This window comes from Paenibacillus sp. Y5S-9, assembly GCF_036894235.1.
GTDB lineage: Bacteria > Bacillota > Bacilli > Paenibacillales > Paenibacillaceae > Paenibacillus.
Window position 1 is genome coordinate 3,806,316 of record NZ_CP145887.1, and the last position, 57,671, is coordinate 3,863,986.

The window sequence follows — 57,671 nt, forward strand, 5'->3', positions numbered from 1 at the left end:
CAACATCGCGCCCATAATCATCGGTCCCATGATGCCTTCCAACCGAATGGAAGCTGATTTCAATTCGTCAAAAGAACGACGCAGCCGTTCAAAACGTTTGCCCCCCATATTGTGGGCCTTAATCTCACGAATGCCGCTCAGATACTCCTGCAGCCGACTGGCGGCTTCGTTTTTGGCTCGAACATGGTTCTCACTCAGTCGTGCCTGAATGGAATCCGTAAGCCATAACAGAGCCACACCTAAGGGAACGGCAATAAACATGGCTACGGCCATTCTCCAATCCACCAACAGAAGTCCGCCAAAAGCAAGTACCGGAAGCACAATGGCGCTGATTAGCTGCGACAGATTGTGAGAGATCGTGTGCTCGACCTGACCATAATCACTCAAGATCAGATTCGTCAGATCTCCAGGATCTCGTTTTCCGAAAAATCCTAACGACAGATGGCGAATATGTTCTGCCAGCTTCAATCTTCCTGAGGCAGCGAGGCTGTATGCTGCCCGATAGGTCTTGTCATAAAGTGAGGCGTAAGCCGCATACTCCACCAGAAGCCAGACAAACAAGATGCAGCATACAATCCACATTCGGTTGATATCCAATCCTTTGTCCGGATCAGCGAAAGACTTATAGATCGTATTGAATATGTCCACAAGCAGCGCCGCAGGAACAATCTTTGCAATCCCGTCCAGAATCGCTGCAATTACCGAAGGAAGCAGACTACGCGGGTTACCGCCAGATATATTGTATAGATAATTCTTCATCGTCCTGCACCTCCAAGCTTCCAGGAAGCCGCACTGATATGGGCCTGCCACATGTGCTCATATACTCCGCCTAATGCACGCAATTGATCATGTGTCCCACGCTCGGCAATTGTTCCCTTTCGGATCACGAGTATTTGCTCGGCTGCACGAATCGTTGTTAGACGATGAGCAATAATTAGTACCGTTTTGCCTTGAACCAGTTGGGCCAGACCTTGCTGGATCTTATGCTCATTCTCTGCATCCGCGTAGGCAGTCGCTTCATCCAGGACCAGAATGGGAGCATTTTTGAGCAACGCCCGTGCAATCGCAATTCGCTGTGCTTCACCGCCGGACAGGTACGTGCCGCCTTCTCCGATTTTGGTGTCATATCCAGAATCCAGCTTCTCAATAAACTCATGACAGCAAGCAGTTTGAGCCACCGCTATAACGTCCTGTCGTGAAGCCGATGTGTTGCCCATCCGAATATTCTCTTCAATCGTATCGTAGAACAGATGTACATCCTGAAATACAAAGGACACGGTATCCATCAGTTTCTCCGTACCCATCTCCTGAATCGGAATCCCACCAATCGTAATCTCACCTTCCTGCACATCCCAGAAACGAAGCAGTAGATTAGCAATAGTTGACTTCCCCCCACCAGAAGGTCCTACAAGTGCGGTCATCTCTCCTGCGTTGGCTACAAAATCAATCTGTTCAAGTACGGGTTTATATGCTTCGCTCTCCTTACGTTCATAGGCAAACGATACCTGCCGAAAGGCAACCTCATATGTATCCGGAACTTTAGGCAATTCAGGTTCTTGTACAATCGGCTCGGCAAACACCGATTCAATCCGTTTCTGTCCTTCCACAATCTCTCGCATCCCACTACCCAGATACATTAATTTCAATAACGGAGCAGATAGACTCGGGGTAATGATCAGAAACAGAATAAACGTGATCGCAAACGACTGATTCCCCGCATTTCCACTCGACAGCAGAATACCCACCGGAACGATGAAGGTAAATAACGAGATCATGATCACAAAAAACAGCCCGTAAGATGTTTTACATAAATCTGTTATTCTCAACGAAATATCCCGGTACTGCGTCACCGCCTGTTTGAAGGTCAGAAACGAATCAGCTGTAATGCCAAATACTTTCACCGCCGGCATACCTCTCACGTATTCAACACCCGTCGCATTCATCTCTTCAATGGCAAGCTGAAAATCACGATAAGCCTGACGGCCGCGTTCACTGCGAAAGATACGACTTTGCAGCCAGAACCCGATTCCGATCGGGACCAACAGCGTCAGCGCCATACGATAATCGAGCCAAAATAAGTATCCCAGCAGCATCAGTGGAATGACAATCGCACTGACCAGATCCGGCAACTGATGGGCGATAAATTTCTCGATTTTCTCCACACTGACTTCGATGATCTTCTTCAGCTCACCCGCTGCCGTCCGGGTATGATACCCCATCGGTACTTTGGCAACATGCTCAGCAAGTTTAACTCTCAGCTGGTACAAAATGTTGAACGCAGCGATGTGTGAGCACATCCCCCCGATATAGAGCGCAATGAGCCCTGCAATCAGGGCTACGAATGCGACGATCCCCCAATAGATCAACAGATCTCTGTCCATCGCAGATGGTTGGCCCGCATGCGTTAGCAGTTCCTCTACGATCTTATACACTCCGACAAAAGGAACTATCTGCAATAGACTCGATAGGGTCGAGAAGATACTTGCTGTAATCAGCAGACCTTTACGCTCCTTCGTCACCTGCATTAACCCGGACACTTCAGATGTGTTGTTCATCTCACCCCTCCTGATATTAATAATCATTCTCAATATAGTACAGTGTTATATACGCACATTAATATCTCATAGAGCCCTGAATGATCACTACCTCTTCACGGAGCAATAATACCTCATCACGGATTATTGTTGTCTCACAGCATCTTATAAGCCCTATTGGGCATATGACCTCGTCACTTAACTTGAGAATGAATGGTGAAGTATTTACATTCTCGCCAAGCAAAAGAAGTGTTGTTGGAGAAAGTTTTCGTTTTTTATTGTATAGACAAATATGACTTCTTTGATCTGTAACTCCCGTAAAATTTTCCATTTAGTATGGATAAATATGTGAAGGAGTTACTTACATCATTAAACTGCCGCCTATTGAATTCAACTGTTTGTATGTTATATTATATTTTAACATGTTATAACATACAAAAGGAGTGATGTAATGCAATCGCCAGTATTAACTATTGGAGAACGGTTAAAAGAAATACGAGCAACTAGAAATCTTACACTTGAAGATGTTTCTAAACTTACTGATGTAAGTAAGCCTATGCTTGGACAAATTGAAAGAGGACAGTCTTCACCAACGATTACAACTCTTTGGAAAATCGCAGTGGGCTTAAAAGTTCCTTTATCTTTATTATTGGAAGAGCTAGAAGATGAGTGCAGTGTGGTTGATACACGGTCCAAAGACGCTATCATTGAAAATGATGGAAAAATGAGAGCATTTCCTGTTTTTCCTTTTGACCCTACCCGTAACGTTGAAATATTTTATATCGAATTTGATCCTGGATGTCACCATCCATCTGAAAGGCACCTTGATGGTGTGGAAGAATATATTTTTGTGGTACAAGGTATGTTAGAGCTGGTAGTCAACACAAAAAAAATTGTTCTAAAAGAAAATCAAGCACTCCGCTTTCGTGCTAATGTTTTTCATTCCTATAATAATCCCTATCAAGAACCATGTGTCATATACAACATGATTTTTTACCCAAGAACATAGGCAAGTTTCATCTATGATCTTCTAGAATAATTTAAAATAATGAGGTGTAATGATTATGGCAATTGAAAAAGTAAAAGATTTTTTTAAACAATATGGTATGGATTCTCAAATTATCGAATTTGAAGTATCTAGTGCAACCGTGGATTTGGCTGCATCTGCATTAGGTTGTGAGCCGGAGAGAATCGCCAAAACACTTTCTTTTATGGTGAATGGACAAGCGGTTTTAGTAGTTGCTGCCGGGGATGCAAAAGTGGATAACAAAAAATTCAAAGAGTATTTCAAAACAAAAGCAAAAATGCTTTCTCCTGATGAAGCCATTGATATGGTTGGTCATGCCATTGGAGGTGTTTGTCCATTTGCTATCAAAAATGATGTTTCTGTTTATCTAGACATATCTCTAAAACGTTTTGAGACAATCTATCCAGCTTGCGGTAGTAGCAATAGTGCTATTGAACTTACAATAAAACAATTAGAAAAACACTCTAGTTATTCAGAGTGGATTGATGTATGTAAAGGATGGCATGATTGATTTATAGTAGTTCTATATGGGGATAGCGCCAACATTTTGACTGTTATATACGCTAAGTATCAGCGGACATTTGCTTAAAGCAGGAAAAATCCGCTGTCTTTGCGCCTTAACGTCCCTAGCGTATATTTTCGTTAAAATGTTGGCTGTACCCTCAATCAACTATGGAAAGCTTTCCAGAACGAACCTTCTGTATTAATGATATCCTTGATCTGGACAAAAGGAATCGTAAACGTTGGAAACCCTGCCGCATAGGGAGCGATGTCATATGGATTGAAGTAGAGATGCAGAGCATCCGCTGTGACAAAAAACGGCTGATCCGCACTAATCCCCTTATAGGTGTCCGGAAACACATACGAGTATTGAGGATCATTTTTGATCTGATCCCCCACAATCTGGCTTAACACTTTTACGTAGTCACTAGTTGGTTTAAATAAGTCTTTCAACTCATACAACTGACCATTCGTCAGATTAATGATCGCATAGATCATCGTAGGCATACCATGCGCTGCACCCGCCGGGTAGTTATAACCTGTGAGTTGCAGTTGCAGCAATTGCTGCTGATAAAACGTAATATCAAAATCACCTGTATACGTATAATCTAGCTGCTGATCCGCAGGGATCGGTTTAACCTGGGAGAGTTGCTTCAACTTGGCATTTAGCGCAATTTGCTCCGCTTGGTTCGTTAATCCCTCCACCTGCGGATAATATACGAGATAGTCCCTGTTCGGTTTGTATTTCTCTTCGCGTACACGGTACGGTGGATGAAGTGGAACGATTGTATTTTGTCGCGAGATGATCTGTCCGGCCCGATTCACATACGATAAGCGCTGGTCTACATAGGCCTTAATCAGATCTGGTGCCACGACCTCCAGCGTTCCCGAACCTTCTACATGCGGATACCCAGCGGCAGGTCTTCCACTCAGATCCAGCAGATAGGTCCGTCTGCCATCCGATGCGGAAGCAAGGCCGTTTTTGTAATTGCTCACTTCGCGATATAGGAACTCCGTAAGTCTTCTGCCATTGGTATCTGCAATCGCGTATACAGAGCCAATATACGGCTGCTCCGGATTAATTGCTTGCCCCAGCGCATAACGATGCTCGCCTAGTTCGCGGATGTCATTATACGCGGGTTGAATGATAAACGATCCCTCCGTATTAATAACACCGTAGATCGATTTGTAGTCCTCTGCTGTATTAACAATCGCTTGCCCGCCGCTAAAAGGAAATGCCGATGAAAATTTGGGCTGAATGCGAATATTACCCCGTTCGTCGATGTACCCATACTTGCCCGAGGCTTCTTTTTGAAAAGCCAGCAGACCATCCCCTAGTGGTCCCACATAGGCATATAGGTACGTTGCGAGCCGATGTCCATTGCGATTAATGAGTGCATATTCATTGTCCTTAATCTGCACAACCGCTTTGCCATCTTGAAAATCATTCGCCGAAGCGAACTGTGCAGGTATCACCTCATTGCCCGACGCATCCAGATAACCATACCGACTCACCGATCCATCTGCCTGACCAGGATTAGAATCGTAAAATAATGCTCGACCGTCGTTCATATTCGAGATATACGGGTACGCCCGTTTGGTCAGAACCGTACCTTGTTCATTAATCATCTTAAATCCTTGAGAATCAATGGTTATCGCCCGTTCTTCGGAAAAGGAATTGATGGAATCGTATACAGGTTGCACGACATACTGCCCCTGAAGATTAATAACGCCGGCTCGACCATCCTTCACAACCACAGCCAATCCATTGGGCTGAAACTCTTGCGCGTCATCCAGTACCGGCTCAAGCCGAATGTGGCCTTGTGCATCCATATACCCCCAACGCGTCCCACTCGTGGTTCGAACGGAGATTGGATATAACCATGTCGTTACCCGGGTATGACTTATAGGGGCCATCGCCTGCTTTATTTTCTTTTCCAGCTCTTGTAGTACTTCTCTGGAAGGATACGCTTCCGGGAAACTGAGTGCCTTCTGAACTGAAGCAAGTGCTGCCGGATACTGGCCCGCATGGTACTGAGCATCCGCAAGGTAATACCAGTAAAAGATATAATCAGGATATTGCTGGGTTAGTTGCTCGTAATATTGCACCACTTTTGGATAATAGGTTGCATATACGTCCGGTGCAGGAACCCATTTCCCATTCTGCCATCGGATAATCTCCACACGATAGGCTTCACCTGTGTCATGTATCCAGAGTGCAATCTCCACTTTCCCATCTCGACCATGCGGACCAGGCATATCTATAATCTCTGCATAGCTATAGTATAGATCGTCAGGCGCCAAATCTTTGAGCCCTGATTCCGTCCACTCATATACGGCAAGCTTAGACCAAATAGAACCAATCCGCCAACCGATAATGAGATTGTTCCTTGCCGTTGAAGTTACAGGGGCAGCAGTCATTAAAGTCACCCCATACCCCAATCCCTTAATTAGTGCCATCTTGATCCAATGTCCTTGAACAAATTTCAGAATGAGCAAATACAGCTCACCATTCAACTGATAGACTGCAGCAATCTCCGGCATACCGTCACCGGTAAGATCTGCCGCATAGATCGCTGGATGTTGAACAGGTTTATCAATAGTGACGACCGTTGCACCAGCCGGAATATGTTGATTCACAATTTGTGTTAACAGCGGTTCGCTCATGGACATCTCATTTTCCTCCCTTATGACCGCATTCGCCTAATGGTATGCGTCATAAATCGGGATATGACATGTAATTCATTTTATATAAGTTGAACTGTAGAATATTCACACTTACCACTACGATGACAGAACAATCTTCTGATTGCACTTATCCCCCGATTCTTTGATTCACTTTTTATATTTATCTATCTTGCAAAGTTACTTTCTCTCCATTGATTAGCAGGTAGCTCACATCATTCACCGGAATGGTCTTAGGGGATATCCACTTAATGAGATCCTGATCCAGCTGGAGGAAACCGGATGCGCCAGACAACTTTGTACCATCCTTCAGGTGAACTTCAATACTCAAGTCCTCCACCCGAATCTTGCTCAGTGCCTCACCTGTAAGCGTGACGCCAACTGCGGAAAGAGTTACATTTGCCTGTGAGGCTCCATTTGCATCAAGCTGAATGTTTCCTTTTTTACTCAAAGCATTTTGACTCAGGTTGAAAGTAGTTTTCCAATTCCCTTGTACAACTTCACTAATGCTCGTAAAGCTGCCTTGGAGTCTGAGCTTATCTAATTGGTCAACAGAGGACAGATCATACACATACTCAATGTAATCCCCACCAAACCTAACCTGACCTTTCATATAGTGTCCATAGCTAACGGAATATTCAGGTATATCGAGCTTTTGACCTTGCTCATCCGTGAAGTAGAAATATCCATGATTATACTCGCCAATCTTATTATCCGGATTAATCTGAATGTGCAACTTGTCATTCACAAAACCCATATTGGAAATATGCATCCAATCAATACCGGAAACGGGGATATTCGTTACATCCTGATGCAGTACCGGAATAGGATCAGTTTCCAATTGAATATCGGTTTGACCTCCCAAGCCACTTATACGATCTTGATCCAGGATATCATAGTTATTGTTTTGCTTTTCTTGTAGCAACTGCTCCCAGTTCACTTGTACGTTGTAACCATCTTGTCGAGATGTACCCGACATCAGCGTATTGATCTGAACGGTAATTCGATTTTTGCTGACTTTTCCTTGAATGAGGAATCGAACAATAGCCGTTTTATTAGCATCATCATAATGAATAATCTGAGCGTTGTTTGCATTACCTCCGGTTACCCTGTAATCATATACATCCAGTGTATCGTCAATGCGATGACCCGTCAGATCGGATAATGAAACATAGATTTCCGTTGTATCCCCGTCCCTGACAGCACCTATAACCTCCATTCGAATCCCTTGATCTTCACTCACCTGGTGAACAGGCTGAAGAATGCCAATCCGATCTGCACCTAGAAAATGAAGAACAGTAGACAAATCAATGATGCCCACCGATGCAGCTGCCCCTGTAACAAGACATAACGATAACGCAGCGGTTACAGGAATATAGATGGCTTTACGATACCTTTTTCTTTTATTCATGGACTTCTTAGTCTGTGCGGATGGATATAATACAGGTGGATAAAATAATGAATCTGATCTCGTAACGGTTGGTGGTTCATTCAGCGCCAATTTATCATAGAACAACTTTTTAATATTAAAGAGGTTCTGCTCAGTGAATTCTTTCTCGGATTTTCGCATTTGATCGCCTCCTTTATTTCCTGTTCATCCACCATGTCCTCAATCGTTGTCTGGAACGATAAAGCTTATTATGGACTTGCCTAACGTGCAGGGACAGTGCCTCCGATATCTCATGGGGTCTCTGTCCTTCGTAAAACCGACGTTTCATAATCTCCCGTTCCGGTTCTGGGAAAGATTCAATCATGTGATTAAGTTCTGTATACGTCTCTTTACTGATCATCTGGACCAACAAATCATCCGTTTGCACCGAATGAATCTCCTCTTCATATGTAAGCTCAGATCTTCGATTAAGTTTCCGGTAGCGATCAATCGCTTTATGTTTTGTGATTGTTGCAAGGTAATTTTTCAGGCTACTTCGCCCAGACTGGAATGCATCCGGATTCTGCCAGAAAGCAAAAAATGTATCTGCTACGCATTCTTCAATCTCTTCTGCCGATGCATGATGTAGGATGGAATGAGCAATCTTCCATAACAAACCTGCGTAGTGGTTCATCACCCATTCCATGGCCTCAGGATCACGATCCGCTACTGCCTTCCGTATCTGTTCTTCCTCCACGATTACATGTACCCTCCCTTCCATGCTAATATGATCACGAATATTCGTGTTGATCTGTGCTTCCTACCTATATTCGTTTAACAAATGACTTTTACTTACTCCACGATAAAAAAGATTTGCAGTGACCTTATGGTCTTCTGCAAATCTTCTTATATTCTATAATACATCTTGTTTATTACATCATATCGCTTCATGTGCCTTCGCTTGGAATACTAACCAATATTACGCCTCTTCTTGCACACTCAATTGCACATATTGGGTGAGACGACAATACTGAAATAACAGCAACTCTTCATTACCTTGTCCAAGAGCCACGCTACGCCCTTCCTTGATGAGTTGATTCAACAACTCATGCAAGAAAGTCATCTGCAACCGCGAGGATTCAGCTGCGAGCTGCTCAAGTACCTCAATATCCCGAATCGTAAACTGAGATAACCCACGTAGGAGCAACTCTTCCGACCAGCCGTTAATTCTCTGCATAAACTGATTATATTCTTCCAAGTCTGCCCATCCTCCCATTACCGATATCCAGTTTCAGACTGAGTACCGTTTGACCCTTCAGGAAACTGATCGGGCTAATCCGTTTTGGTTCCACACGCACAAAGGCATAGAAGTGTTCAAGCGATTGGGAACCATACCCTGACTCCAGTCTTTGGATCATCGTTTGCCAATCAGTTGAATACGGGAGAGTAAGTGCCAAACGTTCTCCTTCGGCACTCTCAACCGTCAGGACAAGATCCTGCGTTTGTTTGACAAAGTTATGGTCCACAATTCGAGCAACTTTGATCACAGCCAATCGTTCTTTGGGAGCAGCAAACAAGTCGAATGTTCGCGATTCCTCTTGAAGAACAGACGTTACGTCTTGCATGGTTTTGCCCAGATTCAACGTTTCCACACCCGTTCGTGGCAAAATCGCAAGTTTGGCACCTTCCCCGGAAGAGATCCGGCGTTCTTCATTCACTTTAACGCAATGGAATTGAACTTCTTCACCGACGAACTGGCGAAAGGTCAGACTAGGCAGCCATGGTGTGAATGCACCATAATGCTCTGTATATGAGAACTGCTGATCATCGTAATATACAGCACGTACATCGCTATAGGTGTAGATTTCCTCATCATCGAAACAATAGAAATAATAGGTGATTCCACGGAAACCGGATCGTGTCTCCCACGCATCAGCTCCCAGTCCATACAGGTGAAGTGAAGGAACCGTAAAATATTTACTTCGAAAACTGCCAATGAGCTGACTCTGCTGAATGACAGACACCTTTTCTTCTTCAAGAACCTGGAGTGCAAGATATAGCTTGCTCACCCGATCCAACATGGATTGCATGGAAAAACGTATATGTCTGTTGAAAAACAACTGTAGTTCTCCTTGAATCCCTCGTAAACTGCGTTCTATGTCAGGCAGGTTGCCACTATGAGCAGCGATTGCCAAAGTCTCCAGTTGTGCCATATAGGACTGAGGAAGACGGGCCAGTCCCGTCTTCAACAATCCTGCCAGCATAATCCGACATTCCTGCACTGTCTGAAGAGAGAACTTGGCTTCGTATACCCGTCCACTTAATGCATCCGAATCATCCAGGCCTCTTAGTACCCGATATCGTAGCAAAGCTTCAAGCTTGGCCATTTTCCCAGCCGTCTGCGGTACCTTACAAAGTGCTTTTGCAAGGCTCGCTTCCTCGGTAAAAGACACCTCGATATTCTGTGTGGTCAGATGAACCGTAAGAAGTGAGTCTTCAATGATCTTAATTCCCTCTGGGTATCTCAGTCGGAAAACAACTTCCTCAATCATGGAAGAACTATACGATTTAATTAACACGGGAAGGTCAGACTCCGTCAACCAGCGGAAGCGAGACTCGATCTCACGTGATACCGTATGCGGAATTTCGCTTGGATCGTCCACATTTGATACTAAGTTTGATACTGATTCTTTTACTGATACGTCTTTGGATACGTCCAACGGATCATTATCCGATATCCCTGAGTCCTTATCCAGCGCATGCTTCTCGTCTGCATTCATTGAATCCTCTGCCGTATATTCCCGTTGATCATACAGAATTGCAATCAGCACATGTTTGCAGATATGATCGGCCGGGCAGGAGCATTCCCAATGATCCAGCGTATTTTCAAGCGTACAGTGTGTCCCGTCACTGAGCTGACAACTCACAGATGATTCATTCCATGTGTACGTCACACTTACACCATTGTCCAACTCCTTCAAAGACCTTTTGTACAACCCCTTGTTGGCATACCGAATCAAATAATCCTCCGTACACAGCTTCGAAAAAATCCGGAATTTCTCCTTGAATCCACTCACGTCATCAACGCCCCGTTGCTCTCAGAATGTCGTAGATCGTTTCACTGAACACGCGACCCGGAACGTTGCCTAGAGCAATGGGTTTGTTGTCACCATAGTAATAATATTGCTTGTTATTCGGTTTGAAGAAATGAAGGGATTCCAGGGTAATGTCATCTAATCCCTCGTAATACGTGATGCTCGTACCGCTGAATTGTAATTCCGCAACAAGATCTCCGTACTCTTTATAAAATTCATGATACCAGCCGCCGTCCTGAGCCTGTCCTTTGATCCAACCGTATTTCTCCAGTGCTTTGGGGAAAGCCGTTGGTGAAAAGTCAGACTCGGGCAGATGATCGTATTCATTCTTCATCTTGTCCTCATCTTCTGGCTGGTAAATCTCACGATTCAATTGCTCAAATGGCTGCTTGATCTCGTAATCCTCCAACTGCGTTGTCCAACCTTCAAGCGTCGCCTGATCCAGTTCCAGCGGGTGTATAAGTCCCACTTGTGCACCTGAAGGCAGATCAACCTCGTCTTCATCCACGGAATTGAAGGTGCCGTCCTCCATATAACGGAACGTGCTGATCAGAGCGCCATCCTCATACGTTCCCCAGATCAGACCAACAGCGAATTTTTGCATGATTACATTTTGTACAAACAGTGCTTTCCACTCATCGGCAGACCACAGACGTTGCTTGGACAATGACTCTTCCAGACGCTGCGCCTGAATGTTAACCATGGATTTGAGATCTTTTTTCAGCTGTGTGAAACGTGCCTTGGACTGGGCTGCCAATTCAGGATCATCTTTCTGTGCAGGAGCAGGCAGACTCTTCACGGATTTGCCCGTTTCTTCATTTAAGACAACGACTTGTAAGTCTCCATTGACCTTAACCAGGAAGGAACGCTCTCCGTAACTCAGCTGCATGGTTCCTTTTTCATCAAAACCAAGCGTGGTGACTAACCGATCCTCCAGTTGTTCCGAGGTAAGTCCCATATTATCGGCTGCAAGTTGCAATGCTTCTTCTGCTGCACCTTTCACCTGACGGTTCTTCACGCCACGTTTGATTTTATCGATCGCCATAAGAGCGGATGGATCCTTCAGATAAGCGAGCACTTTTACAGCATCTGCTGCAATCGCGCCGCGGCTATTTTCTGTCCATTCCTTAATTTGCGGAGCCAGAATATTCACAATCTGAATATCGCCAAAGAGTGCTGATACATACATCACCCATTTCTCTTTTGCAGGGGCACCTTCTTGAATCCAGACCTGAATCAATTCACTTGCAAAACGAGCGAGCGATGCCTCACTTACGTAATCCCGTAATTCATTCAACCGTTCATTAGGACCGGATGTATGATCCAATGATTGGACCAAAGCATACTGCTTAATCCGTTCATCTAAAGGTAGATTGTCTTCAATACGTATCAATGAAGGGAGATCTTTCAAGGACAACCAGCTCAGTCTCGACAACTTTTTGGCATCTGCCTGATCAGCGAGTGCAGCATGGGCATACTCTGGACTTAAATCTGCGGTATCCAGCAGAATTTGAATCAGGTTCTTCCAATCCTCTGCCTTCTCTTTCTTCAAAAGCTCACCATACAGCTCCTTGCTGTTTTCCAGACTGCGGATTGCGGTCAGAGCCATTTCTTTGATTCCCACTTTTTTCTCGGAGAGGTATACGAGCGTATACAAGTCCTGATCAGGAATTCGATTGAATTCCGCTAACGCCACGCCGGTGGCCTTTTTGGAAGAATCCTGCAATCCGGCACGAATCGCTTCAGCCAATATTTTCTTCGATAACTCATCACGCTGTTCAAAGGTTATCTCCAGAATTAAAATGCGCGTATCTGTTGGCAGTTTCTTGTACTGTGTCAGTGCATAGTCCAGATTCTGCTGAATGATTCGGCGGTATTCGTCATGCGGCATGGATTTGTATCTATAGTCGGTCATGCCATTGAGTGAGATCAGGCTGGTTAGCAATTTCTCACGTTGCACCTCAGGATCTTGCCCATAACGTTGAAGCAGCTGCTCTCCACTAAACGCGTATGAATTGTACATGTCCGAGATAATATCCAGTGTCCAATCAGGATGAGTGGTCAGAATTGCGAACCTGCGCATCGCCTCCGAATCCAAGGGCAGAAAACTAATACTAATGAGGTTGTGAACACGCTTCTTATCCCGATTCAGTTGATTAAACAACCCACGACTATTCGGGTCCTCCCAATATTCCTCCAGGGTGTTTTCCCCACTTAAGTATCTTGCAATCGCAAGTCCTTGACGTCCCCCGTCCAAAGGATGCCGAAGAGCGTTAAATACCGCTTGCTCCAGTGAGCCCTCCGCATTAGGCAATGTCAATCCTTGATCCTCCATGAATTTCTGAATGCAGAGTTTCAGGAATGGCGGTTTGATAATCTCGTATGCTCGAATCGCTTGTTCAGGACGATTCGCGATCGCGGATTGTAACATGTTCCAAGATACCGTGTACGAATTAAGCTCGTCCCGCAATATTTCAACCAACTGATAAGGCTCATCCAGAGGCACAAGTCCAGCAAGCAGATCATTTGGACTCTTTGCTCTAGGGTCCATACTCAGCAAGTAACGGCGAACTTCAAGTGGATAAATCTCATGTAATTGATGTATTGTGTGAAGCAAAACATGCCCAATCTCACTATTCGTATCAAGGAACCGTTGTTTACCCCCACTAATGTTAATCAGGTACAACAAGGCACCACTCACCAGTACCATCGTTTGATGGAATACGGTGTTTGAACATTGCTCTTTTGAAGAGAAAGTCGTATTGGGATACAGCTCAGCTATGAGCCGACTGCGCTTTTCTTTGAGGAATTCATCCTTCAATTCTTGGGATGATCCGTTATGCTTTCCTTGAATATTACTTACCACTACAGGTTCAATCAACGTATGTAGCTCGTCCCGCAACTTATCTGGATCATTAGCCATCACATGTTGAAACAACACGGGTAACGATTGAGCAGAAGATTGAACCTCTGCAAGATGAGAAGCCGTGTCACTGAGTCTTGAATATAGTTGTAGCAGCATTAACGCATTGATTACATCTCGATAATCCCCCTGGGTGTCAGCCTTTTTGGAATCAAAAAGCCACTGGGCACGCTTTAATTTGCTCTTTAATTCAGCCGAAATTTCGTTCTCGCCCGCAAACTGTTTGATCTTCTCCAACCGGGCCAACAACCCACCCATGCGATCAGCACTTTTGCTCTTCCCGCTCAATCCGTAGGCTTCTGAATCATTTCCCATACAGACAGTAAAAGCATCCGTTCTCCATGAACTTCTTTTGGAATAATTGGATTCCAGATATATCACAATAGCCCCTGCACGGTAAAAGATATCTCCATCGTCTTTTTTAGCGAGCTTCATGAGCAGATCAATCGTTTGATACACATAATGACTCGAATTTCCCATCATATCCGGGAACTTGTCTGTCGTTCCCAAGACATAATCAATAATTTCGGAGCTTCGATCTGTTTTTAATGAGTACTCGTTTGAACAGGTTACTGCGAATTTCTCCACCAAAGTTTCAACTGCGCGGTCTGCTGTAAGCATTACACATTCCTCCTTGAATTTAAGTGATGATCTCGCCAATCCAATCCGCGAGTTCGTTAGGCGTAATTGCTGCTACATGTGCCCCCATATTGGTTAATGTCTGTGCGGCATGTTTGTTATAGACTGAATCCCCGTTAAAATCGAGCGCGGTGAGAATCAGTAATTTGCATCCTGCATCGATGATATCTTTACAGGCTTTGTACATTTGCGCGATCGGGTACCCTTCCTCTAGATCACTGACCAGAATAAAAATGGTTTTGCCTGGATTATCGATTAACGTCTCGCCATATCGCAACGCTTTGGTAATATGTGTCCCCCCACCGAGCTGTACATTCATGAGCACGTCTACGGGGTCTTCCAGTCTGTCGCTCAGATCAACAACCTGCGTATCAAATATGAATAATTTCGTGCGCAACGCATTCAAACGGTAGAAGATGCTGGCCATCACCGAACTGTAGATGACTGAATCCAGCATACTGCCACTTTCGTCTACACCAATGATGATGTTCCACTTGTTATGGGGCTGTATATTCCCGTCGAAATACAGACGATCAATCACAAACCTGCGCTTGTTTTTATCGTAATTCTTCAAATTCTTGGTGATAGTTCGCTTGAAATTCAGATTGCGCAAGGATCGAACTGAACTGGATGTATAGCGACTGCGCTTGCCCATGATACTCGCTCGGGTCTGAGACTCCAGCTTGCTGCGTAGCTCTTCAACCACGGTTCGCACGATCTCCTTAGCGCTCTTTAACACCTCACCTTTCATCCGTCCTTTGAACTGCATAATGTTCTTGAGCAGATTCATGTTGGGTTCAAGGGATTCAAGCAACTTTTTGTCTGTTAACAATTCTGTCAGCCCATAGCGGTCAAGCGCCTGTTTCTCCAATATTTCTACCGTTGATTTGGGGAATAGTTCCCTGACTTTGTGCAACCATTTTGGTACAGTCAGATTAGACGCACCGCGTCCTCCCTCTTTTCGGTAACCTTGTTCTTCACCGTATTCACGGTTATACAGATACCCCAGAATCTCATCGATTTCCGTATATTGAAATTCACCCGAAGTATATTGCTCTGTATTGCACAGCCCCTCTTCAGCCGATTCACCGAGAATCAGACGCCAGCGATTTAAGGTTTCAGCAGAATGTTGATCCCCTCGTTTGCTTCCATCCGGATTGGAACTTTCACTGATATCTCTGGTTTCGCCCGTTGTCCGATTCGCTTCATTCATATTAGCTTCCATGCGGTAAACTCCTTTCGAAGCGCTTCATCCCACGTCTTGGACTGAATCAGCATCTGTTCATCGACCGCAGGCCTTAGCATCTCCTCTGGTTCAACCTGATGCAGACTCGCCACCCGTTCAGCAATCAAGCCCGTCTCCATTGGTGTAAAGTAGGTGAATGCCAACCGCAATTCCGGTACCATACTGATGAAATCCTCGTATGACAGCTGTTCAATCAGATAATTCAACTCGGATAACAGCTGATCTTCATATAAAAAAGCGTCACGTGCTACAGTGAATACTCCCTGTAAAAAAAGTGCGGTTTGACGGGTCTGATCCGGTGTACCATGGATATACCCGCGAGCACGATCAACAATCTCATCCCTTGGCCTGTCACCGAGCCCTGAGGAAATAGCCACACACACACCCTCCAGCTGAGCCGGAAGCTGGTGATCAGATAGAAGCTCATTCAGATGTATTCGGAATGTCTCATCCTGAAAATACTCCTCCGATGACTCTGCGAGCATGGCTAGCAGCTTCAATCCCTGAATAATGGCTTCATGTTCATCCGGGTTGGCTCTGGAGAGCTGTAACAACTTGTCCACGGCGTTCCTATAAGCTTCGGATACCAGGTCAGGGAGATGTTGCTCGTCAGATAATCCCAGTAGCCTGCGGTGTTGATGAATTCGGTTCAAGACATGCAGGCTGTTACATAAGGATAGGAAATTCCCGTCGGTCCTCAGCGCTGAGCGGACCTGTTCATAGAGTTTCATCGCTGTGTCCTGAAGCCCCATGAGCAGCGCTTGAAGCATAAGCCGGGCAAGTTCACCGCTATGATGATCCGGTATTTCTTGCATCTGTTCTTCCATTTTGCGTGTGGCTGCTCCAGCAAGTGTTCCACCATAGAGAGAGTTCTCTATCAATCTGGCTTCAATGCGGGATGAGTACATATAAACCCAGGTTTCGCGCACAAGATTCATATCACGCTCTGCGATCCAGTCCGGCCCCGATTGCCGTTTCGCGAAATCCGGAACCAGATACGTGATGCATTGAATCAATTGGCTTATCTGACGGTGCTCCGGTTTCGCATACAGATCCAGCACTTTCTTGTGTTGTCCTGTTGTGCGGATCTGCAGTTTGTGCTCTGTACAACGCGCCTTGAAGTCCTCCACGATGGGAATACTGAATGAATTGGGAGCCACGCTTCCAATGACGTCTCCTGTCAATAACTGCTGCAGCTCTTGCAGCGGTTTATCGGTCGCCAAGGTAAGCTCCCCCTTCACAAAGGAAGAGAGTGCTGCATCCATCAACTCATAGACGCCGCCTTCCCTTTTACCCCGAAGCCCGGCAAGCCCCTGAATCATACTGTATGCCTCAATTGCATCACTGGTTGATACATGTTCGTGACCGTTCCGTAATTGGCGCATCAGCTGGGATAACAAGTCCAGAGCCGTTAGATTATACGGTGTACTCTTTTTGCGAAGCAGCTGGTTCCAGATCTGATCGTAATAATTTACATAAGGCATGCCGCTCGCATATCCATTGAGCCGATCCGCTTCAGCAAAGGTATAGACCATCGGGTACATTTGTTGATGAACCGTATCTGGATTAACCGTACTTTGTTGAGACGTTCCTAATTTACCTTGTCCATCCAAACGTTGGTCTGTATGCTGTTTATCCATTTCTGGCTGTTCCAATTCCGATTCATGTTTCTCTGACATCAACAGTCCATACGTATGAAATCCACCGGTAATGACAAGCACACGGTCATACTCCTGCACCGCTTGTTGAATACGTTGTTTCATATGTGCTTCTCTTGCCAGATCACCTGAAGACTGTAATCGTTCCGCGGAATAACACATTCGAGATAAAGTACAATATGTAAATACATCCTGTACGAACTCCCGAGTGGATTTCTCCAGACCGCCAATCTCAAACACCTTTTCCCACAATTCATCAAAACTGCGACAGTTTGTTTTTTGGCACAACCGATTAATGAAGTCAGACCCCGCAAGCAAGGTTTCGTCCTGAATGGAGATCTCCTTTTGTTCTGTCTGGCCGGATTTGGATGCACGAGTGGAGAAGTGTTGATAGTCCAAATCAATAAACTTCGCCGGAATGTTCAGGCGTTTTGCTTCTTTCAAAGCTACATATTCAGGTGAATACCGAAGCATCGGATAATAGCAGGCTTCTCTCTCCAATTCACTCTCATAGGTATAGTACAGACTGACAGGAGGTAAGGTTGCCTCATCACTCAGCACCGAAATTAATGGATTACCGCTCTCCGGTCCTTCAATCAAAATGATATCTGGCTTGTACTCCTCAATTAATCGTAACAAGTGATATGAACATGCAGGGCTATGGTGTCGTATTGGATAATAGACCGTAGGATTACTCAGGTTATACACCTGGGATTCGAACAAGGATTGTAACTGAACAACATCAGGGTCCAGAACTGCTGTTAACCGATCCATTTTCTCTCCTCATAGTAGTCCTTCCACATTCCCTCTTCCCTGGAACGCTCTTTTACGACCTTGGAGAAATAGGTTTTGAGAATGGACAGATCCTTGTCGTTTTCCTTTGCAATGGTCCCTAACATGTTCTGTACCAACCGATCCAGCGCAATCGCTTTATCTTCGTAATAATAGGAAGTCATCGCACTCTGGACATAGACAGACACTGCTTCTGCCGTACTCATGGATGCTTGAGGTGTGTCGAGCTTGTAGCCTTCCCGTGTCATGCCGGTGCGCAGTTCCATAAATGTTGTAGCCAGCAATTCAACCACGTCCGGGTTAATGTCAATATCAATTCCACTATGTAATAACAGGCTTCGTGCCTGGGACTCAATAATTTTGGCTTCCATCTTCACGTTATGAATGGGCTTGATCGTTTCAAAATTGAACCGACGTTTCAATGCACCGCTCATTTCGTTAACACCTTTATCCCGAATATTGGCTGTAGCAATGACGTTAAATCCAGGTTGTGCAAACAGTACACCACCATCCAGTTCAGGAATGCTCATGACCTTGTCACTGAGAATACTGATCAGACTATCCTGCGCTTCAGCCGGACAACGTGTAATCTCTTCAAAACGGGTAAGAATACCTTTCTTCATGCCGTTATATAACGGTGATGGCACAAGTGCCGCTTCCGAAGGGCCTTTTTCGAGCAACATGGCGTAATTCCAGGAATACTTGATCATATCTTCTGTCGTGCCTGCTGTACCTTGAATCGTATTCAGACTGGTTCCGGAGATTGCTGCGGTCAGCAGTTCGCTCAGCATGGTCTTGGCTGTCCCGGGTTCTCCCACGAGCATTAATCCTCGATTGCCTGCCAGAGTAACCACTGCACGTTCAATTAACACGTCATTGCCATAGAATTTGCGGGTAATCGAGATTTCTTCTCCATTTAATAACGCAGGCTTATCCCTGCCAATAATAAAATCGCGCACATAGGCGGGAGATAACAGCCAGTTAGGGGGACGTTTCCCCTGATCTTCCTCTCGTAATGCACGTAATTCAACCTCGTATAATGTCTCGGCGGGTGGTTTAAGCATCTCCATCGTCAAGGTGTCTCCTCTCACATAAACAGATCGTATGTTCTTATTCCTATCATTTTATCACAGCCCTCGAACAACTACCCGGTAAAACGATAAAAATGGTTGAAACGTCCTTCTTATCAGCACTCTTCCTAAGTCCATGGACATAGCCTCTAGCACAAATATGAAGGTGAAATATCCTTACAACCGTGCCTAAACACTGTTTTCGGCTCCGAATCAGCATGCTTATTACCCATGCAAACGCATTGTAGGCCATATGACCTTAGGATTCATTACACTTTCGATCATGTGTTTCAACCAAATGAAGCCCATTATTACAAAGAAGAGACAGGCTATCAGCAGCCTGTCTCTTCTTATATGTCCAAATTTCACCCAATATCTATGAATTTTGATCGATACGAACCACTCTCTCAGAATTCCCTACTTACATTCTACGCCCGCATGAAGCGGAATACAGCTCGTACCACTCATAACGGGTAAGCTCAATATTTATTGCATCACGACAGGCCAGAATACGTTCTGGTCGAATCGAACCAATGACAGGTTGTATCCCTGCTGGATGCTTCATTAACCAAGCCAGTACAATAGACTCCGGTGTAACTCCACGCTCCTTAGCCATTCGATCAACCAATTGGGCCGTATGCTCAATTTCAGGACGCTGTCCCTCAACTACCCTGCCAGTAAATCGCCCCTGAGCAAGGGGACCCCAAGCTTGCAGTTGAATATGTTCTGCCTGACAATATTCCATCGTACCATAGGGAAACACGTTATCTCTAGCTTGGGGTCGATTCACCGTAACACCGGCTTCTACGAATCCGATTTTGTCCAGACTCATCTCCAACTGGTTCACAATCAGAGGTACTTTACTATGAAGCTGAAGAAGACGAATCTGTTCAGAACCCATGTTGGACACACCAAAATGGCGCACTTTACCGGAATGATGCAGTTCAGCCAGTGCTTCTCCAATCTCTTGCGGATGGGCGAGCGGATCAGGACGGTGTAACAGCAAAATATCCAGATAATCGATGCTGAGCCGTTCCAGGATACCGTCCACACTCGCCAGAATATGTGCACCTGAGGTGTCATAACGCTGTGGTCCTTCATCATCACCCACAAGACGTATACCACACTTCGACTGTATAATGATCTGTTCACGCAAGCCGGGAGTTTCGGATAAAACTCGCCCCAAGACATGCTCTGCCTTACCACGTGTGTAAATATCCGCCAGATCAAAGTGGTTAATGCCTATATCGAGAGCTGCTTCTACCGCTCGATGACCTTCTACGACAAGATCTGAAGTAATGGGGAGCCCATCCCATTCACCCCCAAACCGCATACAGCCAAGAACCATTCGACTTGCCGGAATCTGGTGGTGATGCAAAGGAAGTTGTGCGTAAGACATGTCAGCGTTCACCTCATTTTCATTTTTACCAAGCATAATAACCGCTTCTCTCTACCATGTCTTCTTCCATCTTCCTCTATTTTCCTGCTCTATCATCCATATGAAGAAAAAACAAGGTTTCAAAAGCTTCTGTATTGAATATATAGAGGGTGCAGGTATTATGCAGGAATATGAAAGGAGATTTTGCATTTGAACCCGAATGAACCCAACGAGTCCTCAAAGGCAGCGTTTTTCACGAAAGAATTCACACACAACCCTAGGATGCTGATATTTTCGATATCACACGCGAGAAGAGTTCGCATCTAGCTTTTGGCAAAGGCATTCATCTCTGCTTGGGAGCACCGCTTGCTCGTCTGGAAGATGAGATTGCAGTCAGCACACTTCTGAATCGTTTTCCAAATATACAGCTTCAGGCAAATGTGAATGAACTGGAATGGAGACCCGGCATGATAGTTCGTGGTGTCAAGGAAATCCCGGTTCAACTAAAATAATGGCTAAATATGAATAAATGAAAGTGAGGCACATGACATCATGGAAATGAACACCTTGGTATGGATCGTTTTTCTGCTTCTGATCCTTGTGTTACTGGTCAGAGTCACCAGCCTGCAACGTCAATTAAATGAATTGAAAAGAGATGTGGAGCGTCTGGAGAACGGTTCAACCGCAGGCACACGCTCCGACTTCAATTACACCTTGTCGCCGAAGGAAGCATCCCCTTCCCACACAAGCCAACCGGCCCAAACGGATCTGGATCAGGAACTGTTTGCACTCATACAACAAGGGAAAAAAATTATGGCGATCAAACGACTGCGTGAAGCTAGAGGTCTTTCGTTGAAGGAAGCCAAAGACTATGTTGATTCTCTAGATCGGTAATATACAACTCACATAACTCTCGGGGGAAGTTACTCCAGACTTTCGTCTGTTAACACAGACGAAAGTCTGGAATCTTCACCGAGAGTTTACTTTTCAAACGACATATGCTACTGTTATTTCTATATTACTAGAAATAAGAAATAAAGACGAAAGGAAAGATCATTATGCAATCAAACTCGAATGAGATTGAACAAGTCGTCAAAATTCATAAAGCGCTGGGCGAACAAACACGGTACAAAATCATTCAGATTTTATCGGGCGAAAGCAACCTGTGTCCCGCTGATCTGGAGAGCCGCCTTGTTACGGTTGCCCTATCGACTCTGTCTCATCACCTGAAACAGCTGTACGATTGTGGCCTGCTTACATCGCAGAAGAAAGGTACGTATATCTACTACAGCCTGAACACGGAGACCGCACAAAAGTTTGTTCCCTATCTGCTAAATAAATAAAAAAATTTGATTTATATTTCTATATAATTGAAAATATCGAAACAACCCACAATATTTATTAGTAAAACTAGGTCACCTAAGTTTACGCTTATACCATTATTCATTATCTAGGTTGTAACATTACCGTTCGTAGATCAGTTGCATTCAGAGCATTCATGTCTTGTTCTATCGTCTTTATTTCTATATTTCTAAAAATATAATAATTATAATCAGAAAGAGGTTATGTTCCATGTCTTCTACGCTCAAAATCTATGTTCTTGCCTTGGTCAGCTTCCTTGTGGGAACGTCCGAATATGTCATTGCCGGCATTTTGGATCGTATTGCAGATACGATGAATATCTCTTTAATCGCTGCCGGACAGCTCATTACGATTTTTTCACTCGTATATGCGCTAGGTACACCTGTCATTATTGCACTCACTTCGCGCTGGGACCGTCGCAAGCTGTTGTTATACTTCCTTGGTCTATTCGTTGTGGCTAATGTTCTTGCCTATCTGTTGCCGGGTTATGGACTGTTCGTCGCAGCACGCGTGTTGATGGCTTTAGGGGCGGGCGTTGTTGTTGTCACGGCATTAACGGTTGCTTCTCAAATAGCGGCTGAAGGCAAACAAGCTAGTGCAATCGCCACAGTAATCACTGGATTTACAGCTTCCTTGATTGTTGGCGTTCCGCTCGGAAGGCTTGTGGCTGCATCTTGGGATTGGAAGCTTGTTTTTGCCGGCATCGCCGTTCTTGGAGTTCTTGCCATGCTGGTGATCGCGGCCGCCATTTCGCCTTCCAAAGCAGAAGCCCCTGTTCCACTGAAGAAACAACTCTCTTTGCTCAAACAGCCACGAATTGTGCTGGCACTGATGGTGACCTTTTTCTGGTTAGGTGGTTATTCCATTGCTTACACGTATATCTCACCTTATCTCGTAACCGTTGCGGGAATGAGCGAAGCACTACTCAGTTCAGCTTTACTCGCATTTGGTATTGCTAGTCTGATCGGTTCAAAAGTAGGAGGATTCGGTGCTGACAGATGGGGTGTCAAACGAACGTTGATCACAGGCATGACACTGCATATCATGAGTCTGGTCCTGCTGAATATAACGGCAAGTTCTCATCTCGCTGTCTTGCTTGTTCTGATTTTGTGGTCTTTTGCCGCGTGGTCCTCGGGTCCAACTCAGCAGTATAACCTCGTGACTATGGCTCCCGAATCCTCAGGTATTATGCTTAGTCTGAATAGTTCGGTCATGCAATTAGCTATGGCCGCCGGCGCAGGTATTGGCGGAATCGCGGTCAACAGCGTTTCATTATCATCCATTACCTGGATTGGCGCTGTCGGGGTTGCTGTTGCCGTCATCATCGTTATAGGCTCGTATCGTTCAACCTCTGTGAAAAGTACACAAACCGATACATCGCATAACGCTGCCTGATATGAGTTCGTAGTACTATTCGTATTATAAAAGAGAAATTAAAAAGAGAGGCACTGTACGCATACAGTGGCCTCTCTTTAACCATTTTAACGGCTATCCTATTACCGATAAGCTGAACTCTTATTGGGCCGTAACTGCACCATCGATCGGATATACTGCACCATTAATATACGGCGCTTCATCTCCAAGCAGGAAGGAAACCAGGTTCGCGATTTCTTCCGGTCTGCCAAGGCGCCCAGATGGAATGCTGTCAACGGTTGCCTTGAACACTTCAGGGTTGTCTTTACCAAACTGAACAACCATCGGCGTCTCAATTGTACCTGGAGCAATCGCATTTACACGAATGTTGTCCTTGCCATATTCAATTGCAGCTGTGCGGGTCAAACCCACCACGCCATGTTTGGTTGCTGCGTAAGGTGCAACTGCGGGTACACCAACAATACCGGCTGTGGAGGCTGTATTCAGAATGGAACCCCCACCTGTTTTGAGCATTTCCGTAATCACATACTTCAACCCGTAGAATACACTTCTCAGGTTAATATCAATGATCTGGTCAAACTGCTCAATCGTATGTTCAATCAACTTGATCCCAGGACCCGCAATCCCTGCATTATTAAAGAACATGTCGATTCGCCCGAACTCTTCGACTGCTTTTTTCACATAATTCTCAACTTCAGGTGCTTTACTCACATCTGCTTGTACAAAAATAGCTTTACTTCCCAGCTTCTCAATCTGCTTAACGGTTTCAAGACCTGTCTCTTCGACAAGATCCACAACGACAATGGATGCGCCCTTCTCAGCCAGCTTTAGCGCTGCTGCTTGGCCCAATCCACTTCCTGCTCCAGTAATAATGGCTACTTTTCCTGCGTGACTCATGTTGATCTCCTCCATGTGTGTGTGTCATCTTGTGATTGGATCGATGAATACGATATGAAACGTACGTACATGCAATGATGCAATATGTAGGTCAAAAATGGCATAAAACCTTTCTGACTTTACCTATTCTAATAGACTTTCGACATAAAAACAAATCATATAATATGTATTCATACTATATTACATGTCACATTTTCAGCATTCTATTCAAGAAGCACGCAACGATAATGTCTTGTCACGTGCTCCTCTTTTACCTCTTTTACATAAACAATACTTTGAAAGTCGGTATCTCTACAACTTCACACGGTGCATTTCCGCTTTATCGAAACGGCTATCTTAGCAAATTGGTTTTTGCTAATTCAATAATTTCGTCCCCGCGTCCGTTCAGCACGGCTTTCATCATCCATAACGTGAATCCTTCAGCCTGTTTGATATCAATCTTCGGAGGTAAAGACAATTCCTGACGGTTCACCACCACATCAATCAGTACAGGACCATCATGCTGAAGCGCACGCTGCACAGCTCCTTCAAGTTCACCCGGATCTTCAACCCGAATACCTTCCATGCCCATGGCTTGAGCAACCATCGCAAAGTTGGGATTTACAAGCTCTGTTCCCGATTCCAGGAATCCGGCAGCTTTCATCTCCAGCTCAACAAAACCGAGTGCTCCATTATTAAACACCACAACTTTGATCGGCAGATTATGCTGTTTCAGTGTCAACAGATCACCCATCAGCATCGTAATACCACCATCACCCGATAACGAGATGACTTGTCTGCCCGGATCAGCGACCTGAGCGCCAATGGCCTGTGGCAAAGCGTTTGCCATCGTACCATGACTGAATGAACCGAGCAGTCTGCGATTACGAGACATCTCGATATAACGGGCCGCCCATACTGTCGGAGTACCGACATCACAGGTGAAGATGGCATTTTCAGCTGCGGCATCACTAATGACCTTGGTCAGGTACTGCGGATGAATGGGCTTTTTACCCGGTTTTCCAACGGCCAGCTCGTCCAGATCTTTGCGTACTTTCACATAACGATCCACACTTTTACGCAGATGTTTGTCACTGTGTTCCTCTGTCAGATAAGGAAGTAAAGTTTCAATCGTCGCTTTCACATCCCCACACACGCCGTAATCCAGCTTCGTGCGCCGACCCAGATGGGAAGATTGAATGTCGACCTGAAGGACTTTCGCATCTTCGGGATAGAATTGACGATATGGGAAGTCCGTTCCGAGCATCAGTAGTACATCACAGTCCATCATGGCATGATAACCGGATGAATACCCAATTAGACCCGTAAGACCCACGGAATAGGGGTTGTCATACTCCAAATATTCCTTGCCTCGTAACGCAATAACCATCGGGGATTTCAACCGATCACAGAGCTGCATAAGGGGTTCCCGAGCGCCCGCGCAGCCTGCACCGCACAATAACGTAATTTTTTTGCCTTGATTCAGATACTCCGCCAGTTTCACAAGTTCAGGCTCAGAAGGATGTACTACGGGGTTGGTTGCGTGATACACATGCTCAGGCACAGGAAGATCCGCTGCTTCAAGTCCTGCTACATCCCCCGGCAATACGACGACGGACACACCTGAACGTGCGACTGCTGTCTGAATGGCCATCGTCAGAGAACGCGGCATCTGTTTTGCTGTTGTAATGACTTCACAATAATCACTACATTCCTGGAACAGATACTCCGGATGCGTCGCCTGAAAATATTCACTGCCAATCTCGTCACTTGGGATATGTGCAGCGATAGCGAGTACAGGAACACGATTGCGGTGACAGTCGTACAGACCATTAATCAGATGCATATTACCAGGACCGCTGCTACCTGCGCAGACAGCGATACTTCCACTGACCTCGGCGTCCGCACCAGCAGCAAATGCAGCTACTTCTTCATGTCGTACATGAATCCATTCGATCTTACCCGAACGACGGATGGAGTCGAGTACCGCATTTAAGGAGTCTCCAACAATGCCATATATGCGTTTGATGCCAGCGTTCAATAAGGATTCAACCAGAACGTCCGCTACTGTTTTTTTCATAATAGGTGAGTCTCCTTTAATTGCTCATTTTGATTATGTTTCCACTCGGTTAATATACCTATTCTTATACCCCAATCTTCCGAAAATCGAACCAACTCATATGTATGTCTGGATATATGAAACAAAAAAACCGCCCCTTGAACCGTTATTTCATTGTTAGCAAAATGCCAAAAAATCCGCTTGTCGAATGACAAACGGATTACGGTTAAACTAGGTTTATTGTTATTTCATGTAGATTCGCGAATCCAAATCAGACACTAGATAGCAGGCATCACATTGCCACCACTTACCGGGATATAGGCACCTGTGATAAATGAGGACAGATCCGAAGCGAGAAAAGCTACCGCATTGGCAATTTCCTGATCTTCACCCCTGCGCTTCAGCGGCACGGTACGCGTATATGCCTCATCATGTCTAGGCTCACTGGACCGATCACGTTCACTAATTGTCCATCCAGGTGCAACCTGGTTTACGGTAATCTGATACTCACCAACCTCCTTGGCAAGTACGCGATACACACCATCCATGCCACGCTTACCAGCGGTGTAGGCCGATTGATGAGCGAAGTTTTGCATCGCACATTCCGTATTGATACCAATGAAGCGACCGGCTCTGCTATTTTGCATATGTGGAATGAAAGCTTTGGCAAGATACACACTCTGCATGACACAGGATTCGAACTGACTCAAGTAATCTTCAGGAGACTGTTCCAACACCGTTGTCCATTCATATTGAATGACCGCATTGGCAACAACGATATCCACTCCGCCGAGGACAGACTGAATCTCATCACGCATCCGAAATGCTGTATCCTGCTTTGTAATATCCCCCTGTACAATTACAGCCTTACGACCGAGTGCTTCAATCTCATCTTGAAGCTCCCGAGCCTTGGTATCATTATTTATGTAATGTAGAGCCAGATTGGCGCCACAGGCTGCCAACGTGCGGGCGATGACTCTCCCCAGTTGTCCGGTTGCGCCTGTAACCAGAGCCGTTTTTCCTGAGAGATCCAATTGCATAACAGCGAAAACCTCCTTAAATTCATTTGCTCGAAATAGTCGAAAACGATTTCGGAATATGTTATTTTTGTTCATTAATTACGCATTATTCAAAGAGATATACAGCATTGTTCAATGCTGTATATGGTAGTTCAACTTTTTTCCTATATGTGGAGACTATTAATTATGATGTTGAATAAGATCAATTTCCTGGAAGCGACTGACTTCCTTTTCCCAACGCTCTTCTACATATTGACGGTGAACCGGGTGATTGTTGTATGCATCATACGCAGCCTGATCCGCAAAGACCATCGAGAAACTGTAGTCGAACTCATTCTTCTCACTTACCTGTTTCAGAACCTGAAATTGCTCTACCCCAGGAATGACAGCCAGTGCATCCGAACTTTCCTTCAAAAAAGCTTCGGCCTCCGGTGTATCTTTACCCGCGTAAAGTGTAAACGTTACCATATGTGTGATGCTGCTCATCTCTATTTCCTCCTCCAATATGTTCATACTCTGTTTCCTAGTGTACATCCGAATGTGTTGTAAGCGCAATAATTGGTTGAATTAATTTTTAATGTACACAAAAAAACCTCAGGACAAATCCCGAGGTTTTTTGTAATGTATGGACAAACTTATTTGTTGATGTTGTATTTACGGTTAAATTTATCAACACGGCCACCGATATCCACGTTTCTTTGTTTACCAGTGAAGAACGGGTGGGATGCAGAACTAGTGTCCACACGGATTACTGGGTAAGAGTTACCGTCTTCCCATTCCATAGTTTCGTTAGAGAACTTCGTGGAAGAACTCAGGAATTTGAAATCAGCACTTGCATCGTAAAAAATTACGAGTTGTGTCTTTGGATGGATGTCAACTTTTGGCATAATCTATTTACACTCCTTTAATATGGGTACTTCTTTAGAATCAAACTAAATTTTATTATACTCTTTTTTTGGACAAAGTACCAGCAAGATTTGAGGAATAGCTAAAAAAAATATGATATCTGTGATTTTGCACCTAATCAGGTGTCACGCCGTCCCTTTCTCCAGTACATTCAACATGTACTCCAAAGCCTCCAGTTCATCCCTGCCTCTTGTCTGTAATCTGACAACACTACCATATCGAATGGGTAGTAACGCCATTCCAAGCAGGCTTTTGACATCTACACGATGCTCATGCTCAGACTCCATATACGACAAAATAATATCCGAGGAAAAACGCGACGCTTGAGAAGATACCGACATCAGATCATCCCGATGAAAATCAGCGTGTATCATAAATTCATGTACTCTCACAACCTTCAGTTCCTTTCGCTAAGTACTTATTCACCAATATGGTGTGTATCCATTTATATATTAAAATATTCATGAATTATACCATGTTATGGGAGCTTGACCCATACTTTTTTGCAAAAAAAGAGTCCTATACCGCAGGACTCTTCCAGGTTGTTCTTACATACCGTTCGGATATACCATGACCTTCAGACTGCCGCTTTTATTGTGTAATGCGCGCTCCATCGCTTGCTGTGTCTCTTCGAGTGAATAACGATCTGTAATCAGAGACATCACGTCATGCTGGCCGGAGCTCAGGAACTCAATTCCTGCCGGATACGTATTGGCATAACGGAATATGCCATAGATATCAACTTCATTGTCCGCAATAAATGGAACATTGAGTGCGATCTCGTCCTGTGCAGGCAGGCCCACAATCGCAAGTTTGCCTCCACGTCGAAGTGAATACAGAGCAGATTGTAGCGCCTTTGGATTCCCTGCTGTTTCCCATGCGGTATCAACACCCACACCACCTGTTAACTCGCGAATCACAGCCAGCGCATCTTCATTCCGCACATTAATGGTATGAGTGGCACCCATGCGGCGAGCTGCTTCCAGCCTAACTTCCTCCAGATCCGTTACTATGATCTTCTCTACACCGAAAGATTTGGCAGCAGCCACGGCCATGAGTCCAACGGGACCCATACCCATAATCGCCAGGGTTGTACCCGGAGCCAGTTTGCTGCGGCGTGCAGCGTGAATACCAACAGAGAATGGCTCGTTCATAGCTGCTTCCTCATAAGACAGATGATCCGGGATCGGGAATACCATATCTTCACGTATCACCATGTATTGTACAAATGCCCCATCCACCGGAGGGGTCGCTAGAAATTGTACATCCGGACACAGGTTATAGCGACCTTCCTTGCAAGCCGTGCAGCGTCCGCAAGTCACCCCAGGCTCAATGGCAACCCGATCCCCTGTTTTTAGACGTGATACGTTCGAGCCAACAGCAGCAATGATTCCCGCACACTCATGACCCAGAATGATCGGTTTCTCCACTACAAATCTGCCAATGCGCCCATGTTCAAAATAATGCACATCCGAGCCACACACCCCAACAGCCATCACCTGGATTAACACTTCATCCGCTGCTGGTTGCGGGACGGGTTGTTCCTCAATAATGATGTGTCCTGGCTCTGTCATGACAGCGGCCTTCATGGTCACGGGCAGTTGATGTTGTCCCATACGGTTCTCCTCCTCATGTATATCCATGCTGTCTATTGTACATCAAAGAAAATAAGGTATCTTCTTTCTTCCTTCCTAATTACCAAGTTCATCTGCATCCGTAATTCCACTCAATAGATTGTTCGACCTTGTTCATCCGCAATGCCGCTCTTCCGATAGAAGTACGTATTGATCATGTCCCGCCATTCCTTCGCATGTTCGGCCTGGTTGTCCTGTAATGAAGCAACTTTGCTGAAAATGACCGGGTCGATTTTGCCCTCCAGCTGTCTCCATGTCTCGGCTAACGCCTCTGCCTGCGCAACACCTTCAAAGTGTGTATCATAAATATGCTGAATGACCGTTTTACCCGAATGCAGAACATGGGTGTACGGCACGTGATGGAAAAACAAGATCAGCTCATCCGGACAGGTGTCTAAGGACTCATAACGATCAGCATTCTCAGGGTGATACTGTGAAGTGTATCCTGTGCCGCTGTTCACGGTTCGATCTACACCAATGCCATGACAATCGGCAAAGTGATACGTTCCCCATTTGGAATACTCGTATCCATCTACATTCGGCCCGTAATGATGTTCCGGGTTAACCATCCAACCCACACCGAGAGGCGCCGTGTAATTCTCATAGATATCTAATGAAGTCAAAAGCATGCCCGTAACCTGCCGCACAACTTCGTCTTCATGTCCAAATGTGAGTCTCACCCACTCATCGGCAATCTCTTCCGCGGACAGCTCCGGGTTCCACGCAAGTCTTCCGTATCCATATAGATTCGCCTGCGCGAGTGGATGTCCTGTCCAACAGGCATCTGCACCAATATTGGATACTGCGGCGAAGCCACTGTATGGTCGTTTATACAGAGAACCGTCCGCGATTCGCTTGATCTCTGAACCTTCGCCTTTGGCGTATGTGTCAAAGTCCAATACTTCTTTCCACTGGGGAACCAGATAACAGAGATGACGTTGTTGCCCGGTATACTCCTGTGTAATTTGAAATTCAATCACCTGATTTGTATTTTCCATGGCGCCGAACAGCGGGGATACCGCCTCTCTCACCTGAAAGTCCATCGGCCCGTTTTTGATCTGCAAAATGACATTTTCGGCAAAACGCCCGTCCAGCGGCGTAAAGTGGTCATAGGCTGCACGTGCACGGTCAGTGGAACGATCCCGCCAGTCCTGCTTGCAGTTATAGACGAAGCAACGCCAGATGACCAATCCACCGAATGGCCGAAGAGCTTCAGCCAGCATGTTTGCACCATCGGCATGATCACGGTTATACGTGAACGGTCCCGGTCGATTCTCGGAGTCTGCCTTGATCAGGTAACCACCAAAATCCGGAATCGCTGCGTACACCTTCGCCGTTTGAATGTTCCACCATTCCCGTACCTTCGCATCCAGCGGATCTGCCGTATGTAATCCACCAATCTCAATTGGACTTGCGTAGTTGGCGCTCAGGAACAGTCGAATGCCATACGCTCTGAATTCAGCGGCCACCTTCGCTACATCACCAAGATAACGTTCTGTCAGAAACAGACTCTCACGGCGGTGTACATTGACGTTGTTGATCGATATGGCATTGATTCCCGTGGAAGCGAGTAAACGTGCGTAATCCCGGATGCGTTCCAAGTCCAGTGTAAATTCCCCGTTATCGTAGAAAATGGAGTCTCCTGCGTAACCCCGTTCAATGCTGCCGTCCACGTTATCCCACTGATTAATCATCCGTAGCGCATTGGTTGGCTGCTCTGTAATGAAGCTCCACTTACTCACAGCGTCATCCGTCTTACTTGCAATTCCTTGATCCATTGTCAGTTCTCGCAACAGATGGAATGCACCATACAGCACACCTTGGGGGGTCTCTGATCCAATGACCAGTACACCCTCGGTCTCGTTCTCACGAATGATGTACCCTTCTCCTTGAACAGTTGAGCGCTCTTTCTCACTGAAAGAACCAGCCACCGAATCGCTTCCTGTCCAAGTACCGATTCGTATCGCGGGAGCGGAAGCGTTATTGTCCCGCTCACTTTGCTGAGTATCAGACAGATGACTGACCGACGGTTTCACGCCATACAACTTCTCCAGTCCTCGTGAAAGTTCGGTCAGAGCTGTTGTGATTACTCCATGGTTCTCTTCCGCGAGTATCAGCTTGCTCCACGCAGGAGCCGTCTTTTGGGCAAGTCCATTCGCTCCTGGCAATTCAGAGTGATACCCCAGCCACGCATCGTACTGTGGACCTGACAAGGCAGTTTGAACGACGGATTGGTTCATTGTACCGCCTCCTTACTGGCATAGATCTGCGCAAGGCGATTCCCTTTTCCTTCGAGTAGCCATAGAATCGACGTTACACCACGCGGATAGTACTTGCTGCCAACCGCTACACCAGAAAGGATCTGGTCGCTCCAGCACCAGTAGGATTCCTCCGGATGCAGCAGCCAGTTGACATGAGTCGCGTCTGCTGCCTTGCCTGTCTCATCCCATTCCACATCCAGCAGCTCTCTAGCGATAAACTGGGACAAATAGATTTTGCTTAACCACGAGTTATTACTTGTTGAGGACAGTTTCCAGCCTCCATCTTCGAACAGGCATGTTCCCGGTACAAGAACCGTCTTTAGATGAGTTTGGAGAGCTTTCAGATAAGGTCCAAAACGACCATTCACATCCAGTGCTGCTTCACAGCCTGTAAAGTACGGGAACACCAGACCTTCAATTGCCGGGATGATTCGAGAATCATTATTTTCTGCAATTACAGCTGGAATGTAGCCGCCATCAGTCAACTGTGCAGCAATGCTGGCAGCGCAGCGATCCGCTTGAAGACCTGCTTGATGGGACAGATCCGCCAACTTCTCAGTTGCGAACAGCTTCTCCAATGCAACATAGACCGCCCAACATTTACCCGCCAGATAGATATTATTGCGAGACTGACCAAGTGACACATCCAGGCTGTCGTAAGTTGTAATCTCCGCTCCACCTTGAGTACGGCTGCTATCCAGACCCATCAGGCCGTTACGCTGCTCAGCGTCGGGATGGTCACGATTAAGCATGCTTTCGAAGCAATCCTGGATAACAGGCAACATGTTTTTCACAAAAGCTTGATCCTGTGTCTGTTCAATGTACACTGTCGCGCAGCAGAGCCAGTTCACCAGTTCTTCGTGACTCATCTGTGAGAAGCAGTCGTCAATGCCAACCAGTTCATATGCCGAGTGTCCAGGGCGTGAGAACACATTGGCAACACCAATATCATGGGTAAAGGTAATTCCCCCCGGATATAACTTTTCTTCCCCCGGGAAACGAACCTGATCCGTATAACTGTATCGTTTCACAAACCACTCCAGCTCATTACGCACCGTCCATGGATTCAAGGCAAGCTCGAAGTACAACTGATCAGCCGTCAGATCAAGTGTGTTCATCATCCGATACTCCCCTTCGTTCACCACCCAGAGTGGCTCACCATCGGCATCCAGCAGTTGAGTACTGGCATAATAGCTGTGAATGGAATGAGCAAGCATGAATGATTGATCTTCGGTCAAAGCAGCCGATCCAAGACGCTGTTCAACCTCTCCACAGGAAGCCGTCAATTCACTGAAGCGTTGTAGTGCATACTCTCCTGCTGCCTGAATATCGGAGAAATAGCGCGTATACCAATACGTTGTGTCCATTCCGGTCGTCACAATGCCTCCGCGATAGAAACATACTGCGAATTGATACGTACGTTTCTCTCCAGCCGGCACTTCCATCAGTAATGCAGCGGTTGAGCCAAGGCCAAATGCCAGATTCTCCCGATGTTTCTCCTGCAAGAGTTTCTCCAGCGTAAATCCGCGTGCGGGCCACATTCCGTCATCTGCCGACATAATCGCTGTGAGTCGACCTTGTCCCACACCTGTGATGGAGCCGCCTTCCGGTCCCCCGATCAGACGCATCGCAGAGTACGGATCATTGCCCTGATAGCCAAAGTAGGCTTTGCGTGGTTGTTGACCTTGTGTATTGTCAATCGTCATCTCCACCAATACGGCAGGTACGAGTGCATTCATTAATTCTTCACGATCCCCATTCGTTGGATCAGGTACTGGACGAACAGGCGAGTAGATACGGAACGTCAGATCTCCAGCAGTCCATGTATCCGTACCTGAGGTGAATTCACGGGTAATATCTTCATCGCGAAAAGCCGTAATAAGAGGTTGTGGAACTTTGGACGCTGTTGTCGACGCCGTGCCCCCATTCTCCAACTTCTCTACATCATAGCGGCTGCTCTCATCCTCGGAAGCTTCATAAAAAGGAAGTGCCTGATAATTGTCGCCATCGCGAGATTGTAATCCAATATATACATTCTGGTCTGCCGGCTTGCCAAGTTCAAGACCCAGCCCGCCTTTGGCTCCTTTGTATCCCAGTGTAAAACTCGCAAAAGCACCAATCGGTGCGTGATGTGCATTATAAAAGATGGATTTGGATGTGCTCACGAATCATAACCCCTCTCAAAATGGTTTGCATGCGTTTTCATTAGCCCCATCCTAACACGTGGTTCCACCTCAGACCATGATCAAATCAATCGGATATTTACCCAAATCAAGCTGATAGACTATAATGGATTAAAGCGGTTACAAAAAAAACATTCCATTTGATATAAATTCGAGTTCAAAAAGAGTGGTTTTCAGTACCAAGAAGATGGGATGAAGCTAGAAATGGAGTAGCGGAGCGTAGATAGAGCTACGTGAGCAACGGACATTTCGGCTGAATGCCATATTCGATGCTGATGATGCCACTAGGCATCCTACGTAATCAAAAGCTCTTTTTTTGAACAACCTCTATAAAGGGAGGAATCTTCCATGTCTTCAACGTACTTGCCTCCTACTTTGGGAGAAAGTGTCCATGAAGTTTTTTATCCAGATGTGCAAACAACGGTTAATCTGTTCGCCATTCATTTACGAAGTGTGGGTATGGACTGGGATTATCCGGCGCATGAGCACCCTCAATATGAATTGAATTATGTCACGGAAGGCGAGCAACGCATGATGGTGAATGGTACCCTATACATTCAAAAGGCTGGCGAACTGCTCCTGATTCCTCCGGGAAGCATTCATTCCAGCCAGAGCCATAACGGCAAGGGATTCACGTATTTTTGCATGCATTTTGACATTGATGATCAATTGTTCCTATCGTTGCTGGCACGCATCAAACAAGTGCGATTCAGTGCGGATAGTCCGGTTACACAGCAGATCGAGCCGGTTTTGCGCAAATTGATGTCATCAGCGGATGATGAAACAGCAAATACGATGGTACAGCGTATGCAGCTGCAATCTGCGGTATTTGAACTATTTGGCCATCTGTGGGAGGCGGTCTCGCAAGAGGCAGCACAATGGTTTACCGACGGACACGAGAAGATTGAACTCGCCCACCAGATTCGTAATCGATTGCAAGGCCTGATGAGTCAGCAATTCAAACAGGGACACGAGTCCAACGGTCACTATGGCATTGATGATATTGCAGCAGAGCTGGGCATCAGTTCTTCTCACTGTAATCGCGTGTTCAAGCAGGTGTTTGGTCAGTCTCCACGTGCTGTATTGTCCCAGTTGGTTTTGCATGAAGCGAAGCTTCTTCTGGGCAATCCGAAGCTGTCCGTTCAGAATATTGCCGTCATGCTCGGTTATAAGGATATTGCCCATTTCAGTCGTCAATTCAAGCGCTGGTCCGGCATGTCACCCTCCCGTTACCGACAGGAACAGCCTGCTCTGGAATAAGGTCCAGTAGCAGGCTTTTTGTCTTTCTTATTTATTTCAACAAACGCTTAATCAGCTTCAGCTTGTTATCATACGGTGGATACAGAATCGGCAGATTCAATTTGGTGCTTTTTTTCAGTACACTTTTGAGATGAGAGAAGGTTTCGAAGCTGTACTGCCCATGATACGAACCAACACCGGAATGACCAACACCGCCAAACGGCAGACGCGGATTCGCAACATGCGTGATCGTATCGTTAATGCAGCCGCCACCAAAAGAAACTTCGCGCAGCACTTTGCCCTGAACCCGGGTGTCGGAAGTAAACAGATACAAGGCGAGTGGTTTCGGCCGCTTTACGATCTCTACAATGGCTTCATCCAGGTTACGGTAGCTAATGATCGGAAGAATTGGTCCAAAAATCTCATCTTCCATCGTCGCTGCATCCCAGGACTCCGCATCAATCAGCGTAGGTTCAATAAAGCGATCTTCCTCATCCGAAGCTCCCCCATATATTACTTTGGCCTGATCCCGTTCAATCAGAGTTGTCAGACGTTTAAAATGTCCCTTGTTCACGATTCGCCCATAGTCCTTGTTGTGCTGGATATCCGAACCAAAGAAGGACACAATCGCTGCTTTCATCTCCGTAATTAACTGTTCTTTCACGCGCTCATGCACGAGCAAATAATCGGGTGCGATACAGGTCTGTCCTGTATTGAGCAGCTTGCCCCATATAATGCGCTCCGCAGCTACTTTGATATCCGCCTGTTCATCAACAATGACCGGACTCTTACCGCCCAGTTCCAACGTAACGGGAACGAGATTTTTGGCAGCTGCCTCCATTACAATCTTGCCTACCGGTACACTGCCTGTAAAAAAGATATAGTCGAATGGCGCGTTAATCAGCGCTGTTGTTGTGTCTTTAGCACCGTCAAGCACTTGTACGTATGCCGGTTCGAACACACTCGCAATCATTTCACGTACAACAGCGGACACCGCAGGTGTATTCTCTGATGCTTTGAGCACGGCTGTGTTGCCTGCTGCAATCGCACCTACCAATGGTTCGATTAAGAGTTGAAATGGATAATTGAACGGTCCGATGATCAGTACGGCTCCATAGGGTTCAGGTATAATATAACTTTTGGAACCCAGGAGTGCCATTTGCGTTTTTACTTTAACGGGTTTCACCCATTTATTCACTTTACGAATGGTGTGTGTGATGCTGTCCATCATAAATCCGATCTCGGTCGTGTAGGATTCGAACTCACTTTTGCCCAAATCCTGATAGAGAGCTTCAGTCAGTCTGGTCTCATACTTTTGAATCGCCTGCTTGAGTTGGTTCAGACGGGCAATTCTAGCTTCTGCCGATCGTGTGGCCCCGGAACGAAAAAACTTTCGTTGCTGCTCCAAAATCTGTTCAACTTCCTGACTGGTTACTTCCTGTATAGTTGTTGTCATATATACATACTCCTCTATTTATTATTGATTAAGCGTTTAAACTGACGAACCTATAAGGCACATGCAAAAGCATGTTTTATCACTTTTAATCTACAGACACTCTTCTTCCAAAGCAGCTACCAATTCCTTCAGCAGTTCCACGGATGCATTCAATGAAGCCGAATAATATCGCTGTGTCCCCTTCTGTTCCACAGATATAAGCCCCTTCTCTAACAACAGCTTGAGATGATGAGATATGGCTGGTCGGGATAGACTGGACTGTTCGGTAATTTCATTCACTGTCATTCTGCCCTTCTCGGTGAGTGTCAGCAAAATGGATTGACGATGGTTGTCACTTAACACCTGAAATAACGGAATACAGGTTTGAAAAACGCTAATTGCTTTTTGTCCCATGATTTCACCTCTGAACTATTTCTTCAATATTTCTGCGTATATTTTCTCCGTTTGATGTCTGTTGGTTTAAACGTTTGAACCTAATAATAGAATTGTACTCTTTATTCACTTGAACTGCAAGTGAACCATCAACTAAATTTAATATAATGCCGATAAAGCGCTTCCATACTACCATACAAGTATGGTAGTATGTCATTGAAGGAGTTGAAGTTGTGGAATATACCCCAAAGTTATCATCCAAAGCCGGTTTGTTACCTGTTGCGAGCAATATGTCTTCCATGAATAATAAGCAATCTTACTCAACGCGAGATGTCGTTTACTTCACGCTGAAACAACTCATTTTGAGTTTGAAAATGCCTCCGGGAACAGCTATTTCCGAGAAGGAAATTTCGCTGGAGTTCCAGGTCAGCCGGACACCTGTTCGAGAAAGTTTTGTAAGGCTTGCTCAGGAAGGTCTGCTGGAAGTGTATCCACAGCGTGGCACATACGTCTCTCTGATTCAGGTTGATCTCGTTGAGGAAGCACGGTTCATGCGTGAACAGCTCGAACGAGCCGTCATCAGGCTAGCCTGCGAGAACTTTCCGAACGAACAGATGGTAGCTCTTGAACAGAACCTTGCGTGGCAACAGGAATGCAGGGTCAAACCGGATGATGAACGAATGTTCCAATTGGATGAGGAATTCCATAGCACTCTTTTTGCAGGCTGCAACAAAAGCAACACCTGGACTGTTATCCAGCAGATGAATGTACATTTGAATCGAAGTCGCATGTTACGCCTGTCCTCGGACCACCAGTGGGATCACCTGATTGAACAGCACCGGTCTATGGTCAAGGCCATTCAGCAGCATGATGCCGACACAGCAGAGCGACTGATGCAGGAACACTTGCATTTAACTGTCACCGATTTGGCTGTCCTGCAGGATACATATCCGTCCTATTTTCAATGACTGAATTTTTCTTCCTACTATTCATGATGAGGTGAACGTGATGAAAATGGTTTTTCGCTGGTTCGGCGAAGGCAATGATACGGTAACGCTGGATCATATCCGGCAGATTCCGGGTGTTGAAGGTATTGTGTGGGCACTGCACGATGTTCCTGCTGGCGAGGAATGGCCGATGGACAAAATACTCGCTGTCAAAACAGCAGCGGACAAGGCCGGGTTACATCTGGATGTCGTTGAGAGTGTGAACATCCATGAGGATATCAAGTTGGGCCTGCCATCAAGGGATAAATACATTGCAAATTATATTAAAACAATGGAGAAACTGGCTCAGGTGGGTGTGAAGGTCATCTGTTACAACTTTATGCCGATCTTCGACTGGCTTCGCACGGATATGCACAAGGAAATGGAGGATGGCTCAACTGCCCTCTTCTATGAGCACAGTAAACTCGCAGATATAGAACCTCTAGAACTCGTTCGACGCATTACGGAGAACTCCGCACTCACCATGCCAGGTTGGGAACCGGAACGATTGCAGTATTTAACAGGTCTGTTCGAAGCCTACAAGGATGTAACCGAGGATCATATGTGGGAGCACGCACGTTATTTCCTGCAAGAGATTATGCCTACAGCCGAACGGCTGGGGATTCGAATGGCCATCCATCCGGATGACCCGCCATGGCCAATCTTTGGATTACCAAAGATTATTACAAGTCAGGAGAATGTTCGGAAATATTTGAATCTTTATGATAGCCCTTACAACAGCGTGACACTATGCAGTGGCTCTTTGGGAGCGAATGCTGATAATGACATTATCGGGATGATACACGAGTTCAAGGATCGGATTCCATTTGCCCACATTCGTAATGTAAAAATCTACGATAACGGCGACTTTATCGAAACCTCACATCGCAGTCAGGATGGAAGTGTTGATATTGCAGGGGTTGTTGAGGCTTATCACGATATCGGTTATGAAGGTTATGCAAGACCCGACCACGGTCGTCATCTCTGGGGAGAACAGTGCCGACCTGGCTATGGACTCTATGACCGGGCTTTGGGGATCATGTATCTCTGGGGCGTCTGGGATTCCCTGCAAAGGAGGGCAAAAGCATGAGTGAACACCAATATGAACGCTCATCTCGTCTCGAAGGCAGAACGGCTGTAATCACCGGAGGTGCTGGAGTACTATGCCGCTCCATGGCGGAAGAACTCGCTCGGCACGGTGCAAGTGTAGCCATCCTGAACCGCACCGTGTCCAAGGGGCAGGAAGTTGTAGCTGCGATTGAAGCTGCCGGTGGCAGAGCGATTGCGATTGCCTGTGACGTAACTCAGGCCGATAGTGTACAAGCGGCGGCAGATGCTGTACTGGAACAGCTTGGACCATGCGACATTCTTATTAATGGCGCCGGTGGCAATAACGCCAGTGCCAACACCACCAATGAAATTTTTAGATTGGAAGATCTGGAAAAGAGCGATGTCACTACATTTTTCGATGTAAGTGTAGAGGGATTTCGTCAGGTGATGGATCTGAATTTTGTCGGTTCTCTCATCCCCACTCAGATCTTTGCAAAACATATGATAGAGCGCGATGTTCCCGCTACTGTCATAAACATTTCTTCCATGAGCGCCCCATCTCCCATGACGAAAGTTCCAGCTTACAGCGCTGCGAAGGCAGCGATTAACAACTTCACGCAGTGGCTCGCCGTTCATCTGGCTGAATCCGGTATTCGTGTCAACGCCATTGCACCCGGGTTTTTCCTGACCGAGCAAAACCGTAATCTATTACTGCAACCAGACGGCTCACCAACGGAACGTTCCAGCAAAATCATTGCGCATACTCCTATGCGCCGCTTCGGTAAACCGGAAGACCTGCTTGGCACATTAATGTGGCTTGCGGATGAAAGACAATCCGGCTTTGTCACTGGCACAGTCATTCCGGTAGATGGCGGATTTATGGCATATTCCGGTGTTTAACGATTAATGTGCAAATGAATTAGTTCAACTAATATAGGTGGTTAATGAAACCGAAGCTTGGGATACATACCCAGGTTTCGGTTTTTTGCGTTCAAGCATAAGATCCTCCAGCATAGGAAAAGCTTGTTATAATACGTGTTCAAAAGCAAACTTTTTAAACAACCTCATAATACAGCTACGGTGAAATAAAGGAAGGTGATACATATATGATGGAAGAAACATGGGTTGTTGCCGTACGGTCTATTATTGCCTTTCTGACCTTGATCATCTATACAAGGGTGCTGGGCAAACAGCAGATGGGTAACTTGACGTATTTTGATTACATTAACGGCATCACAATCGGTTCCATTGCGGGTACGTTTGCAACCGATCTCTCGTCCAAGGCGTGGATTCATTTTGTGGCCTTGACCATTTTCACAATCATTACGATCATCTTTCAGTATATTACGCTGAAAAATCGCACCATCTCCAAACTGATGGACTCTGATCCCACATTGATCATCCAGAACGGTAAAATTCTCGAACAGAACCTGAGTAAAATGCGAGTCAAATTTGATGAATTGACCATGATGCTACGGCAAAAGGATGTATTTGATATTACAACGCTGGATTATGCGATTCTGGAACCGGACGGTAGCCTTTCGGTTGTTTTGAAACCGGAGAATCAACCGGTAACCGCAAAAGACATGCATATGCACCCGCCCAAGAGCAAGCTGATGACCGAGATTATCATTGATGGCCTGCTGATTAAGCAAAATCTGGAGGAAAGAAACAAAGATACTAACTGGCTCAGTGAACAGCTGAAAAAGCAAAACATTACGATACAGGATATCGCTTTTGCCGCCATATTACCCAATGACAAATTGTATGTGGACCTGTTCAAGGATAAGATCACCGAAAAAATCGATATGGGCGATTATGAGGGGCCTTTCTAAACTCTTTACATGAAGGAGGCGGTTGAATGAAAACGCGTTTCTGGCTGCTATATGTGCTTCCGATCTTCCTCATTCTTGTATTCATTGCCATTATGGCTAGCGGAGCCTTTCTCAAAAAGCCCTTTGGCAAAGATGATCGCTTGCTTGAATCTGTACAGATGTTGGAGAAACAAGTCGAGGGAAAACAATGGACTGAAGCCAAGTCTCAAATCAATTATGCAATGCAAGCTTGGGATAAAGTCGTCAACCGCATTCAGTTCAGTGTGGAGCGTGAATCAATTTATGATATTCTGGGGACCCTTGCTCGGATGAAGGGCGGCGTTGCAGCACAGGATGATAAGGCGATTATGGAAGAGATTTATTACTTTTATGTGTTATGGGATAATCTTGGAGATTAGGTTCAATATCTTTAATATCAGATGTACGTCCAAAAGCAAAAGGCACTCTCCTTTCATGAAGAAAGGAAGTGCCTTTTTTTGCTTTGTATACCTTTAAACCTTTTACGCTCTTCGTAATCCCCGAGACCGTGACGATCGCGAAGTGCCTTCTTTGCGGAAAAACAGAGTGAGTGCTCTGTTCGCACACCACAGTGCAAACAAAGCAAACAGCGTGCCCCAGAATAGAGCGGGAAGGAATGTCTGCTGAGCGAGATTCGCTGCATCCCCTGCCCGTGAAGGCTGAGTCCAGGACATAAATCCAACGTATACGGCACTAACGACCGACTCTTCCAGCGTAAGAAACGCTAGTAGCAGATAGTAGAACTTCACGATCTTGGCACCAAATATCATAATGACCACATTCAGGACGATGAACCCGGTCAGCCATAACATGCCGAACTCCCCTCTTACATATAACAGGAGCGACACCAGAGCTACAGCCGTCATAATCCCAAGTCCCCACATATGCAAGCCTTTGCGGTATAAGTAGAACAATAGCCAGGCGAACAGTGATGCACTGATATATCCAGCCAGAGAAACCAGGATCGATCTGCCTGGCGTCAGCATGGACGAATAGGTCACGCCGCTATGATCAGCGTACAATTCAATCCGCAGCACTTTACCGGACAATACCAGTGTCATTAGTGCATGACCGAATTCGTGAATCATCGTATCCAGGTTACGGAACAAGGACGAGAATGGAATGAACCGTGTTAGAAAGACGGAGCCTAGCAGAAACAGTATCGTTTTGACCCACTTATTCAATCGTGCCATACCTCCTTTACCTTCAAATAAACAAGCCTATCCTTTATAGAGGTTGTTCAAAAAGTCCGCTTTTGATTACGAAGGATGCTTAATGGCATCATCAGCGTCGAATATGGCATTCAGCCGAAATGTCCGTTGCTCACGTAGTTCCCTACGCTCCGCTACTCCATTTCTAGCTTCATCCCCTCTTCTCGGTACTGAAAACCGATCTTTTTGAACACACACTTATACTACGCTTTTTTCACTCGATTCGTTTCGGGTTCCGAACTGTAAGGCGCAATGCTCTATCCACCAGCAGAAGCTTCGATTGTGACCAATGAAAAAAGAAGATAGATCATAGCGGCCCTTTTCGGCCTCTAGCGTAACGAGAAGTCGGTTCCGCATCCGACGGAGCGCATAGTGAACGAATTGATCTGCAACTTCACTTTGTATCAGGGTAACATAAGCATACAGGGAATGATCGACAGGTTCATCAAGCGGACTCACCCCTGCACATGAAAATTCCGTCCTCACGCCCGCACTCTGAAGTATGGACAATGCCTTCACAAGTTCGGCATCGACTTCAACACCGTTCCAAATCTCTGTTTTCTTCGCGCATACCGTATGTTTGTCACGTTCCGTCCAGTGCGTCAGCTCCAGCTTGCGTCGTCTCCACAGATGGGCAGGCTGTTCACTTAACAGCACTTCATGTTCCTCATTTAAACTCATGCAATGTGTCCTCCTGTTCTGCTCGATCCGGTCACCTTATTCAACAAAGAGAGAGCACATCACTGTGCTCTCTGCTTTGCAAAAAGGCAAAGGAATGGCGATCCATTCCTCAGCATGTTGTATTATTGTACCTTTTTCGGTGAGAGGCATCAAATCGATCTTTTATTATTCGTTCAGCGCCAGTTTCAGAGCCTCCAAATTTTGTCTCATCACGTTGACGTAGTCCATTCCCGCCGCGATCTCTTCCTCGGTAAGTCCCTCAATCGGGTTCAATACAGCCGTTTTGGCTCCCACTTCACTTGCGATCGTCTCAGACACTTTGGATGAAACCAGTGTTTCGAAGAAAATCGTTTTCACCTGATGCTCTTTCGCAAAATCAATGACAGATGCCATCTGCGCTGCCGAAGGTTCTTGCTCAGGAGACAATCCTGCGATGGGCACCTGTTGCAATCCATATTCCTTGGCAAGGTAGCCAAATGCAGCGTGTTGTGTGATGAAATCCTTGCGTTTGCTATCCGCCACAGCCGCCTTGAAGTCCTGATCCAGTGATTCCAGTTGAGCAACGTAAATATCTGCATTCTGCTTGAACTGTTCTGCATGTTCCGGGGCAGCCTGTGCCAGTCCTGCTTCAATATTGCGTACTTCCTTTACAGCCAATGCCGGTGACAGCCATACATGGGGATCGAGTCCACCGTGATCGTGATCATGTCCTGCTTCTGCCTCGGCGTCATGATCATGGTCGTGTTCTTCAGTAGTCGCTTCATCCGCATGATCGTGATCATGTTCTTCTGTAGTCGCTTCATTCGCATGGTCATGATCGTGGTGATGTTCTGTTGCCTCTGAATCTTCATGATGGTGATCATGCTCTCCACCTTCAAGCAGGTTAATTCCATGACTCGCTTCCACTTGAATGAGCGAAGCGTTGCTCAGACTTCCGGTGACCTGATCCATCCATGATTCCATGCCCGCACCGTTGTATACAAGCACGTCCGCTTTTTCAATGCTGGCAATATCTTGTGGTGTTGGCTCCCAATCATGGGGCTCCATTCCTGCTGGAACAAGCGTATGCACATCGGCCAGATCACCTGCCACATTTTTGGTGAACTCATACATCGGGTAGAAGCTGACCTGCACGTTTAATTTTGCGGTTTCCGTCTCGACTGGAACGGAAGTGCCTGTCGAAGTTGTATTTGCATCAGAAGCGGATTTTTGTCCGCAGCCTGCGACGATAAGTGTGAGACTGAACAACAATCCGAGCGTAGCTTTTTTACTGAATTTCATGTGATGTATTCCTCCTAGAATGGTTGACCAGAATGACGTGCTGTGATTTCGTTTCTTTGCGGTGACGCTTGCGGTTATATCGTGCAATCAGCTTTTGCGCTGATATTCCAGTCAATAGGATGACCAACAGGATGAGTGCAATTGTTCCTCCCGGTGGTGTATTTAGATGGTAAGATGTTATGAGTCCGCTAAAAATACCAATTAATCCTGTAATTACAGCGACAATAATCGCTGCTGTAAAACTGCGAGACACTCTTAGTGCCAAGGCAGCAGGCAATACAATGAGAGCAGACACCAGCAACACACCGACGATCGGCATGGCTGAAGCTACAGTCATTCCTGTCAGAATGGCAAATGCAAACGATAAACCTCTCACTTGAACGCCTCCAATGGAAGCAGTCTCTTCATCAAAGGTAAGGCTATATAACGGTCTTCGGAGCAGGATGAAAAAAAGTAAACCTATGACACATACTCCTGCCATCATCCACAACTGTATATCGCTAACCGCGACAATAGATCCGAATAAGTATGAGCTGAATGTCTTGGACAGATTGGTTTTGAGACTCATCAACACTACAGCAAGAGCCAGCCCCGAAGTCATGATGATTGCCACAGGTACCTCGCTGTAGGTTCGGTAACTTCGACGCAGTTGTTCAACCAGTAATGCACCGATAATTGCAATGGCGAATCCGCAGATCACCGGGTTAAGATTCATGACCGAACCGAGCGCAACCCCTGCAAGTGAGACATGGGATAACGTGTCTGCCATTAGTACCTGCCGCCTGAGCATCAGATAGACCCCGAGAATTGGAGCGATGACTCCAATCAGTCCACCTGCCCAGAAGGCACGTTGCATGAATTCGTACTCAAACACTGCCATTCCTCACTTTCTTGCCGCTCCAGAGTAATCGTTCGGTCCAATCGATCTCCCATCTCTTCCAGTCCATGAGTAACCATAATAATAGTTATCCCATGAGCATCAACATAGTGGCGCATCATATTGTAAAATCCTTCACGGCTGTGGCGGTCCATCCCCGTTGTTGGCTCATCCAGTACCAGAACCTGCGGTTGCCCAGCCATAGCTCTTGCAATACAGATCCGCTGCTTCTGTCCACCGGACAGCTCACCGACGCGTGTATTCCGATATTCCCACATGCCAACTTCCCGCAGACTGCGTTCAACGATGGCATTCTGCGTTGCTGTGAATCTGCGGAATAATCCCAACCTGGTGTAACACCCGGACCGGACCAGTTCATTCACCGTACTGGGAAATCCACTATTAAACGATGCAACCTGCTGGGGCACATAACCGATATTGGACTTGTTCCCACGTTTCAACTGCGGATTCATATGTATCGTGCCACTCCAGGGCTTCAATAGCCCTAGTAGCAGCTTTAACAGGGTCGTTTTGGCAGAACCGTTGGGACCTGTGATGCCTATGAACTCTCCCACATGGATATCCAGTGACAGTTGATCAATGACCGGCTCTTTGCCATATCCAAATACAACATCACGCATGGAGGATAGTATCATGCCTCTCCCTCTTTTCGTAAATATTACGATTTAAAAATAACAAAAAATTTTTATCTGGTTTCCCGGTGGATCGTCATTTTCTTCAAACGTGGGGAGTACTTCTTCATCTCAAGTCTCTCTGGATGGTTACGTTTGTTCTTGGTTGTTGTATAGTTGCGGTCCCCGCACTCGGTACAGGCTAAGGTTACAATGACTCTCATGGTTGTTGCCTCCTCTTATTTAATCGTAATAATTACTATCTATTGATATTAGTCTATAGCTTTTCTTTTGTCAACTTCATATCTGTTACAGTAAAATTTTGTATGCACAATATAATTTCATATGATATACTGCTTTGGTATCATTATACTTTACCTACGGAGGAACTAGATGAAGATCAAAAAATCAACTTTTATTGGGTCATTGGTAGCATGCAGTTTGGCTTTCGGTGCCCTGGGTGTAGCAGCTTCAAACGGAATTCAAGATATCGAAGCAGCACTCGACAGCAACATTAGCTTTAAAGTAAACGGTTTGTCTTGGACACCCAAGAATGAAGCTGGAGACAAACTGAATGCACTGGTATATGACGGTGATGTATACTTGCCTGTAAGTACCACAGCAGAAGCACTCGGAGCCAACGTATCTCTGAATGTTAGCAACAAAGTTGTAAGTATCACTAATTCAGGTAGCGGTAAGTCAAGCAGTTCGAGTAGTAATAACAGCAGTACAGGTACCAAAGGTTCTGAAGATTCAAGTAAACCAGGTAGTTCAAGTAACTCAAGCACTTCTGGCTCAATCAAGATGACTGGAACTGACGCTCAGATGATAGTCAAATTGCAAAAAGAATCTTTAACATTGATCAAAATGTATGGTAAAGCACTTAAAACAGGTAGCACTAGTGAATTTGATAAATACATAGATGCTAAAGTTATTGAAAATCCCGAGATCGACATTTTTGATCTGGGTAAGCAATCCCAGAAAGATAAATTTAAGACTACAGTCAAAGGTATCATTGCAGCAAATGATAAAAAAACGCTGACTAAATATGCAGATCAGTTGATTAACATCAAATCAGCTGATTTTAAAGTTATTTCAATGAATGACAAAACTAAAATAAGTAAAAGCTACAAAGCTGTTTATTATCCTCAAGGATGGACGGGTTCCTTTGGAGTGAACCTTGCGTTTGTGTTTAGTCCACAAAAAGACGGCAATGGTGATTTTTATCTTGGCGATTTGTACTTTAGCTAAAACCCTTAATACAATATTAGCATTGATCTTCAGGGGCACTATTGCACTTGAAGATCTTTTCTTTTCACTTCAACTCCATGCCGGAAAAGGATCTTTCAGTTCACGCCAGTTCATTAACATCTCTTCCTCCGTAAGAAGGGTCTCATCCAATGTACGTTCAATCTCCGCCCGGTCCATGTCAATGCCGATGAATACCAATTTCGTCACCCGGTCACCCCACTCATCATCCCAGTCCGGTATGCTTGGCAGCGTGTCGCCAAAATGAAGTTGCCTTTCCTCCTCACTCATCGCACCTACCCATATTCCTGCTGGCGCAAGCTGCTTTGATGTGCCTGCATGACTGAAAGAGATCGCCATATGGTTCCTTGTTGCCAGCCACATCAGGCCTTTGGATCGCACGATATTATCTGGCCATTTCGCAATCCAACGCAGCAACCGTTCCGGGTGGAATGGACGTTTACGATGATAGACAAATGAATGAATTCCATATTCTTCAGTCTCCGGGGTATGTTCCTCTTTCATTAATTCGCGGATCCAACCCGCTGACTGGCTTGCCTTTTCAAAATCAAAACGTCCTGTGTTCAATATCTCTCTTGGATCAATATGCCCATGTGTTGTTCGAATAAGCTTAGCTTCTGGCTGCATGGCGTGTAACGCCTTCTCAAGCTTCGAAAGTTCTTCCTCCGACACCAGATCACATTTGTTCAGAATCAGTACATCACAAAATTCCACTTGATCCGTCAGCAGATGAACGATTCCGCGAACATCGTCCTCCCCCGCTTCCTGTCCACGATCCTTCAGTGTTTCTTTGGAATAAAAATCACGCCAGAACTGGGCAGCATCAACAACTGTAACCATCGTGTCGAGACGAGTGAATTTCGTCAAATCAATGCCAAGTTCCTCATCGATATACGTAAACGTCTGCGCAACAGGCACCGGCTCACCAATACCCGTGGATTCAATCAATATGTAGTCAAAAGAACCATCCAACGCCAGCCGCTCGACTTCTTTCAGCAGATCCTCCCGCAACGTGCAGCAGATGCAACCATTGGACATCTCTACCAGCTTCTCATCAATGCGCGATAACCCTCCACCATCTCGTATTAAACCTGCATCGATGTTAACCTCACTGAGATCATTGACGATAACAGCAACCCGCATCCCCTCACGGTTATGAAGCACATGATTGAGAAGTGTCGTTTTGCCTGCACCTAAATATCCACTAAGTACGGTTACTGGAACCCGCTGTTGAACCTGTTGATCTGACATTTCTGCTTCCTCCACTCTGTTTAAGTCGTGACTTTAATCGTAATTATTACTATTAATAATGATCAATCCGAACTATACCGTAGTTTTCTTTAGGTTGTCAACTCTAATATGATGAAAAATCTTGATTAATCGTAAAAATGTTGATTAAAACATAGGAATGATGTATGTTGCCGCACGTACAAGCATATATTTTAGCAAAGTCCTAGTTGTGGAGGTCTGTTTCATGAAAATGGCAGCCAATCTGAAGCTCCTGTCCTTCCTGATCCCTTGTGCATTTCTTGTTCCCGTGTTGATCACAATGGCTCCAGACTTGAAGGAAGCATGGAACAGTGAAGCTTTGCAAAATATGAAAACCGTATTCATAGGTATTTTCCTTGAAGCCGCACCTTTTCTGCTCATGGGTGTGTTATTGTCCTCGCTCATGCAGTGGTTCGTATCCGAAGAAATGGTCCGCAAACTCACGCCCAAGAATCCGATCGGTGGGGTGCTGGTTGCAGGGTTGCTCGGTATTATTTTTCCCATTTGTGAATGTGGCATGATCCCAGTAGTGAGAAGGTTGATGCACAAAGGCATGCCAGCCTATATCGCAGTGACGTTCATCCTGAGTGGTCCCGTAGTCAATCCCATCGTATTTACCGCAACTTTGCTCGCCTTTCCCTCCCATCCTGAGATTACCATTGCCCGCATGGGACTGGCCTTTGCTGTAGCTGCTTCCATAGGTATGCTCGTGTATCTGTTCGTTCGTCGAAATCCCCTTCGGATGCCAAAGGTCGCAGGGACAGAGGTCAAGACACATCCTGGGTTTAAAATGGCGCAACCTCATGCACATGCAAATGCACATGATCATAACCATGTAAAAAACTGGCGCAGCTTCTTCATTCACGCCGGAGATGAATTTGTCGATATGAGTAAATATCTGGTGATCGGTGCCCTGATTACAGCCTGCATCCAGACATTCATTAGCCGCAGCGATCTGATCTCACTTGGCAATGGTCCTGTTGCCTCCTATGTATTCATGATGGGATTTGCTTATGTATTGTCTCTCTGCTCCACTTCTGATGCTTTTGTGGCTTCTGCGTTCTCACATACGTTTGCACTGGGGCCGCTGGTATCCTTCCTCGTGCTTGGTCCAATGCTGGATTTCAAAAGCACCCTGATGCTGCTCTCGACCTTCCGTACCCGGTTTGTTATTGGTCTAAGTCTAGCCATTATTACGCTTGTCTTCGCTGGCTCATGGTTGATTAATCTGCTGGTATAAAGGTTGAGCAAAATACTTCATGACTTAAATGGTTAATCCTATGAACTTTCATCCTGATGATTAATAGAAATGAGGTGATGATATGAACCACACTATCTATACGATGACCAAACCTCCTGTTCCAAGGTCACACATCATTCAATGGCATAACCTGATCCGTGCGGTCTGGATCGGCGGTCTTGCGGTATACATTATTCATTTGAATTCAAGTGATTCGCTTCATTATTATTTGGCTCCTACCATGCAAAAACTGCTGTTATGCTGCCCTGTTCCCTTATTGTTTATAGCTGTTATCATGGCCTGGCATGGACTGTTCGGCAGAAACGAGGTTCATTGCGACTGTGAACATCCACCACCCTCAGGGTTCCTTCGCAGTTCAATGGTATATGGTCTGATTGCCATACCCTTGTTGCTAGGATTTTTGTTACCTGATCGGGCGCTCGGCAGCTCCATGGCCAGTCAGAAAGGAATGTCTCTCACCTATGCCCCTCCCGAGATTCGTCGCAAAGAGCCTTTACCTGATCCGGCAACGCAATTGAATGTACAAGATCTCACGCAAAAACCAACGACCGTTCAGCCTGCATCGGCCACCAAAGTACAGTTCATTCCCCCAGACGAGTATAGCCGCGAATTCGCTGAACTGGCGGAGAAGTTGTATGCAGAACAGGTCATTCGAGTCTATCCTGAAATTTTCTCTGAAACCCTCGGCACGATTGATATGTTCCAGCGACAATTTGCAGGCAAAGATATCTCCTTAACCGGGTTCGTTTATCGGGACAAAAGCATGGACCATGAATCACATTTTGCACTGGGACGATTTCTCGTCATGTGTTGCCCCGCGGATGCGGCTCCCTTTGGCGTGATGATTCACATTCCAGAAGCGGATAACTTCCCTACAGATAGCTGGGTGCAAATCGATGGCAGCATCGGCTCAGCACAGGTGAATGGTAAGGATACGATTGAAATTCGGGCAACAAAGGTGACACGTGTAGCTGAGCCATCCACGCCTTATATTTATACCAATGCGGACTCAGTGATGGCGTATGAGAAAATAAAGAGCCCGTAGTTGCTCGCAATAACTAACAGCGTACTTTTCAACGACAAAAAGCCCCAAAGCTATGGATTACATCGCTTTGGGGCTTTCATGTTCAGTCAGACATGAGATTACATCTCGTATGCTCTGATTGTATTATTCCGTTACGATATCATGAACCAATACAGGAGCATCGGCATGATCCGCAATTGTAATGTTTTCTTTGATCTTCGCGATGACGTCTGTTACGTCTTCACGATTGGCATGAATCGTTACGAGGGACTCACCAGCTTTGACTGGGTCACCCACTTTTTTGTTCAACATCAGACCAACAGCGAGATCAATCTCGGACTCTTTTGTTGCACGGCCTGCGCCGAGCAGCATTGCTGCAGTTCCGATTTCGTCAGCGACGATTCCGGCAACATAGCCGTCTTTGTCTGCTGGGACTTCAACCAGATATTGTGCTTGTGGCAAACGATCTGGATGATCCACAACCGAAGCGTCTCCGCCTTGGTTTGCCAAGAAATCTTTGAATTTCTCCAGTGCTTTACCGTTCTGGATCACTTCTTTCAATTTCTCCTCAGCGTGCTCCAAGGAATCTGCCTTGCCAGCAAGGAATACCATCTGACGTCCAAGTGCCAGACACAGTTCTTCCAGATCTTTTGGACCTTTACCTTGCAGGGTGAGGATGGCTTCTTTCACTTCAAGCGCGTTACCAATCGCCAGACCCAGTGGTTGAGACATATCGGAGATAACAGCCATCGTTTTACGGCCAACATTGTTACCGATGCTTACCATGGCATGTGCCAATTCTTTAGCATCTTCCGTTGTTTTCATGAATGCACCAGCACCCGTTTTAACATCCAATACGATTGCATCAGCACCTGCTGCAATTTTCTTACTCATGATGGAGCTGGCGATCAGTGGGATGGAGTTAACGGTAGCTGTTACGTCACGCAGTGCATAGAGCTTTTTGTCTGCAGGCGTAAGGTTACCACTTTGTCCAATAACTGCAACCTTGTGTTCGTTTACTAGACGAATGAACTCTTCTTTTTCAAGTTCTACGTGGAAACCAGCAACGGATTCCAGCTTGTCTGTTGTACCACCCGTGTGACCAAGTCCACGTCCGGACATTTTGGCAACAGGTACATCCAGCGCAGCAACAAGCGGAGCCAGTACCAGTGTTGTTGTATCGCCCACTCCTCCTGTGGAGTGCTTGTCTACTTTGATACCTTCGATAGCGGACAGGTCAATCGTTTCACCGGAATTCACCATGGACATAGTGAGATCGGCGCGTTCCTTGTCTGTCATATCTTTAAAGAATACCGCCATCGCCCAAGCGCTGACTTGATAGTCCGGGATCTCTCCTTGTGTGTATCCTTGAACAACAAAATCAATCTCAGCTGTTGTCAGTTCTTTTCCGTCGCGTTTCTTGGCAATAATGTCTACCATTCTCATGATGATCTCTCCTTGTGTGTGTATTGGTTGTATAGAACACTTTGTGCACCATTCGTTCCGGCTCCGAATCGTTCTTTTGATCGCTGTTGTCTCCAAGTTTTTCTGATTCCATTTGCGATGGAGAAAACTCGGAGACAAAGGCGAACGCTTCGCTTCTTCAGAATCGATTCCGGGTCCTTCACTCCGTGCTTCAAACAAAAGTTTCGATTAAAATCAAATGATTATTGTATATAAAATACAAGAACATCCGTTGTCATCTTATACACCATTTTGATGTTAATTCGTTCCGGCTCCGGATCGTTCTTTTGATCGCGCTGTTATCTCCAAGTTTTTTGATCCATTTGGCAATGGAGAAAACTCGGAGACAGCATATCCCTCCGAAGCAGCTTTCTTTCAGAAAGCTTTTAGGCGAACGCTTCGCTTCTTCAGAATCGATTCCGGTTCCTTCACTCCGTGCTTCAAACAAAAGTTTCGATCCACATCAAATGATTATTGAATATAAAATGCAATAATTACAATGTAACTGCTGTGTCCAGGGCAACTACCATCATGTCGTTGAACGTTTTTTGACGCTCTTCGGCAGATGTTTCTTCGCCTGTCAGCAAGTGGTCACTTACCGTCAGGATGGTCAGTGCGTTAACACCAAACTTGGCAGCGATGGTGTACAATGCTGTTGTTTCCATCTCTACGCCCAGTACGCCGTGTTTCATCAATTTCTCAGTTACTGAACGGTCATCGCGATAGAAAGAATCGGAGCTGAACACGTTACCGACATGAATCTTCATGCCTTTAGCTGTTGCACGGTCATATGCTTCTTTCAGCAGGGAGAACGTAGCGATTGGTGAGAAGTCATATCCACCGAATACGTGTTTGTTCATGCTGGAATCTGTACATGCTGCTTGTGCAAGGATGACGTCACGTACACGTACATGCTCCTGCATACCGCCACAAGTACCTACACGAATCAGGTTTTTCACGCCATATTCGCTGATCAATTCGTTGGCATAGATTGCGAAGGACGGAATACCCATCCCTGAACCTTGCACCGAAATCCGGTGTCCTTGATATGTACCTGTGTAACCGAGCATTCCACGAACCTCGTTGTAACATACAACATCTTCAAGGTAAGTATCTGCAATATACTTCGCGCGCAATGGGTCTCCTGGCAAAAGGATCGTTTCTGCGATATCTCCGGGTTTTGCTCCAATATGTGTACTCATGAATGAATCTCCTCCAGTTATACATTTAGTCTATTATGATGGAAGGAGCGGAGCAGCCACAGCTACTCCGACATCCCCTATCCCGTTTTCAAAAAAAACTTATTTCAAATCCTTCAGGAAGCTGGTGCCATGTTCCGGCATTTTCACTCCAAAGTTCTCGGCTACGGTTGCACCAAGATCAGCAAATGTGCTGCGCAGATCAAGCTTTTTGCCCTCGCTGAAGCGCGGAGAGTAGGCAAGCAGTGGTACATATTCACGTGTATGGTCTGTACCTCGGTATGTTGGATCGTTACCATGGTCAGCTGTGATCAGCAGCAGGTCATCATTGGTCATTTTGGCAAAAATCTCTGGCAGCCGTGCATCATAGTCTTCAAGTGCCTGAGCATAACCTTGCGGATCACGACGGTGACCGTACAGGGCATCAAAATCAACCAGGTTCAGGAAGCTGAGTCCAGTGAACTCTTCATCCATCGTTTCGGACAACTTGTCCATACCATCCATGTTGGAGACGGTACGAACAGCCTTGGTCACACCTTCTCCATCATAGATATCTGCGATTTTACCCAAAGCAATCACATCAAATCCGCCATCTTGCAGTTCATTCATAACCGTACGACCAAAAGGTTTGAGCGCATAGTCATGACGATTCGCAGTACGTTTCCAGTTACCCGCTTCACCTACAAATGGACGTGCAATAATGCGGCCGAGCATATACGGATCTTCAAGTGTAATTTCACGGCAGAACTCACAGATTTCATACAGTTCCTTCAATGGGACAACGTCCTCATGTGCTGCAATTTGCAGAACCGAATCCGCGGATGTGTACACGATGAGCGCGCCTGTTTCAACATGCTCTGCACCCAGCTCATCCAGAATTTCCGTGCCGCTGGCCGGTTTGTTACCAATTACTTTGCGGCCCGTTTTCTCTTCAATGCGCTGAATCAACTCATCGGGAAAACCGTTCTCGAACACACGGAAAGGTGTATCAATGTAAAGACCCATCAGCTCCCAGTGACCTGTCATTGTGTCTTTGCCTCTGGATGCTTCCTGCATCTTGGTGTAATACGCTTTAGGTGCATCCGCTACAGGGACACCCTCGATTTCTTTGATGTTGGACAGTCCGAGACTGGCCATGTGAGGCATGTTCAGACCTCCGCGTTCACGTGCAATGTGACCGAAGGTATCTACATCAAAATCATCAAATTCTGCTGCATCCGGCGCTTCGCCGATCCCTACAGAATCCATAACGATCAGATGTACTCTTTTGAATGTTGACATAACCTAAGCACTCCTTCCAATAATCCGGTTTACAAGAACAGTCCGGCGATGATCGCTGACAATACACTGACAAGCGATGCACCGTAAAGCAGTTTCAGACCGAAGCGGGCTACCACATTACCTTGTTTCTCATGAAGTCCCTTCACCGCACCGGCAATAATACCGATGGAAGAGAAGTTAGCGAACGATACGAGGAAGACGGATACGATCCCTGTTGTTCTGGCAGACAATAAGGTCTCCTTCGCTAAAGCAAGCATGGCAACGAATTCGTTGGATACCATTTTGGTTGCCATAATACTTCCCGCCTGAATCGCTTCTTTCCAAGGAACACCCATAATAAAGGCTAATGGTGCAAACACATAACCAAGCAGTTCCTGGAACGAAATACCAAGCACCGCGCTGAAAATTCCGTTAACAAGTGCAATCAAGGCAACAAAACCGATTAACATCGCAGCTACGATGATGGCAACTTTGAATCCATCCAGGATGTATTCGCCGAGCATTTCGAAGAAGGACTGTTTTTCCTCTTCCTGTACTTCCAATATATCTTCTTCCTCTGTAACCTCATAAGGATTCACAATGGAAGCAATGATAAAACCGCCAAACAGGTTTAGCACAAGTGCCGTAACCACATATTTCGGATCAATCATGGACATATAGGCACCGACAATCGACATCGATACCGTGGACATCGCCGAGGCACACAAGGTGTACAGCCGATGTTTTGGCAACAACCCAATTTGTTTTTTCACAGAAATGAACACTTCAGATTGCCCCAATACAGCCGAAGCAACCGCGTTATATGATTCCAGTTTGCCCATTCCGTTGATTTTGCTTAATACCAGACCAATATATTTTATAACAAAAGGTAAGATTCGGATATACTGCAATATCCCAATGAGTGCAGAGATGACAACAATCGGCATCAATACGCTGAGGAAAAACGGTGTCCCTACGGTATCTGCACCTACGGTGGTCAAATCACCAAATACAAACGCAATTCCTTCATTCGCATAATCAAGCAAACTTTTAAATACGGACGCGAAGCCACCAATCAACCATGTCCCAACCCCTGTATTCAGCAAGGCATACGCCAGGATCACCTGTAAAACAACCATAACGACCAGTGGTCGGTAACGAATCTTCTTTTTACCGTTGCTTGCGATATAAGCCAGTCCAAAAACAACGAGTAAACCAAGAAGGGCAATTAGAAATTTCATTTGATCTCTCCTTTGAAGGTAGTTAAGCCGGATGTGGAAATTCAGCTCAAAGGGTTCTTAAGCATTTTTATCAGTAATCTTTCAGAAAACTTATGAAGCGCTTACAATAAGTTCCGTTAATTAAAATATAAGTGTAAGTTGTATTCCCTGTACCTGAGTCGAACGCCCAAGTACAGAGAATATAACATTACTTTTATTTATTAAGCTTTTTCTTGATAAGATGCTTTTGCTTAATAAGAAGATGTAGACTGACCACCCTGCATAATCTTCACGCCAGAACTTGCACCGATCCGAGTTGCACCCGCTTCGATCATTTTCTGCATATCTTCCAGGCTACGTACGCCACCGGAAGCTTTAACGCCAACATCAGGACCTACAGTACGACGCATCAAAGCGATATCTTCTGGCGTTGCTCCACCTGTGGAGAAACCTGTAGAAGTTTTAACAAAATCAGCTCCAGCACGCACAGCTGCCTGACAAGCACGTACTTTCTCTTCATCCGTCAACAGACAAGTTTCAATAATAACTTTCACCAAAGCTTTACCCGCAGCCGCTTCAACAACAGCACGAATATCTTGTTCAACGAAATCATCTTTGCCATCTTTTAAAGCACTGATGTTGATGACCATATCGACTTCAGTTGCACCTTTAGCAATCGCATCTTTCGTTTCGAAAGCTTTTGTCTCCGATGTAGATGCTCCCAGAGGGAAACCAATAACGGTGCAGATATCTACGCCAGAACCCTGCAACTGCTCAGCAGCATAAGCAACCCAGCCTGGGTTAACACATACGGAAGCAAACTGATATTGCTTTGCTTCTTCGGTTAACTTGGCCATTTCACTTTGCGTTGCGTCCGCACGAAGCAACGTATGGTCGATCATTTTAGCTAATTGTGGTGTAGTCAATTGAATCTCTCCCTTATCTGAACTAGTTATTTTCTATACACTTACACTAACATGAACATATGTAAAAAGCAACTTGAACTTTTGTTCGCGATTCAACTTACAGTTCTTGCTTCGTTCTATTTTCTGCCTAACAAAGCAAAACATCCGCCCTTTTTGCGTGGCAGATGTTGTCATCCATATCCATTTGAAATTAGAATCGCAGTAATGCCTGTGCTGTGTACTGATCCGTAACCAGAATATTGGCATAATGACCTTTAAGCGCGGCGTGAATGGCTTCAATTTTGCGTTGTCCCCCGGCGACTAGGATTGATTTTTCCTTATTTCTCAACTCGGCTAGATCAATTCCAACGGTTCTGCTGTTAATCTCTTCACTGATCAACTGACCTTCCGCGTCGAAAAAGCGTGAACAAATGTCACCTGCACCGGAGTTCATCAGCAATTGTTGCTCTTCTTCATTGAAGTAACCGAGCCTGAACAATAATGCATCTTCCTTCACAGTACCCACGGTAAACAAAGCAATGTTGGCCTGTCTGCCAAGTTCCACGATTCT

50 protein-coding genes and 1 pseudogene (2 of these 51 cut by a window edge) are annotated in these 57,671 nt (G+C 45.7%); 15 read left to right on the top strand and 36 right to left on the bottom strand.

Annotated elements, in window-relative coordinates:
* Together V6669_RS16760 and V6669_RS16765 are read right to left on the bottom strand one after the other, a co-directional pair.
* Positions 1–759: the beginning of an ABC transporter ATP-binding protein gene (locus V6669_RS16760; RefSeq protein WP_338587042.1), read on the bottom strand. It extends 993 nt beyond the left edge of the window; only the first 759 of its 1,752 coding nucleotides appear in the window; it begins with the start codon at positions 757–759; the stop codon falls past the left edge of the window.
* Entirely contained in the window at positions 756–2,555 is a 1,800-nt protein-coding gene (locus tag V6669_RS16765) for an ABC transporter ATP-binding protein (protein WP_338587043.1), read from the bottom strand. The genes V6669_RS16760 and V6669_RS16765 overlap by 4 nt, the downstream gene beginning before the upstream one ends.
* A gap of 430 nt (positions 2,556–2,985) precedes the next feature.
* Between V6669_RS16765 and V6669_RS16770 the strand changes: the two genes are divergently transcribed.
* Both V6669_RS16770 and V6669_RS16775 read left to right on the top strand, forming a co-directional pair.
* Positions 2,986–3,543: an XRE family transcriptional regulator gene (locus V6669_RS16770; RefSeq protein WP_338587044.1), complete on the top strand. Its 558-nt coding sequence runs from the start codon at positions 2,986–2,988 to the stop codon at positions 3,541–3,543.
* 55 nt (positions 3,544–3,598) lie between these two features.
* Positions 3,599–4,072, top strand: a complete 474-nt coding sequence (locus V6669_RS16775; RefSeq protein ID WP_338587045.1) for a YbaK/EbsC family protein — start codon at positions 3,599–3,601, stop codon at positions 4,070–4,072.
* A 155-nt stretch (positions 4,073–4,227) separates the two neighbouring features.
* On the opposite strand, the gene V6669_RS16780 is transcribed toward V6669_RS16775, so the two are convergent.
* From V6669_RS16780 to V6669_RS16825, 10 genes are all read right to left on the bottom strand, one after another.
* The gene (locus V6669_RS16780; RefSeq protein WP_338587046.1) at positions 4,228–6,735 is read right to left on the bottom strand and encodes a WG repeat-containing protein; all 2,508 of its coding nucleotides are present in this window, start codon (positions 6,733–6,735) and stop codon (positions 4,228–4,230) included.
* A gap of 175 nt (positions 6,736–6,910) precedes the next feature.
* Positions 6,911–8,317, bottom strand: a complete 1,407-nt coding sequence (locus V6669_RS16785; RefSeq protein WP_338587047.1) for a hypothetical protein — start codon at positions 8,315–8,317, stop codon at positions 6,911–6,913.
* Between the two features lie 13 nt (positions 8,318–8,330).
* Entirely contained in the window at positions 8,331–8,873 is a 543-nt protein-coding gene (locus V6669_RS16790; protein WP_338587048.1) for a sigma-70 family RNA polymerase sigma factor, read from the bottom strand.
* 222 nt (positions 8,874–9,095) lie between these two features.
* Positions 9,096–9,374, bottom strand: a complete 279-nt coding sequence (locus tag V6669_RS16795; RefSeq protein WP_074095345.1) for a hypothetical protein — start codon at positions 9,372–9,374, stop codon at positions 9,096–9,098.
* On the bottom strand, positions 9,361–11,193 hold the full coding sequence (locus tag V6669_RS16800; protein WP_338587049.1) for a hypothetical protein: 1,833 nt from the start codon (positions 11,191–11,193) through the stop codon (positions 9,361–9,363). The genes V6669_RS16795 and V6669_RS16800 overlap by 14 nt, the downstream gene beginning before the upstream one ends.
* Before the next feature lie 4 nt (positions 11,194–11,197).
* Positions 11,198–14,755, bottom strand: a complete 3,558-nt coding sequence (locus V6669_RS16805) for a DUF4132 domain-containing protein (RefSeq protein ID WP_338587050.1) — start codon at positions 14,753–14,755, stop codon at positions 11,198–11,200.
* A gap of 19 nt (positions 14,756–14,774) precedes the next feature.
* Positions 14,775–15,998, bottom strand: coding sequence for a VWA domain-containing protein (locus tag V6669_RS16810; RefSeq protein WP_338587052.1), 1,224 nt, complete (start codon positions 15,996–15,998; stop codon positions 14,775–14,777).
* Positions 15,983–18,451, bottom strand: coding sequence for a DUF5682 family protein (locus tag V6669_RS16815; protein ID WP_338587054.1), 2,469 nt, complete (start codon positions 18,449–18,451; stop codon positions 15,983–15,985). Before V6669_RS16815 ends, V6669_RS16810 begins: the two co-directional genes overlap by 16 nt.
* Positions 18,439–19,539, bottom strand: a complete 1,101-nt coding sequence (locus V6669_RS16820; protein ID WP_338587055.1) for an AAA family ATPase — start codon at positions 19,537–19,539, stop codon at positions 18,439–18,441. The genes V6669_RS16815 and V6669_RS16820 overlap by 13 nt, the downstream gene beginning before the upstream one ends.
* Positions 19,540–19,960: 421 nt before the next feature.
* Entirely contained in the window at positions 19,961–20,938 is a 978-nt protein-coding gene (locus V6669_RS16825) for an aldo/keto reductase (RefSeq protein WP_338587056.1), read from the bottom strand.
* A gap of 266 nt (positions 20,939–21,204) precedes the next feature.
* Between V6669_RS16825 and V6669_RS16830 the strand changes: the two are divergent.
* The 4 genes and pseudogenes from V6669_RS16830 to V6669_RS16845 all read left to right on the top strand — a co-directional run.
* Positions 21,205–21,429: pseudogene (locus V6669_RS16830) on the top strand (cytochrome P450); the annotation flags it as partial.
* 40 nt (positions 21,430–21,469) lie between these two features.
* On the top strand, positions 21,470–21,811 hold the full coding sequence (locus tag V6669_RS16835; protein WP_338587057.1) for a ribosomal protein L7/L12: 342 nt from the start codon (positions 21,470–21,472) through the stop codon (positions 21,809–21,811).
* Between the two features lie 164 nt (positions 21,812–21,975).
* Positions 21,976–22,260, top strand: a complete 285-nt coding sequence (locus V6669_RS16840) for a metalloregulator ArsR/SmtB family transcription factor (protein ID WP_338587058.1) — start codon at positions 21,976–21,978, stop codon at positions 22,258–22,260.
* Positions 22,261–22,489: 229 nt separating this feature from the next.
* A complete protein-coding gene (locus V6669_RS16845) occupies positions 22,490–23,674 on the top strand; it encodes an MFS transporter (protein ID WP_338587059.1) in 1,185 nt (394 codons plus the stop codon).
* Positions 23,675–23,794: 120 nt separating this feature from the next.
* Here the strand turns inward: V6669_RS16845 and V6669_RS16850 are convergent, their stop codons facing one another.
* From V6669_RS16850 to V6669_RS16890, 9 genes are all read right to left on the bottom strand, one after another.
* Complete coding sequence (locus V6669_RS16850; RefSeq protein ID WP_062834752.1) at positions 23,795–24,550, bottom strand: SDR family NAD(P)-dependent oxidoreductase; 756 nt, start codon at positions 24,548–24,550, stop codon at positions 23,795–23,797.
* A 331-nt stretch (positions 24,551–24,881) separates the two neighbouring features.
* The gene (poxB, locus tag V6669_RS16855; protein WP_338587061.1) at positions 24,882–26,609 is read right to left on the bottom strand and encodes a ubiquinone-dependent pyruvate dehydrogenase; all 1,728 of its coding nucleotides are present in this window, start codon (positions 26,607–26,609) and stop codon (positions 24,882–24,884) included.
* 257 nt (positions 26,610–26,866) lie between these two features.
* Positions 26,867–27,628 carry an SDR family oxidoreductase gene (locus V6669_RS16860; protein ID WP_338587062.1) on the bottom strand — a complete coding sequence of 254 codons (762 nt, stop codon included), beginning with the start codon at positions 27,626–27,628 and terminating at the stop codon, positions 26,867–26,869.
* Positions 27,629–27,787: 159 nt separating this feature from the next.
* Positions 27,788–28,093 (bottom strand): Dabb family protein, encoded by a 306-nt coding sequence (locus V6669_RS16865; RefSeq protein ID WP_076317704.1) that lies wholly within the window; start codon positions 28,091–28,093, stop codon positions 27,788–27,790.
* A 149-nt stretch (positions 28,094–28,242) separates the two neighbouring features.
* A complete protein-coding gene (locus V6669_RS16870) occupies positions 28,243–28,494 on the bottom strand; it encodes a type B 50S ribosomal protein L31 (RefSeq protein ID WP_062834756.1) in 252 nt (83 codons plus the stop codon).
* Positions 28,495–28,638: 144 nt separating this feature from the next.
* Positions 28,639–28,905 (bottom strand): HPr family phosphocarrier protein, encoded by a 267-nt coding sequence (locus tag V6669_RS16875; RefSeq protein WP_026081056.1) that lies wholly within the window; start codon positions 28,903–28,905, stop codon positions 28,639–28,641.
* A 156-nt stretch (positions 28,906–29,061) separates the two neighbouring features.
* A complete protein-coding gene (locus tag V6669_RS16880) occupies positions 29,062–30,129 on the bottom strand; it encodes an NAD(P)-dependent alcohol dehydrogenase (protein ID WP_338587065.1) in 1,068 nt (355 codons plus the stop codon).
* Positions 30,130–30,239: 110 nt separating this feature from the next.
* Positions 30,240–32,387, bottom strand: a complete 2,148-nt coding sequence (locus V6669_RS16885; protein ID WP_338587067.1) for an alpha-glucuronidase family glycosyl hydrolase — start codon at positions 32,385–32,387, stop codon at positions 30,240–30,242.
* Positions 32,384–34,573: a glycoside hydrolase family 52 protein gene (locus V6669_RS16890; protein WP_338587068.1), complete on the bottom strand. Its 2,190-nt coding sequence runs from the start codon at positions 34,571–34,573 to the stop codon at positions 32,384–32,386. The genes V6669_RS16885 and V6669_RS16890 overlap by 4 nt, the downstream gene beginning before the upstream one ends.
* A 366-nt stretch (positions 34,574–34,939) precedes the next feature.
* On the opposite strand from V6669_RS16890, the gene V6669_RS16895 reads away from it, so the two are divergent.
* Positions 34,940–35,851, top strand: a complete 912-nt coding sequence (locus V6669_RS16895) for an AraC family transcriptional regulator (RefSeq protein WP_338587069.1) — start codon at positions 34,940–34,942, stop codon at positions 35,849–35,851.
* Between the two features lie 31 nt (positions 35,852–35,882).
* Here the strand turns inward: V6669_RS16895 and V6669_RS16900 are convergent, their stop codons facing one another.
* On the bottom strand, positions 35,883–37,286 hold the full coding sequence (locus tag V6669_RS16900) for an aldehyde dehydrogenase (protein WP_338587070.1): 1,404 nt from the start codon (positions 37,284–37,286) through the stop codon (positions 35,883–35,885).
* A gap of 90 nt (positions 37,287–37,376) precedes the next feature.
* Complete coding sequence (locus V6669_RS16905; protein WP_017688208.1) at positions 37,377–37,679, bottom strand: metalloregulator ArsR/SmtB family transcription factor; 303 nt, start codon at positions 37,677–37,679, stop codon at positions 37,377–37,379.
* Positions 37,680–37,948: 269 nt separating this feature from the next.
* Here V6669_RS16905 and V6669_RS16910 point away from each other — a divergent pair, with 269 nt between their 5' ends.
* The 5 genes from V6669_RS16910 (at position 37,949) to V6669_RS16930 (ending at position 41,927) form a co-directional block, all read left to right on the top strand.
* Positions 37,949–38,626, top strand: coding sequence for a GntR family transcriptional regulator (locus V6669_RS16910; RefSeq protein WP_026081054.1), 678 nt, complete (start codon positions 37,949–37,951; stop codon positions 38,624–38,626).
* 40 nt (positions 38,627–38,666) lie between these two features.
* The gene (uxuA, locus tag V6669_RS16915; protein ID WP_338587071.1) at positions 38,667–39,734 is read left to right on the top strand and encodes a mannonate dehydratase; all 1,068 of its coding nucleotides are present in this window, start codon (positions 38,667–38,669) and stop codon (positions 39,732–39,734) included.
* Complete coding sequence (locus V6669_RS16920; RefSeq protein WP_076215391.1) at positions 39,731–40,594, top strand: SDR family oxidoreductase; 864 nt, start codon at positions 39,731–39,733, stop codon at positions 40,592–40,594. Before uxuA ends, V6669_RS16920 begins: the two co-directional genes overlap by 4 nt.
* Positions 40,595–40,800: 206 nt before the next feature.
* Positions 40,801–41,529 carry a DUF421 domain-containing protein gene (locus tag V6669_RS16925; protein ID WP_062834765.1) on the top strand — a complete coding sequence of 243 codons (729 nt, stop codon included), beginning with the start codon at positions 40,801–40,803 and terminating at the stop codon, positions 41,527–41,529.
* Positions 41,530–41,555: 26 nt separating this feature from the next.
* The gene (locus tag V6669_RS16930) at positions 41,556–41,927 is read left to right on the top strand and encodes a DUF4363 family protein (protein WP_338587075.1); all 372 of its coding nucleotides are present in this window, start codon (positions 41,556–41,558) and stop codon (positions 41,925–41,927) included.
* A 102-nt stretch (positions 41,928–42,029) separates the two neighbouring features.
* Here V6669_RS16930 and V6669_RS16935 read toward each other — a convergent pair whose 3' ends face one another.
* From V6669_RS16935 to rpmG, 6 genes are all read right to left on the bottom strand, one after another.
* Positions 42,030–42,731: a M50 family metallopeptidase gene (locus tag V6669_RS16935; RefSeq protein WP_062834767.1), complete on the bottom strand. Its 702-nt coding sequence runs from the start codon at positions 42,729–42,731 to the stop codon at positions 42,030–42,032.
* A 225-nt stretch (positions 42,732–42,956) separates the two neighbouring features.
* The gene (locus V6669_RS16940) at positions 42,957–43,439 is read right to left on the bottom strand and encodes a hypothetical protein (RefSeq protein WP_338587076.1); all 483 of its coding nucleotides are present in this window, start codon (positions 43,437–43,439) and stop codon (positions 42,957–42,959) included.
* Between the two features lie 165 nt (positions 43,440–43,604).
* Positions 43,605–44,720 (bottom strand): zinc ABC transporter substrate-binding protein, encoded by a 1,116-nt coding sequence (locus V6669_RS16945; RefSeq protein WP_338587077.1) that lies wholly within the window; start codon positions 44,718–44,720, stop codon positions 43,605–43,607.
* Positions 44,707–45,600: a metal ABC transporter permease gene (locus V6669_RS16950; RefSeq protein ID WP_338587078.1), complete on the bottom strand. Its 894-nt coding sequence runs from the start codon at positions 45,598–45,600 to the stop codon at positions 44,707–44,709. Before V6669_RS16950 ends, V6669_RS16945 begins: the two co-directional genes overlap by 14 nt.
* Positions 45,546–46,253 carry a metal ABC transporter ATP-binding protein gene (locus V6669_RS16955; protein ID WP_338587079.1) on the bottom strand — a complete coding sequence of 236 codons (708 nt, stop codon included), beginning with the start codon at positions 46,251–46,253 and terminating at the stop codon, positions 45,546–45,548. The genes V6669_RS16950 and V6669_RS16955 overlap by 55 nt, the downstream gene beginning before the upstream one ends.
* A 50-nt stretch (positions 46,254–46,303) precedes the next feature.
* Positions 46,304–46,453 carry a 50S ribosomal protein L33 gene (rpmG, locus tag V6669_RS16960; protein ID WP_036613813.1) on the bottom strand — a complete coding sequence of 50 codons (150 nt, stop codon included), beginning with the start codon at positions 46,451–46,453 and terminating at the stop codon, positions 46,304–46,306.
* Positions 46,454–46,622: 169 nt separating this feature from the next.
* Between rpmG and V6669_RS16965 the strand changes: the two genes are divergently transcribed.
* Positions 46,623–47,480, top strand: coding sequence for a hypothetical protein (locus tag V6669_RS16965; protein ID WP_338587080.1), 858 nt, complete (start codon positions 46,623–46,625; stop codon positions 47,478–47,480).
* A 69-nt stretch (positions 47,481–47,549) separates the two neighbouring features.
* Here V6669_RS16965 and V6669_RS16970 read toward each other — a convergent pair whose 3' ends face one another.
* Positions 47,550–48,749 carry a GTP-binding protein gene (locus V6669_RS16970; RefSeq protein ID WP_338587081.1) on the bottom strand — a complete coding sequence of 400 codons (1,200 nt, stop codon included), beginning with the start codon at positions 48,747–48,749 and terminating at the stop codon, positions 47,550–47,552.
* 223 nt (positions 48,750–48,972) lie between these two features.
* On the opposite strand from V6669_RS16970, the gene V6669_RS16975 reads away from it, so the two are divergent.
* Both V6669_RS16975 and V6669_RS16980 read left to right on the top strand, forming a co-directional pair.
* Positions 48,973–50,007, top strand: coding sequence for a permease (locus V6669_RS16975; protein ID WP_133385107.1), 1,035 nt, complete (start codon positions 48,973–48,975; stop codon positions 50,005–50,007).
* Positions 50,008–50,089: 82 nt separating this feature from the next.
* Entirely contained in the window at positions 50,090–51,073 is a 984-nt protein-coding gene (locus V6669_RS16980; RefSeq protein WP_338587084.1) for a TIGR03943 family protein, read from the top strand.
* 123 nt (positions 51,074–51,196) lie between these two features.
* Here the strand turns inward: V6669_RS16980 and V6669_RS16985 are convergent, their stop codons facing one another.
* From V6669_RS16985 to V6669_RS17010, 6 genes are all read right to left on the bottom strand, one after another.
* A complete protein-coding gene (locus V6669_RS16985; protein ID WP_150366780.1) occupies positions 51,197–52,498 on the bottom strand; it encodes a pyrimidine-nucleoside phosphorylase in 1,302 nt (433 codons plus the stop codon).
* 512 nt (positions 52,499–53,010) lie between these two features.
* Positions 53,011–53,718, bottom strand: coding sequence for a purine-nucleoside phosphorylase (deoD, locus tag V6669_RS16990; protein WP_338587086.1), 708 nt, complete (start codon positions 53,716–53,718; stop codon positions 53,011–53,013).
* 99 nt (positions 53,719–53,817) lie between these two features.
* Positions 53,818–54,996, bottom strand: a complete 1,179-nt coding sequence (gene deoB, locus V6669_RS16995; RefSeq protein WP_338587088.1) for a phosphopentomutase — start codon at positions 54,994–54,996, stop codon at positions 53,818–53,820.
* A gap of 29 nt (positions 54,997–55,025) precedes the next feature.
* Entirely contained in the window at positions 55,026–56,216 is a 1,191-nt protein-coding gene (locus tag V6669_RS17000; protein WP_315935721.1) for a NupC/NupG family nucleoside CNT transporter, read from the bottom strand.
* Between the two features lie 230 nt (positions 56,217–56,446).
* On the bottom strand, positions 56,447–57,097 hold the full coding sequence (gene deoC, locus V6669_RS17005) for a deoxyribose-phosphate aldolase (RefSeq protein WP_076215422.1): 651 nt from the start codon (positions 57,095–57,097) through the stop codon (positions 56,447–56,449).
* A 214-nt stretch (positions 57,098–57,311) separates the two neighbouring features.
* Positions 57,312–57,671: the 3' portion of a sugar-binding transcriptional regulator gene (locus V6669_RS17010; RefSeq protein WP_062836066.1), read on the bottom strand. 579 nt of this gene lie beyond the right edge of the window; only the last 360 of its 939 coding nucleotides appear in the window; its start codon lies off the right edge, out of view — the gene reads right to left on this strand; it ends in the stop codon at positions 57,312–57,314.

Bases quoted from the DNA above. Each gene is read 5' to 3' on its own strand.
- V6669_RS16900 (WP_338587070.1), bottom strand. From the start codon at position 37,286: ATGACAACAACTATACAGGAAGTAACCAGTCAGGAAGTTGAACAGATT.
- V6669_RS16835 (WP_338587057.1), top strand. From the start codon at position 21,470: ATGGAAATGAACACCTTGGTATGGATCGTTTTTCTGCTTCTGATCCTT.
- V6669_RS16825 (WP_338587056.1), bottom strand. From the start codon at position 20,938: ATGTCTTACGCACAACTTCCTTTGCATCACCACCAGATTCCGGCAAGT.
- V6669_RS16980 (WP_338587084.1), top strand. From the start codon at position 50,090: ATGAACCACACTATCTATACGATGACCAAACCTCCTGTTCCAAGGTCA.
- V6669_RS16905 (WP_017688208.1), bottom strand. From the start codon at position 37,679: ATGGGACAAAAAGCAATTAGCGTTTTTCAAACCTGTATTCCGTTATTT.
- V6669_RS16965 (WP_338587080.1), top strand. From the start codon at position 46,623: ATGAAGATCAAAAAATCAACTTTTATTGGGTCATTGGTAGCATGCAGT.
- V6669_RS16895 (WP_338587069.1), top strand. From the start codon at position 34,940: ATGTCTTCAACGTACTTGCCTCCTACTTTGGGAGAAAGTGTCCATGAA.
- V6669_RS16910 (WP_026081054.1), top strand. From the start codon at position 37,949: ATGTCTTCCATGAATAATAAGCAATCTTACTCAACGCGAGATGTCGTT.
- V6669_RS16805 (WP_338587050.1), bottom strand. From the start codon at position 14,755: ATGCTTACAGCAGACCGCGCAGTTGAAACTTTGGTGGAGAAATTCGCA.
- V6669_RS16775 (WP_338587045.1), top strand. From the start codon at position 3,599: ATGGCAATTGAAAAAGTAAAAGATTTTTTTAAACAATATGGTATGGAT.
- rpmG (WP_036613813.1), bottom strand. From the start codon at position 46,453: ATGAGAGTCATTGTAACCTTAGCCTGTACCGAGTGCGGGGACCGCAAC.
- V6669_RS16845 (WP_338587059.1), top strand. From the start codon at position 22,490: ATGTCTTCTACGCTCAAAATCTATGTTCTTGCCTTGGTCAGCTTCCTT.
- V6669_RS16970 (WP_338587081.1), bottom strand. From the start codon at position 48,749: ATGTCAGATCAACAGGTTCAACAGCGGGTTCCAGTAACCGTACTTAGT.
- V6669_RS16930 (WP_338587075.1), top strand. From the start codon at position 41,556: ATGAAAACGCGTTTCTGGCTGCTATATGTGCTTCCGATCTTCCTCATT.
- V6669_RS16810 (WP_338587052.1), bottom strand. From the start codon at position 15,998: ATGGAAGCTAATATGAATGAAGCGAATCGGACAACGGGCGAAACCAGA.
- V6669_RS16985 (WP_150366780.1), bottom strand. From the start codon at position 52,498: ATGAGAATGGTAGACATTATTGCCAAGAAACGCGACGGAAAAGAACTG.
- V6669_RS16975 (WP_133385107.1), top strand. From the start codon at position 48,973: ATGAAAATGGCAGCCAATCTGAAGCTCCTGTCCTTCCTGATCCCTTGT.
- V6669_RS16870 (WP_062834756.1), bottom strand. From the start codon at position 28,494: ATGCCAAAAGTTGACATCCATCCAAAGACACAACTCGTAATTTTTTAC.
- V6669_RS16950 (WP_338587078.1), bottom strand. From the start codon at position 45,600: ATGGCAGTGTTTGAGTACGAATTCATGCAACGTGCCTTCTGGGCAGGT.
- V6669_RS16820 (WP_338587055.1), bottom strand. From the start codon at position 19,539: ATGGAGATGCTTAAACCACCCGCCGAGACATTATACGAGGTTGAATTA.
- V6669_RS17000 (WP_315935721.1), bottom strand. From the start codon at position 56,216: ATGAAATTTCTAATTGCCCTTCTTGGTTTACTCGTTGTTTTTGGACTG.
- V6669_RS16785 (WP_338587047.1), bottom strand. From the start codon at position 8,317: ATGCGAAAATCCGAGAAAGAATTCACTGAGCAGAACCTCTTTAATATT.
- V6669_RS16840 (WP_338587058.1), top strand. From the start codon at position 21,976: ATGCAATCAAACTCGAATGAGATTGAACAAGTCGTCAAAATTCATAAA.
- V6669_RS16770 (WP_338587044.1), top strand. From the start codon at position 2,986: ATGCAATCGCCAGTATTAACTATTGGAGAACGGTTAAAAGAAATACGA.
- V6669_RS16765 (WP_338587043.1), bottom strand. From the start codon at position 2,555: ATGAACAACACATCTGAAGTGTCCGGGTTAATGCAGGTGACGAAGGAG.
- V6669_RS16920 (WP_076215391.1), top strand. From the start codon at position 39,731: ATGAGTGAACACCAATATGAACGCTCATCTCGTCTCGAAGGCAGAACG.
- V6669_RS16880 (WP_338587065.1), bottom strand. From the start codon at position 30,129: ATGGGACAACATCAACTGCCCGTGACCATGAAGGCCGCTGTCATGACA.
- deoC (WP_076215422.1), bottom strand. From the start codon at position 57,097: ATGATCGACCATACGTTGCTTCGTGCGGACGCAACGCAAAGTGAAATG.
- V6669_RS16865 (WP_076317704.1), bottom strand. From the start codon at position 28,093: ATGAGCAGCATCACACATATGGTAACGTTTACACTTTACGCGGGTAAA.
- V6669_RS16860 (WP_338587062.1), bottom strand. From the start codon at position 27,628: ATGCAATTGGATCTCTCAGGAAAAACGGCTCTGGTTACAGGCGCAACC.
- V6669_RS16940 (WP_338587076.1), bottom strand. From the start codon at position 43,439: ATGAGTTTAAATGAGGAACATGAAGTGCTGTTAAGTGAACAGCCTGCC.
- V6669_RS16925 (WP_062834765.1), top strand. From the start codon at position 40,801: ATGATGGAAGAAACATGGGTTGTTGCCGTACGGTCTATTATTGCCTTT.
- V6669_RS16815 (WP_338587054.1), bottom strand. From the start codon at position 18,451: ATGGATCGGTTAACAGCAGTTCTGGACCCTGATGTTGTTCAGTTACAA.
- V6669_RS16850 (WP_062834752.1), bottom strand. From the start codon at position 24,550: ATGAGTCACGCAGGAAAAGTAGCCATTATTACTGGAGCAGGAAGTGGA.
- poxB (WP_338587061.1), bottom strand. From the start codon at position 26,609: ATGAAAAAAACAGTAGCGGACGTTCTGGTTGAATCCTTATTGAACGCT.
- V6669_RS16885 (WP_338587067.1), bottom strand. From the start codon at position 32,387: ATGAACCAATCCGTCGTTCAAACTGCCTTGTCAGGTCCACAGTACGAT.
- V6669_RS16780 (WP_338587046.1), bottom strand. From the start codon at position 6,735: ATGTCCATGAGCGAACCGCTGTTAACACAAATTGTGAATCAACATATT.
- V6669_RS16955 (WP_338587079.1), bottom strand. From the start codon at position 46,253: ATGATACTATCCTCCATGCGTGATGTTGTATTTGGATATGGCAAAGAG.
- uxuA (WP_338587071.1), top strand. From the start codon at position 38,667: ATGAAAATGGTTTTTCGCTGGTTCGGCGAAGGCAATGATACGGTAACG.
- deoD (WP_338587086.1), bottom strand. From the start codon at position 53,718: ATGAGTACACATATTGGAGCAAAACCCGGAGATATCGCAGAAACGATC.
- deoB (WP_338587088.1), bottom strand. From the start codon at position 54,996: ATGTCAACATTCAAAAGAGTACATCTGATCGTTATGGATTCTGTAGGG.
- V6669_RS16945 (WP_338587077.1), bottom strand. From the start codon at position 44,720: ATGAAATTCAGTAAAAAAGCTACGCTCGGATTGTTGTTCAGTCTCACA.